The sequence below is a fragment of the Pseudomonas haemolytica genome, assembly GCF_009659625.1.
GTDB classification, from domain to species: domain Bacteria; phylum Pseudomonadota; class Gammaproteobacteria; order Pseudomonadales; family Pseudomonadaceae; genus Aquipseudomonas; species Aquipseudomonas haemolytica.
In genome coordinates this window covers 629,607-687,277 of the sequence record NZ_VOIW01000002.1, presented here as the reverse complement: position 1 = coordinate 687,277, position 57,671 = coordinate 629,607, and the positions used below count along the sequence as shown (strand labels likewise).

General features: G+C 58.6%; 38 protein-coding genes and 1 tRNA gene (2 of these 39 cut by a window edge). 25 read left to right on the top strand and 14 right to left on the bottom strand.

Features of this window, described 5'->3' with window-relative positions; translation table 11 throughout:
• From FRT59_RS09365 to FRT59_RS27210, 3 genes are all read left to right on the top strand, one after another.
• A protein-coding gene (locus FRT59_RS09365; protein ID WP_153871036.1) for an anthranilate synthase component I family protein crosses the window boundary here: on the top strand, positions 1 to 250 show its end. It extends 1,226 nt beyond the left edge of the window; the window shows 250 of its 1,476 coding nt (coding positions 1,227-1,476); the start codon falls outside the window, past its left edge; it ends in the stop codon at positions 248 to 250.
• Entirely contained in the window at positions 247 to 840 is a 594-nt protein-coding gene (locus FRT59_RS09360) for an anthranilate synthase component II (RefSeq protein WP_034116964.1), read from the top strand. The genes FRT59_RS09365 and FRT59_RS09360 overlap by 4 nt, the downstream gene beginning before the upstream one ends.
• Positions 841 to 1,002: 162 nt before the next feature.
• A complete protein-coding gene (locus tag FRT59_RS27210) occupies positions 1,003 to 1,485 on the top strand; it encodes an autoinducer binding domain-containing protein (RefSeq protein WP_318533318.1) in 483 nt (160 codons plus the stop codon).
• Here FRT59_RS27210 and FRT59_RS09350 read toward each other — a convergent pair.
• Entirely contained in the window at positions 1,413 to 1,565 is a 153-nt protein-coding gene (locus FRT59_RS09350; protein ID WP_015885095.1) for a DUF3309 family protein, read from the bottom strand. The two genes, FRT59_RS27210 and FRT59_RS09350, sit on opposite strands and share 73 nt — an antisense overlap.
• Positions 1,566 to 1,893: 328 nt before the next feature.
• On the opposite strand from FRT59_RS09350, the gene FRT59_RS09345 reads away from it, so the two are divergent.
• Positions 1,894 to 2,709 carry an SDR family oxidoreductase gene (locus tag FRT59_RS09345; protein ID WP_034116962.1) on the top strand — a complete coding sequence of 272 codons (816 nt, stop codon included), beginning with the start codon at positions 1,894 to 1,896 and terminating at the stop codon, positions 2,707 to 2,709.
• Between the two features lie 127 nt (positions 2,710 to 2,836).
• Complete coding sequence (gene csrA / locus FRT59_RS09340; protein WP_034116961.1) at positions 2,837 to 3,040, top strand: carbon storage regulator CsrA; 204 nt, start codon at positions 2,837 to 2,839, stop codon at positions 3,038 to 3,040.
• 9 nt (positions 3,041 to 3,049) lie between these two features.
• Here csrA and FRT59_RS09335 read toward each other — a convergent pair whose 3' ends face one another.
• The 5 genes from FRT59_RS09335 to mnmC form a co-directional block, all read right to left on the bottom strand.
• Positions 3,050 to 3,277, bottom strand: a complete 228-nt coding sequence (locus FRT59_RS09335) for a YheU family protein (protein WP_153871035.1) — start codon at positions 3,275 to 3,277, stop codon at positions 3,050 to 3,052.
• Between the two features lie 75 nt (positions 3,278 to 3,352).
• A complete protein-coding gene (locus tag FRT59_RS09330; RefSeq protein WP_034116960.1) occupies positions 3,353 to 4,537 on the bottom strand; it encodes an osmoprotectant NAGGN system M42 family peptidase in 1,185 nt (394 codons plus the stop codon).
• A 60-nt stretch (positions 4,538 to 4,597) separates the two neighbouring features.
• Entirely contained in the window at positions 4,598 to 6,343 is a 1,746-nt protein-coding gene (gene ngg / locus FRT59_RS09325) for an N-acetylglutaminylglutamine synthetase (RefSeq protein ID WP_153871034.1), read from the bottom strand.
• A gap of 3 nt (positions 6,344 to 6,346) precedes the next feature.
• Positions 6,347 to 8,119, bottom strand: coding sequence for an N-acetylglutaminylglutamine amidotransferase (locus tag FRT59_RS09320; protein ID WP_153871033.1), 1,773 nt, complete (start codon positions 8,117 to 8,119; stop codon positions 6,347 to 6,349).
• A 134-nt stretch (positions 8,120 to 8,253) separates the two neighbouring features.
• A complete protein-coding gene (mnmC, locus tag FRT59_RS09315) occupies positions 8,254 to 10,254 on the bottom strand; it encodes a bifunctional tRNA (5-methylaminomethyl-2-thiouridine)(34)-methyltransferase MnmC2/FAD-dependent 5-carboxymethylaminomethyl-2-thiouridine(34) oxidoreductase MnmC1 (protein ID WP_153871032.1) in 2,001 nt (666 codons plus the stop codon).
• A 155-nt stretch (positions 10,255 to 10,409) separates the two neighbouring features.
• Between mnmC and pap the strand changes: the two genes are divergently transcribed.
• Positions 10,410 to 11,924, top strand: coding sequence for a polyphosphate:AMP phosphotransferase (gene pap, locus FRT59_RS09310; RefSeq protein WP_034116956.1), 1,515 nt, complete (start codon positions 10,410 to 10,412; stop codon positions 11,922 to 11,924).
• Between the two features lie 192 nt (positions 11,925 to 12,116).
• Positions 12,117 to 13,073 carry a DMT family transporter gene (locus FRT59_RS09305; protein WP_034116955.1) on the top strand — a complete coding sequence of 319 codons (957 nt, stop codon included), beginning with the start codon at positions 12,117 to 12,119 and terminating at the stop codon, positions 13,071 to 13,073.
• On the opposite strand, the gene FRT59_RS09300 is transcribed toward FRT59_RS09305, so the two are convergent.
• Positions 13,070 to 14,452 (bottom strand): class II fumarate hydratase, encoded by a 1,383-nt coding sequence (locus FRT59_RS09300; RefSeq protein WP_034116954.1) that lies wholly within the window; start codon positions 14,450 to 14,452, stop codon positions 13,070 to 13,072. The genes FRT59_RS09305 and FRT59_RS09300 overlap by 4 nt on opposite strands.
• Before the next feature lie 197 nt (positions 14,453 to 14,649).
• On the opposite strand from FRT59_RS09300, the gene FRT59_RS09295 reads away from it, so the two are divergent.
• The 3 genes from FRT59_RS09295 (at position 14,650) to FRT59_RS09285 (ending at position 18,593) form a co-directional block, all read left to right on the top strand.
• Positions 14,650 to 15,168, top strand: coding sequence for a DUF2059 domain-containing protein (locus FRT59_RS09295; RefSeq protein WP_003236690.1), 519 nt, complete (start codon positions 14,650 to 14,652; stop codon positions 15,166 to 15,168).
• A 6-nt stretch (positions 15,169 to 15,174) separates the two neighbouring features.
• Positions 15,175 to 15,468, top strand: a complete 294-nt coding sequence (locus FRT59_RS09290) for a BolA family protein (protein WP_034116952.1) — start codon at positions 15,175 to 15,177, stop codon at positions 15,466 to 15,468.
• Between the two features lie 137 nt (positions 15,469 to 15,605).
• On the top strand, positions 15,606 to 18,593 hold the full coding sequence (locus FRT59_RS09285) for an RHS repeat-associated core domain-containing protein (protein WP_153871031.1): 2,988 nt from the start codon (positions 15,606 to 15,608) through the stop codon (positions 18,591 to 18,593).
• 130 nt (positions 18,594 to 18,723) lie between these two features.
• Here FRT59_RS09285 and FRT59_RS09280 read toward each other — a convergent pair whose 3' ends face one another.
• On the bottom strand, positions 18,724 to 23,319 hold the full coding sequence (locus tag FRT59_RS09280; RefSeq protein ID WP_153871030.1) for a SpvB/TcaC N-terminal domain-containing protein: 4,596 nt from the start codon (positions 23,317 to 23,319) through the stop codon (positions 18,724 to 18,726).
• A 350-nt stretch (positions 23,320 to 23,669) separates the two neighbouring features.
• On the opposite strand from FRT59_RS09280, the gene FRT59_RS09275 reads away from it, so the two are divergent.
• Entirely contained in the window at positions 23,670 to 26,423 is a 2,754-nt protein-coding gene (locus FRT59_RS09275) for an RHS repeat-associated core domain-containing protein (RefSeq protein ID WP_153871029.1), read from the top strand.
• A gap of 55 nt (positions 26,424 to 26,478) precedes the next feature.
• Here the strand turns inward: FRT59_RS09275 and FRT59_RS09270 are convergent, their stop codons facing one another.
• Genes FRT59_RS09270 through FRT59_RS09260 form a run of 3 tightly spaced genes read right to left on the bottom strand, consistent with a single transcriptional unit; the run spans position 26,479 to position 38,525 of the window.
• Positions 26,479 to 31,008 (bottom strand): SpvB/TcaC N-terminal domain-containing protein, encoded by a 4,530-nt coding sequence (locus tag FRT59_RS09270; RefSeq protein ID WP_153871028.1) that lies wholly within the window; start codon positions 31,006 to 31,008, stop codon positions 26,479 to 26,481.
• A complete protein-coding gene (locus FRT59_RS09265) occupies positions 31,005 to 35,864 on the bottom strand; it encodes a Tc toxin subunit A-related protein (RefSeq protein WP_153871027.1) in 4,860 nt (1,619 codons plus the stop codon). Before FRT59_RS09265 ends, FRT59_RS09270 begins: the two co-directional genes overlap by 4 nt.
• A 36-nt stretch (positions 35,865 to 35,900) precedes the next feature.
• Positions 35,901 to 38,525, bottom strand: coding sequence for a Tc toxin subunit A (locus FRT59_RS09260; RefSeq protein ID WP_233094171.1), 2,625 nt, complete (start codon positions 38,523 to 38,525; stop codon positions 35,901 to 35,903).
• A 53-nt stretch (positions 38,526 to 38,578) separates the two neighbouring features.
• On the opposite strand from FRT59_RS09260, the gene trhO reads away from it, so the two are divergent.
• From trhO to FRT59_RS09235, 5 genes are all read left to right on the top strand, one after another.
• Positions 38,579 to 39,520 carry an oxygen-dependent tRNA uridine(34) hydroxylase TrhO gene (gene trhO, locus FRT59_RS09255; RefSeq protein ID WP_153871026.1) on the top strand — a complete coding sequence of 314 codons (942 nt, stop codon included), beginning with the start codon at positions 38,579 to 38,581 and terminating at the stop codon, positions 39,518 to 39,520.
• 3 nt (positions 39,521 to 39,523) lie between these two features.
• Positions 39,524 to 40,159: a DsbA family protein gene (locus FRT59_RS09250; RefSeq protein WP_153871025.1), complete on the top strand. Its 636-nt coding sequence runs from the start codon at positions 39,524 to 39,526 to the stop codon at positions 40,157 to 40,159.
• A complete protein-coding gene (locus tag FRT59_RS09245) occupies positions 40,152 to 41,954 on the top strand; it encodes an ABC transporter ATP-binding protein (RefSeq protein ID WP_162524851.1) in 1,803 nt (600 codons plus the stop codon). The genes FRT59_RS09250 and FRT59_RS09245 overlap by 8 nt, the downstream gene beginning before the upstream one ends.
• Before the next feature lie 71 nt (positions 41,955 to 42,025).
• Positions 42,026 to 44,488: an EAL domain-containing protein gene (locus FRT59_RS09240; protein WP_034116942.1), complete on the top strand. Its 2,463-nt coding sequence runs from the start codon at positions 42,026 to 42,028 to the stop codon at positions 44,486 to 44,488.
• 78 nt (positions 44,489 to 44,566) lie between these two features.
• Positions 44,567 to 45,346 carry an iron-containing redox enzyme family protein gene (locus tag FRT59_RS09235; protein WP_153838239.1) on the top strand — a complete coding sequence of 260 codons (780 nt, stop codon included), beginning with the start codon at positions 44,567 to 44,569 and terminating at the stop codon, positions 45,344 to 45,346.
• Between the two features lie 21 nt (positions 45,347 to 45,367).
• Here FRT59_RS09235 and FRT59_RS09230 read toward each other — a convergent pair whose 3' ends face one another.
• Together FRT59_RS09230 and lldD are read right to left on the bottom strand one after the other, a co-directional pair.
• A complete protein-coding gene (locus FRT59_RS09230; protein ID WP_153871024.1) occupies positions 45,368 to 46,294 on the bottom strand; it encodes a GGDEF domain-containing protein in 927 nt (308 codons plus the stop codon).
• Positions 46,295 to 46,722: 428 nt separating this feature from the next.
• A complete protein-coding gene (gene lldD / locus FRT59_RS09225; RefSeq protein WP_034116939.1) occupies positions 46,723 to 47,853 on the bottom strand; it encodes an FMN-dependent L-lactate dehydrogenase LldD in 1,131 nt (376 codons plus the stop codon).
• 100 nt (positions 47,854 to 47,953) lie between these two features.
• On the opposite strand from lldD, the gene FRT59_RS09220 reads away from it, so the two are divergent.
• Both FRT59_RS09220 and FRT59_RS09215 read left to right on the top strand, forming a co-directional pair.
• Positions 47,954 to 48,850: a LysR family transcriptional regulator gene (locus FRT59_RS09220; protein WP_198809645.1), complete on the top strand. Its 897-nt coding sequence runs from the start codon at positions 47,954 to 47,956 to the stop codon at positions 48,848 to 48,850.
• A 60-nt stretch (positions 48,851 to 48,910) separates the two neighbouring features.
• Positions 48,911 to 48,986: transfer RNA gene (locus FRT59_RS09215), tRNA-Asn, on the top strand.
• A 1,455-nt stretch (positions 48,987 to 50,441) separates the two neighbouring features.
• On the opposite strand, the gene FRT59_RS09210 is transcribed toward FRT59_RS09215, so the two are convergent.
• Positions 50,442 to 50,954 (bottom strand): DUF6932 family protein, encoded by a 513-nt coding sequence (locus tag FRT59_RS09210; RefSeq protein WP_034116936.1) that lies wholly within the window; start codon positions 50,952 to 50,954, stop codon positions 50,442 to 50,444.
• A gap of 217 nt (positions 50,955 to 51,171) precedes the next feature.
• Between FRT59_RS09210 and FRT59_RS09205 the strand changes: the two genes are divergently transcribed.
• The 7 genes from FRT59_RS09205 to FRT59_RS09180 form a co-directional block, all read left to right on the top strand.
• On the top strand, positions 51,172 to 52,005 hold the full coding sequence (locus FRT59_RS09205) for a Fic family protein (protein ID WP_153871023.1): 834 nt from the start codon (positions 51,172 to 51,174) through the stop codon (positions 52,003 to 52,005).
• Positions 52,006 to 52,099: 94 nt separating this feature from the next.
• A complete protein-coding gene (locus FRT59_RS26980; protein WP_152612295.1) occupies positions 52,100 to 52,318 on the top strand; it encodes a bacteriocin in 219 nt (72 codons plus the stop codon).
• Between the two features lie 48 nt (positions 52,319 to 52,366).
• Complete coding sequence (locus tag FRT59_RS09200; protein WP_153871022.1) at positions 52,367 to 52,759, top strand: hypothetical protein; 393 nt, start codon at positions 52,367 to 52,369, stop codon at positions 52,757 to 52,759.
• Positions 52,746 to 53,975: a retropepsin-like aspartic protease gene (locus tag FRT59_RS09195; protein ID WP_153871021.1), complete on the top strand. Its 1,230-nt coding sequence runs from the start codon at positions 52,746 to 52,748 to the stop codon at positions 53,973 to 53,975. Before FRT59_RS09200 ends, FRT59_RS09195 begins: the two co-directional genes overlap by 14 nt.
• Positions 53,932 to 54,918, top strand: a complete 987-nt coding sequence (locus FRT59_RS09190) for a tetratricopeptide repeat protein (protein ID WP_153871020.1) — start codon at positions 53,932 to 53,934, stop codon at positions 54,916 to 54,918. The genes FRT59_RS09195 and FRT59_RS09190 overlap by 44 nt, the downstream gene beginning before the upstream one ends.
• Positions 54,919 to 54,991: 73 nt before the next feature.
• Entirely contained in the window at positions 54,992 to 56,248 is a 1,257-nt protein-coding gene (locus FRT59_RS09185) for an HlyD family secretion protein (RefSeq protein WP_034117892.1), read from the top strand.
• An 11-nt stretch (positions 56,249 to 56,259) separates the two neighbouring features.
• Positions 56,260 to 57,671, top strand: the 5' portion of a protein-coding gene (locus FRT59_RS09180) for a peptidase domain-containing ABC transporter (protein ID WP_153871019.1). The gene runs 763 nt beyond the window's last position; 1,412 of the gene's 2,175 nt are visible here — the first part of the coding sequence; the start codon lies at positions 56,260 to 56,262; the stop codon falls past the right edge of the window.

Below are 57,671 nucleotides of genomic sequence, written 5' to 3'. Positions count from 1 at the left end.
GCAGATTATCGAAAGCATGGAAAACAATCGTCGTGGGATATATGCCGGAGCAGTCGGCTTGATCGGATTCGACGGCAGCATCAACACAGCTTTATGCATTCGCTCGGCGGTTCATAAAGACGGTACTTATTACCTGCGTGCGTCGGCGGGCGTGGTGGCCGACTCGGTTCCGGATAAAGAGTGGACCGAAACCTTCTACAAAATGAGCTCTGTCTATCGTGCGGTTACTGGAAAGGAGATGCTGCAATGAAAGTTTTTCTGATTGATGCCTACGACAGTTTTGTATTCATTATCAGCCAGTATCTTGAACAGCTTGGACTGGAAACCCATGTGGAGCGCAATGATGTTCCAAATTTGATCGAACGAATCGAAGCGTATGCGCCAGACTTTTGTGTCTTGGGCCCAGGGCCTGGGCATCCACAGGATGCGGGGTACATTGAAGTAATCCAACATTTTAAAGGGGGACTGCCGATATTGGGCGTCTGTTTGGGGCATCAAGCCATCGGTCTGGCGTTTGGCGGGGCGGTCATTCGAGCCTCCCATGTCATGCATGGCAAGATCAGCATCATCGATAACGATGGGCGAGGTGTCTACACCCATACCGGGGGGCGTTCGATCAAGGCGACTCGCTACCACTCGCTGATTATTGATAACCAGGGGCTGCCCGGTGAACTGGCAGTGACGTCCACCTCGACGGATGATGGATACATCATGGGTGTACGGCACGCTGACTACCCCATAGAGGGTGTCCAGTTCCATCCCGAAAGTATTTTGACGGAGGACGGCATTGGAATATTCAAGAGTTTTATAGAACAACACTGTCGCCAAGCAGGATTGTAAGCGGCGCACAGCGGGTCGCTTGTTCAGTGGCCCGTTTTTAATTGAGCTGTATCAAAAAAGCTTCTATGAGTGGCAGGGACTCATCTTGGATGACTTATTTTGGATAAGCAAGAAGATGTAATCCTGAGGATCAATTTCAAAGAGGTATTGGATGACTTTTCCGTGCTGGCCAGCGACTTGCACCGGCGAGATTGGGAAAGCCATCTGCGCAAGGTGCTGCGTCGTATTGGCTATCAAAGCTATTTGCTGAGCTTGGGCCCTTCGACCACCAGTGACCTTTTTAACAGGATCATGACGACCTATTCTTCCGGCTGGGTCAGGCGGTACAAGGATGGGAATTTCATTCAGGTGGACCCGATAATCAGGCATTGCCACCATCACTTCGCGCCCCTTTTCTGGGGATTGGCGCGCAGACAGGCGCGAGGCCGTTCCAATCAGCTCTGGATTGGTGCGACTCTCATAACCTCAATCTCTCGAGCCGCCCGGTTCGGACCCGCATGCCGGGTGGTGTGGCAGGGGCACGGTCTTATGAAGACCGCCCCCTATTCCGATGCATTTCAAACGCTCGGCGTTTATATCCGGCCGAGCAACAACAGCACCAGCAGGACCACCAGCACGACACCCAGAATACCCGACGGGCCATAACCCCAGTTACGTGAGTGCGGGAATACAGGCAGGCCGCCAACCAGCAGGAGGATCAGGATAATGATCAGAATGAGGCTCATGGTTTTTTCCTTATAGATCTTGTGCCAAGACCGGTTATTAAATAACGCGCCCATTTAATTAAATACAGACGCCTTAACAACTCCGACCGTCTCACTCGATAGAAAATTCAGTGTTTTCTTAAAGCATTTTGTTCAGTGGGTTATTTCTTTTAACTCGTGCGCAAATCCATCTTAACAGTTGAAGTTTATTGAACTTAGTCTATAGGCAGGCATCCGACCGAGCCCAAGGTTTGCCTGGGGCATTCATCAATCTGATGGTGCGTGGGTGCAGGAAAAACCTTCGCTACACTGCCGGTCACTTCTTTGGTGAACCACAAGGCTACTTCCTATGCAAAACCGCATGATGATCACTGGTGCCGGGTCCGGCCTGGGTCGTGAAATCGCTCTGCGCTGGGCCCGGGAGGGTTGGCAGTTGGCTTTGTCCGATGTGAGCGAGGCCGGTCTGCAGGAAACCCTCAAGCGGGTACGCGAGGCGGGTGGTGACGGGTTCACCCAGCGCTGTGACGTGCGTGACTACAGTCAGCTCACGGCCTTTGCCCAGGCCTGTGAGGTGAAGCTGGGCGGCATCGATGTGATCGTCAACAATGCTGGCGTGGCCTCGGGGGGCTTCTTCGCCGAACTGTCCCTGGAGGATTGGGACTGGCAGATCGCAATCAACCTGATGGGCGTGGTCAAGGGCTGCAAGGCATTCCTGCCGCTGCTGGAAAAGAGCAAGGGCCGCATCATCAACATCGCCTCCATGGCCGCGCTGATGCAAGGCCCCGCCATGAGCAACTACAACGTGGCCAAGGCCGGCGTGGTGGCGTTGTCGGAAAGCCTGCTGGTGGAGCTCAAGCAGCAGGAAGTGGGCGTGCATGTGGTGTGCCCGTCGTTTTTCCAGACCAATCTGCTCGATTCCTTCCGTGGGCCAACCCCGGCCATGAAGGCGCAGGTAGGCAAATTGCTCGAGAGTTCGCCCATCTCGGCGGCCGATATCGCCGAGTACATTTACCAGCGCGTGGCTGAAGGCGAATTCATGATCCTGCCCCATGAACAGGGGCGCATGGCTTGGGCGTTGAAGCAGAAAAACCCGCAATTGCTGTATGACGAAATGACGCTGATGGCCGACAAGATGCGCGCCAAAGCACAAGCCGTTAAAGGCTGATTCGGGGTAGGTCTGTCAGGTAAATTACCAGTCTGTGTAGGTTGTGACTGATTTACCAGCAAGGCATTGCCGGTGCTTCTTCAAGCGCGCATGGTCAAGGTCCTGTCACTCGAAAAGGACAACCGCCATGCTGGTCTTGAGCCGCGCCATAGGCGAAGTCATCTCCATTGGCGATGACATCGCCGTGCATATCCTTGAAGTAAACGGTGCCCATGTGAAATTCGGCATCCAGGCACCGGTGGACGTCAATGTTCATCGCGCCGAGGTGTACCAGAAGATTCTCGAACGCCAGGGCTCGCCCACCCATCCAGTGCCGTTACCCAATCCTTAGGCGGGAAGGTCAGTCGAACAGATGCTTGGGCACATCGTGCTTGAGCATCAACTGGCATTGCTCGCTTTCAGGGTCGAACACGATCAGTGCCTGGCCCTTGGTCAGCGCCTGGCGCACGCGCAGCACGCGGGTTTCCAGGGGCGTGTTGTCGCCATTGTCGGTGCCGTCACGGGTGACGAAGTCTTCGATGAGGCGGGTCAGGGTGTCGACTTCAAGTGCATCGTAGGGAATCAGCATACAAGCCTCAGGGGTCAGGTCCCGGCGATGCTACTGTGCCGGGACCTTTGTTTCCAGTACCAGGTGCAGGCCGCGTCAGGACTTCTGGCCGACCAGGCTGTCCACCGACGGCACGCGGGTGTCACTCTCCATTTGCGTCTCATGCTCGATCTGATGACTGAACCTATCCAGGGAACCCTGGGCCGGTTGCGCATCGCTGGCGAACACCGGTGGGCTCAGAATGTAGGCGCCCAATAAGCGGCTCAGGGCGGCCAGGCTGTCGATATGGGTACGCTCGTAGCCATGGGTGGCATCGCAACCGAAAGCCAGCAGGGCCGTACGAATGTCATGGCCGGCGGTGACCGCTGAGTGCGCATCGCTGAAGTAATAGCGGAACAGGTCGCGGCGCACCGGCAGGTCGTTGTCCGATGCCAGGCGCAGCAAATGCCGCGACAGGTGATAGTCATACGGCCCGCCGGAATCCTGCATCGCCACGCTCACCGCATGTTCGCTGGAGTGCTGGCCCGGGGCAACCGGGGCGATATCGATGCCGACAAATTCACTGACATCCCAGGGCAGGGCGGCCGCAGCACCACTGCCGGTTTCCTCGGTGATGGTGAACAGCGGGTGGCAGTCAATCAGCAGCGGCTCGCCACTGTCGATGATCGCCTTGAGTGCCGCAAGTAGCGCAGCGACACCCGCCTTGTCATCCAGGTGACGGGCGCTGATATGCCCGCTCTCGGTGAACTCCGGCAGTGGGTCGAAGGCCACATAGTCGCCGATGCTGATCCCCAGGGAATCGCAGTCCGCACGGGTGGCACAGTAGGCGTCCAGGCGCAGTTCCACATGGTCCCAGCTCACCGGCATTTCATCCACGGCGGTATTGAACGCATGCCCGGAGGCCATCAACGGCAACACGCTGCCGCGAATCACGCCGTTATCGGTGAACAGGCTGACACGGCTGCCTTCGGCAAAGCGGCTCGACCAGCAGCCTACTGGGGCGAGGGTCAGGCGGCCGTTGTCCTTGATGGCGCGCACGGCGGCGCCAATGGTGTCCAGGTGCGCGGAAACGGCACGGTCAGGGCTGTTTTTCTGGCCCTTGAGGGTGGCGCGAATAGTGCCGCGCCGGGTCATTTCAAACGGGATGCCGAGTTCTTCAAGGCGCTCGGCGACATAGCGCACGATGGTGTCGGTAAACCCGGTGGGGCTGGGGATGGCGAGCATTTCCAGCAGCACTTTTTGCAGGTAGGCGAGATCCGGTTCGGGGATGGTTCGGGTCATGGAAACTCCTGATGAGTTGAGGGCATCGATGGTTTCGATGAGGGACAGGCGATACATCGCTCAAGTTGCCGGTTGACTATGGGGAAACAACAAATCCACAAACCTCTCCGCCGTCGGTTGCGGTTCATGGTTGGCCAGCCCGGCCCGTTCATTGGCTTCGATAAACACGTACTCCGGTTGGTCGGCCGCCGGCACCATCAGGTCCAGGCCGACCATGGGAATGTCCAGGGCGCGGGCAGCGCGTACGGCAGCGTCCACCAGCGTGGGATGCAGGATCGCGGTGACATCCTCCAGGCATCCACCGGTGTGCAGGTTGGCAGTGCGTCGCACCGCCAGTTGCACGCCACGGGGCAGGATGCTGCTGTAGTCGAAACCTGCGGCTTTCAGGGTGCGTTCGGTTTCCGCATCCAGCGGGATTTTGCTCTCGCCAGCGGTAGCGGCCTGGCGACGTCGGCTCTGAGCTTCGATCAAGGCTCGGATGGAATGCTGGCCGTCGCCGATGACCTCGGCGGGGCGCCGGATCGCCGCGGCGACCACTTCAAAACCAATCACCAGGATGCGCAGGTCCAGGCCCTCATGGAAGCTTTCCAGCAACACGCGGCTGTCGAACTGGCGCGCTGCTTCGATGGCTTGCTGCACTTCCTCGATCGTTTGCAGGTCCACTGCAACACCCTGGCCTTGCTCGCCATCCAGCGGCTTGACCACGATGCGCTGGTGGTCGTCGAGAAACTCCAGGTTGTCATCGGCACTGCCCGCCAATTGTTGCGAGGGCAGTTGCAGGCCAGCGGCCTTGAGCACCTTGTGGGTCAGGCTCTTGTCCTGGCACAGGGTCATGCTGATGGCGCTGGTCAAGTCGCTCAGGGATTCACGGCAACGCACGCGACGCCCGCCATGGCTGAGGGTGAACAGGCCCGCCCCAGCATCGTCCACCTGCACATCAATGCCACGCCGATGGGCTTCTTCGACGATGATGCGCGCATAGGGGTTGAACTCCGCCTGCGGCCCGGGGCCCAGGAACAACGGCTGGTTGATGCCGTTCTTGCGCTTGATGGCAAAGGTGGTCAACGCACGGAAACCCAGCTTGGCGTAAAGGCTCTTGGCCTGGCGGTTATCGTGTAGCACCGACAGGTCCAGATAGCTCAAGCCGCGGCTCATGAAGTGCTCCACCAAGTGGCGCACCAGCACTTCACCGACGCCGGGGCGCGTGCATTGTGGGTCGACCGCCAGGCACCACAGGCTGCAACCGTTTTCCGGATCCTGGAAGGCTTTCTGGTGATTGAGGCCCATCACACTGCCGATCACCGCGCCGGTGTCTTCGTCCTCGGCCAGCCAGTACACCGGGCCGCCTTGATGGCGCGGGGTCAGGCGCTCGGCGTCGACGGGCAACATACCGCGGCCCTGATACAGTTGGTTGACGGCCTGCCAGTCCGCCTCGGTCTGCACCCGGCGAATACGAAAGCCGCGAAACACGCGGGTAGCGGGGCGGTAGTCGGTGAACCACAGGCGCAGGGTGTCGGACGGATCCAGGAACAACTGTTGTGGATCAATCCCGAGAATCTGCTGAGGCGCGGCTACATATAGCGCTATGTCGCGCTCGCCGGGCTGCTCATTGAGCAGTTCCTGGGCAAGGCTGGCCGGGTCGGGAAAGGTGTGGCCGATCAGTAACCGGCCCCAGCCGCAATGCACCGCAATCGGTTCGGCGGCCAGTGGGCTGCCATCTTCGGCCAGGCGCGCTTGCAGGCGCTCGTAGGTCGGTGCCTGGCCCTTGAGCAAGCGTTGGCTGTAAGCCGCGGCATTCGGTTTCATGAATCAGATTCCTTGTTCGCTGAGCCACAGGTTCAGCGCTGCCAGTTGCCACAGCTTGGAGCCGCGCAGCGGGGTCAGTTGGCCCTGCGGGTCGGTTAGCAAGCGGTCGAGCATGGCCGGGTTGAACAGACCACGGTCCTGGCTAGGGTCCAGCAGCAGGTCACGCACCCAGTTCAAGGTGTCGCCCTGTAAATGCTTGAGGCCAGGCACCGGGAAGTAACCTTTCTTGCGGTCGATGACTTCGCTGGGGATCACCCGGCGTGCGGCTTCCTTGAGCACCTGTTTGCCGCCGTCGGGCAGCTTGAACTTGCCCGGCACACGGGCCGACAGTTCCACCAGGCGGTAGTCGAGAAACGGCGTACGCGCTTCCAGGCCCCAGGCCATGGTCATGTTGTCGACCCGCTTGACCGGGTCATCCACCAGCATCACCGTGCTGTCGAGGCGCAGGGCCTTGTCCACGGCGGCATCTGCCCCCGGCATGGCGAAGTGTTCGCGTACGAAGTCGCCGGCGGCGTCGTTGGCGGTCAGCCATTTCGGTGCGACGGTGGCGGCGTAGTCGTCGTAGCTGCGGTCAAAAAATGCCTCGCGATACGCGGCATACGGATCGCTGGCGCCATCCACCTGCGGGTACCAGTGGTAACCGGCGAACAATTCGTCGGCGCCCTGACCGCTTTGCACCACCTTGCAATGCTTGGCGACTTCCCGTGACAGCAGGTAGAAGGCAATGCAATCGTGGCTGACCATCGGCTCGCTCATGGCGCGGAACGCCGCTGGCAGTTGCTCGATGATCTCGCTCTCGGCGATACGCAGTTGGTGATGGCGAGTGCCGTAGTGCTTGGCGATCAGGTCCGAGTACTGGAACTCGTCGCCGCGCTCGCCGCCGGCATCTTCAAAGCCGATAGAGAAGGTCGACAGATCCTGCACACCGACTTCACGCAGCAGGCCGACGAGCATGCTCGAGTCAACACCGCCGGAAAGCAGCACGCCTACATCCACCGCGGCACGCTGGCGGATGGCTACGGCTTCGCGGGTGCTGTCGAGCACACGGTCGGTCCAGTCTTCCAGGCTGAGGTTTTGCTCATCTGCATGGGGGCCATAGGGCAGGGTCCACCAGGTTTTCTGCTCGGTCTTGCCGCTGGCATCGATACGCATCCAGGTAGCAGGCGGCAGCTTTTCGATACCCGCCAGCAAGGTGCGTGGCGCGGGTACAACGGCGTGGAAGTTCAAATAATGGTTAAGCGCCACCGGATCGAGGATCGGGTTGATATCGCCACCCTTGAGCAGCGCCGGCAACGCCGAGGCAAAGCGCAGGCGCTGGCCGGTGCGCGACAGGTACAACGGTTTTACCCCGAGACGATCACGGGCAATGAACAGGCGCTGGGCGTCACGCTCCCAGATGGCGAACGCGAACATGCCATTGAGCTTGGGCAGCAGCGCTTCACCCCAGGCGTGATACCCCTTGAGCAGCACTTCGGTGTCACCGCCGGAATAGAAGGCGTAGCCCAGGGCTTCCAGCTCTTCACGTAATTCGGGGAAGTTGTAGATCGCGCCATTGAACGCCAGGGACAGCCCCAGTTGGGCGTCAACCATCGGTTGGGCGGAGCCGTCCGACAGGTCCATGATTTTCAGGCGGCGATGGCCCAGGGCAATCGGCCCTTGGGCGTGGAAGCCCCATGCGTCGGGGCCTCGGGGGGCGAGGTGATGGGTGATACGTTCTACGGCTGCCAGGTCGGCAGGTTGATGATCAAAGCGTAACTCGCCAGCTAATCCACACATAAGTTCCTTACCGGTTTTTCCGTTGGGGAGGGGTCAATACTCACTACGCCAAACGGCGCGTACCCAGAAACTGACCCAGTGCTATGCGTGGAGTTTTAGACCGATAAGTTATAAGGCAGATAGCCTGCTTGCCTTCAACCTCGCTCTTTTCGGACTGCGGCCTGGCCTCGAACCAAGGCGCGCAGGGCAAACCGGTTGGGGTGGCAAGCCTCGGCTACGCTGGCCGGTACCGGCAGTGGCTCATCATTCAGCCAGGCCGCCAACAGCTCACCGCACAGGGGCGCAGTGACCAGGCCGCGGGAGCCATGGCCACTGTTGAGATACAACCCGGGCAGCCACGGGCACAGCGTATCCGGCACTTGCCGGGCGTCTTTGCCGAGTACGGCATAAGCCTGCTGGAACGCCCCATGCTCGGCCAGTGGCCCGACGATTGGCAGGTAATCGGGGCTGGTGCAACGAAACGCAGCACGGCCTTCCAACTGTTCGGCTGCCAGGCGGTCGGCGCCCAAGCGCTGCAGCAGGTCTGTGGAGATCTCGCGCAGCATCTCCAGGTTGCCAGTGTGTTCGACGAGCGTGGGCGTGAGGTCTTGGTTGTTGAAGTCAAAACTGGCGCCCAGGGTATGTTCGCCAAGCCGTGCGGGTGCGACGTAGCCTTCGGCGCAGACCACGGTAGCGAGGGCCTCACTGGCCGGGGTTTGCGCCAGCCGGGTGATCTGCCCGCGAATGCGCTTGAGTGGCATGTCTGCGCTGAAGGAGAAACGCTTGATCTCGGCCGCCCCGGCGAGCACCACTACGCTGGCGCTGGCCAACACACGATCGCCTGCGCGAGCGTGCCACTGGTCGTCGAGCCGGTCCAATTCAAGCGCCTCATGGTGGGTGAGCACTTCAATCAGAGGATGTGTCGCCTGCCATTGGCACAGTGACGGTGGATGCACCCAGCCGCCCTCCGGGAAAAACAGGCCGCCGTGGGCCAGTTGGATTCCAGCCTGTTGTTGCGCCTGTTCGCGGTCCAACAGGTGCAGCAGTCCCGGTGCAAAAGCCTCGGCCAGTTGGGCCTGACGCTGACCTTCCTTGGCGTCAAAGGCCAGTTGCAACACGCCACAGCCATCCCAATCGACGCCTCGGTGCAAGTGCTCCAACAGGCGCCGGGTGTAACCGAAACCACTGAGTATCAGTTTGGATAATGCGGTGCCGTGGGCCGAAAGCTTGAGGTACAAGACGCCCTGAGGGTTGCCCGAGGCTTCCTGCGCAAGGTCGGCATGGCGCTCCAGCAAGCTGACGCGCCAACCACGGGCGGCCAGGCTGGCAGCCGTTGCGCAACCGGCCAGGCCAGCGCCGATAACCATGGCGTGGCGTTCACCGTCGATAGCTGGAGGGCGGGCGAACCAGGGTTTGCTTTTGGCAGGCGGCGGCGTGTCAGCAGGCCAGCCGAGAAACTCGCCGCGCAGGATCTCCCACTTGTGCCCGATGCCCGGCGTGCGCTTCATCTTGAAGCCCGCCGCGTTGATCAACCGGCGCACCCAGCCGGTGCTGGTAAAGGTGCTGATAGTCGAACCCGGCGCCGCCAGGCGCGCCAGCTCGGCGAACAACTCTGCGGTCCACATATCGGGGTTTTTCGCCGGGGCAAAACCGTCGAGGAACCACGCATCGACCTGTGCATCCAGTTGCGGAAGTTGCTCCAGGGCGTCGCCGATCAGCAGCGTCAGGGTCACGCGGCCGTTGTCCAGTACCAGGCGCTGGAAGCCTTGATGGATAGCGATGTACTGCGCCAGCAGTTGGTCGGCCAATGGTTGCAGTTCAGGCCAGAGGGCGAGGGCACGTTGCAGGTCGGCGTGGCTCAGCGGGTATTTTTCCACGCTGACAAAGTGCAGCCGCGCACCAGCCACTGCGTGTTGCTCAAACAGTTGCCAGGCGCAGAGAAAATTCAGGCCCGTGCCGAAGCCGGTCTCGCCAATCACCAATCGCCCGCCCGCAGGCAAGGCGGCGAAGCGCTCCTGCAAGCGGTTCTGCTCAAGGAACACATAGCGGGTTTCTTCAAGGCCCGACTGGTCGGAGAAGTACACATCGTCGAACACCCGCGAGTGAGGGCGGCCTTGGTCATCCCAGTCGAGCTGGGCGTGGGTGATGGGGGTCATGGGCGGCTCATAGAAATACAGCAGGCAAAGACAAGGCGGCCATTCTAGCCGATCAACCGTATTTGAATTGACCCAAGGCAAGTGCGGTTGGAATTTCCTGCCCCCGGGCGTTGCCCAATCCGCTAGTCTTTAGCCATCTTGAAACGGAGCTGCCCATGTTCGAATCCGCCGAAATCGGTCACGCCATCGACAAAGACACCTACGACGCCGAAGTACCGGCCTTGCGCGAAGCCTTGCTGGAAGTGCAGTACGAGTTGCAGCAGCAGAAGCGCTTCCCGGTGATTATCCTGATCAACGGCATCGAGGGCGCCGGCAAGGGCGAGACCGTCAAGCTGCTCAATGAATGGATGGACCCGCGCCTGATCGAAGTGCGCACCTTCGACCAACAGACCGACGAAGAACTGGCGCGCCCGCCGGCCTGGCGCTACTGGCGGCAACTGCCCGCCAAAGGCCGCATGGGTATTTTTTTCGGCAATTGGTACAGCCAGATGCTGCAAGGCCGGGTACATGGGCAGATCAAGGATGCGCGGCTCGACCAGGCCATCGCCGGTGCCGAGCGCCTGGAAAAGATGCTCTGCGATGAAGGCGCGCTGATCTTCAAGTTCTGGTTCCACCTGTCCAAGAAACAGATGAAGGCACGCCTCAAGGCCCTGGCTGATGACCCTCTGCACAGCTGGCGCATCAGCCCGCTGGACTGGCAGCAGTCCAAGACCTACGACAAGTTCGTGCACTTCGGTGAGCGCGTGCTGCGCCGCACCAGCCGGGATTACGCGCCATGGCATGTGATCGAAGGGGTGGACAGCAACTACCGCAGCCTCACCGTCGGCAAGATCCTGCTGGAGGGCCTGCAAAACGCCTTGAAACAGCCCAAGGGCAAGGCCAGCGGCATGAACCCGGCACCTTTGCCGTCGGCTGTGGACCAGATGAGTCTGCTCAATAGCCTCGACATGACCTTGCGCCTGGACAAGGACGACTACGAAGAACAGCTGATTACCGAGCAGGCGCGGTTCTCCGGCCTGATGCGCGACAAACGCATGCGCAAGCACGCGCTGGTGACGGTGTTTGAAGGCAACGACGCGGCAGGCAAGGGCGGGGCGATCCGCCGTGTGGCGGCGGCCCTGGACCCGCGTCAGTACCATATCGTGCCGATTGCCGCGCCCAGTGAAGACGAACGTGCGCAGCCCTATCTGTGGCGGTTCTGGCAGAAGATCCCGGCGCGGGGCATGTTTACCGTGTTCGACCGTTCCTGGTACGGCCGCGTGCTGGTGGAGCGGATCGAAGGCTTCTGCACGCCAGCAGACTGGATGCGCGCCTATGGCGAGATCAATGACTTTGAAGAGCAGTTGCGTGATGCCGGCGTGATCGTGGTCAAGTTCTGGCTGGCCATCGACAAGGAGACGCAACTGGAGCGCTTCCAGGCTCGTGAAGAAATCCCCTTCAAACGCTTCAAGATCACCGAAGATGACTGGCGTAACCGCGACAAGTGGGACGACTACCGTGCGGCGGTGGGTGACATGGTTGATCGCACCAGCACCGAGGTGGCGCCCTGGACCCTGGTGGAAGCCAACGACAAGCGCTGGGCGCGGGTCAAGGTGCTGCGCACCATCAATCGGGCGTTGGAAGAGGCGTTCGATAGAACCGACAAACACGACAAAAAGAAAAAGAAATAGCGTGGATCGAGCCTGATTCAAATGTGAGAGGGGGCTTGCCCCGATGGCGGCCTTATAGCCGACCTGATCGTTGAGGTGTGCGCGTACCCCCTGTGGGAGCAGGCCCCCTCCCACATTTAGACTGCAGCGTATCCCAATTGAGTGACTTGCCCCTAGAATGCGGCTCCACTTCCTCTGGCATCTGGGGCACTCATGCACATCTCTTCCGGCCGCTGGGTCTATGGCTTTGGCTTGACTCTGTTGACCGCGTTTCTGTGGGGCATCCTGCCGGTCAAACTCAAGCAAGTGTTGCTGGTGATGGACCCGATTACCGTCACTTGGTTTCGCCTCACGGTCGCCGGCACCTGTCTCTTCCTTTACCTCGCTGCAACCAAGCGCCTGCCCAGTCGTAAAGTGCTCGGCCCCAAGGGCGGCTGGCTGGTGGGCATGGCGGTGTGTGGTCTGGTGGGCAACTACGTACTGTATCTGGTTGGCCTGAAGATGCTCAGCCCCGGCACCGCCCAACTGGTGGTACAGATGGGCCCTATTTTCCTGATGATCGCCAGCGTGTTTGTGTTTAAAGAGCGTTTCAGCCTGGGGCAGGTTATCGGGTTGGTGGTGCTGATCGCAGGCTTTGGGTTGTTCTTCAACCAACGCTTGGTGGAACTGCTGACATCCATGGGCACCTACACCGCCGGAGTCCTGACGATCCTGCTCGCCACCACCATCTGGGTGTTCTATGCGCTGGGGCAGAAGCAATTACTGACGGTGTGGAACTCGTTGCAAGTGATGATGGTGATCTATCTGTCGTGCGCGGTGTTGCTCACGCCGTGGGCGCATCCGCTGGAGGCATTGCAGTTGAGCCCGCTGCAAGGCTGGTTGCTGCTGGCATGCTGCATGAATACGCTGGTGGCCTATGGCGCATTTGCTGAAGCGCTGGCGCATTGGGAGGCCTCGCGGGTCAGTGCGACCCTGGCGTTGACACCGTTGGTGACCTTCGTGGCGGTGGCCTTGGCGGCGTGGTTGTGGCCGGACTATGTGCAGGCCGAAGAGATCAATGCCTTGGGGTATTTCGGTGCGTTCGTGGTAGTGCTGGGTTCGGCGACCGTCGCGCTGGCGCCGTCGCTGCTCGCCGGGCTCAAGGCCCGGCGGCTGCGCATGACCGTTTAGCTACCGAGCATGTTTTCCGGGCGTACCCACTGGTCGAACTCGGCATCGGTGAGGTAGCCCAGGTCCAGGGCGGCTTCGCGCAGTGTCAGCCCTTCGGCGTAAGCCTTCTTGGCGATCTCTGCCGATTTGTCGTAGCCGATATGCGGGTTGAGCGCGGTGACCAGCATCAGGCCGCGCTCCAGGTGCGCGGCCATTTGCTCGGCGTCGGGTTCAAGGCCGGCAATGCAATGCTCCTGGAAGTTGTTGCAGCCGTCGGCCAGCAGGCGGATGGATTCGAGCAGGTTGTGGATGATCACCGGCTTGTACACGTTCAACTGCAAGTGGCCTTGGCTGGCGGCCATGCCGATGGTCACGTCGTTGCCCAGCACCTGGCAGGCCAGCATCGACAGTGCTTCGCACTGGGTGGGGTTGACCTTGCCCGGCATGATCGAGCTGCCCGGTTCGTTGGCCGGCAACTTGACTTCGGCAAGGCCTGCACGTGGGCCTGAACCGAGCAGGCGCAGGTCGTTGGCAATTTTCATCAGCGCCACGGCCAGGGTTTTCAGCGCGCCGTGCAAGGTCACCAGCGGCTCGTGGCCGGAGAGGGCGGCGAATTTGTTCGGTGCGGTCACGAACGGCAAGCCCGACAACGCCGCCAGCTCGGAAGCAATCGCCTCGCCAAAGCCATGGGGCGCATTGAGCCCGGTGCCGACGGCGGTGCCACCCTGGGCCAGCTCGCACACGGCGGGCAGGGCGCTGCGGAGCGCACGCTCGGCGTAATCGAGCTGGGCGATAAACGCCGAAAGCTCCTGGCCAAAGGTGATCGGCGTGGCGTCCATCATGTGCGTGCGCCCGGTCTTGACCAGCTTCATATGCCGTGCGGCCAGCTCCGCCAGGCCACCGGACAAGGTGGCGATCGCGGGCAGCAGTTGCTTGTTCACCGCTTGCACGGCGGCGATGCTCATGGCAGTCGGGAAGCAGTCGTTGGAGCTCTGGGAACGGTTCACATGGTCGTTGGGGTGCACCGGGCTCTTGCCGCCACGGTTGTTGCCAGCCAGTTCGTTGGCGCGGCCGGCGATTACTTCGTTGGCGTTCATGTTGCTCTGGGTGCCACTGCCGGTCTGCCAGACCACCAGCGGGAACTGGTCATCATGTTGGCCGTCGAGGACCTCGTCGGCGGCCTGTTCGATCAGGCGGGCAATGTCGGCGGGCAAGTCGCCGTTGCGGTCATTGACCCGTGCGGCAGCCTTCTTGATCAGGGCCAGGGCATGCAATACCGCCAGCGGCATGCGCTGCTCGCCAATCGCGAAATTGACCAGCGAGCGTTGGGTTTGCGCGCCCCAATACGCGTCATCGGGGACCTGTACTTCTCCCAGGCTGTCGGTTTCGATACGGCTCATCGGGCACCCTCCTTATCCAGTCGTGATTGGTCAGTTTAGGCCTTGGCGACCGCTGTGGGTTCCCTAAACACGCATTTGTGCGATTGCGCCCCGCAAAACCAGGGCCTGTAAGGGGGTGGGGTTGAGCCGCGAGGTTTTTTAGGCGCAGAATGGTCGCCCTTGGGGGTAAGACCTCGCCTGCTAGAAAAGGAAACTCGATGACTCGTCTTCGTGCCATCTGTACCGCGGTTGCTCTGGTTTGCGCCAGCGGCCAGGTTTTTGCCGATACCGCCAGCCACAACGCCAGTGCCGAAGCCTTCCTTACCCTGGCCCACGCTGACAAGCTGGGGACCCCGGTGTACATGCAAGTGCAGCAAATGTTCGCCCAGCGTTTCGAACAGACCAAGGCGCCCGCCGCCAAGCAGTCCGTACTGGACAGCTACCAGGCCAAGGCCAACGCCGCCCTCGACCAGGCCATCGGCTGGCCGAAGCTGAAACCGGACATGGTCAAGCTCTACACCACCAATTTCAGCGAATCCGAGCTCAAGGACCTGGTTGCCTTCTACCAGTCGCCACTGGGCAAGAAAGTCCTGGAAAAAATGCCACAACTGACCCAGCAGTCGGCCCAGATGACCCAGGCCAAGCTGGAAAGCGCCGTGCCGGTGGTGAACAAGCTGTTGGAAGACATGACCAACGAGCTGACGCCAAAAGCCGCCGCACCGGCCAAGAAGAAGTAAGCAGGAATGACCATGCAACAGCGTATCGAAACGGCGCTCGCCGCCCTGGGCCCGCAACACTTGAGCGTGCTGGATGAAAGCCATATGCACAGCCGTGGGTTGCAGACCCACTTCAAGGCCGTGCTGGTCAGCCCGCAGTTCGAGGGGCTCAACCGCGTCAAGCGCCACCAGAAGGTCTACGCCACCCTGGGTGACCTGATGAGCGAATTTCATGCGCTGGCGCTGCATACCTACACGCCTGATGAATGGGCGAAAATCGACGCAGCCCCGGCCTCGCCGACCTGCGCCGGCGGGCATTGAGCGCAGCCTCGACCCGCGCCAGCGGGTCGAGGTGATGCCAGCCCCCGAATACATAAAACATCTTCTTGCACCACCTTGCCCCCTCCACCTTCCCTAGGCTTTCAAGACTACTTATTCACAAATGAGGTCTTGAGGTCATGTCTAATGCCATCCACCGAAATACGCCGTCCCTGGCCGCTGTCGACCCGCGTGGATTGATTGTTCGTAATATCGAGTATCACCGCTCAACGGCACAGGTTGAACCGCAAGCGCGTATTCATCGTCAGGTGTTTGGCAGTTCCGGCTTGATGATTGAGCAGTGGGATCCGCGCCTGCTGCAATTGTCGCGCTCAGAGGCTGGCACTCAGGCCAATCAACGCATGGTCTACAGCCTTGGCGGGCATGCATTGCGCATCGACAGCGTGGATGCCGGCTGGCGGCTCTCGTTGCCGGGGGAGGCCGGGCAGTTACTGGAAGAGTGGGATGGGCGGGGCGCCCATCAGGTGCATCACTACGATCAATACGTGCGGCCCGTCGCCGTTTTCGAGCAAGCGGCCAGTGATGAGCAACCGCAGTGTGTCGAGCGTATTGCCTATGCTTCACCCTCGGACCATGAGGCCGCACGCAATCGCTGTGGCCGGGTGATTCGCCATGATGACGGCGGCGGGTCGTTGTTCCACGAGTTTTATGGGCTGCACGCAGACGTTGTCCAGCAAACCCGACGCTTCCGGCAGGCGACCGCTGCGCTGGATTGGCCGCTGGCCGATGCACAACGCGATGCGCGCCTGGAACCTGAGCGTTTCCAGACATCAACGGGTTTCAACGCGCTGGGTGAGCGCTTGCATCACTCGGACGCCAAGGGCAATCGCCTTGAATATGCCTATGGCATTGACGGCCAGCCGGCGAGCATCGTTGTGTTGCCCACGGGCGGCGTGCGTACGCAGTTGATGGACCAGCGTCGCTACAATGCGGCGGGCCAAGTGATCAGTGAGCGCGCCGGGAATGGCGTTGTGCGTACCTTGCTCTACCGTGAAACCGATGGTCGCTTGCGGCAGATGAGTGCCCGTGTGCAAGGGGCGACGAGCACAGCGCTGCAAGATCTGACCTACGATTATGATTGCGTCGGCAACATTGTGCGGATCGATGATCTTGCCCAGCCGACACAATGGTCGAGCAACACCCGGATCAGTTCGGCCAGCGTCTATGAGTACGACACGTTATCGCAGTTGACCAAGGCCACCGGACGCGAAACCGCCGGCAACCAGGGTGGCCCCGCGTTACCGGCGAGGGTGGCGTTCGGCGCGACTGATGACAGCGTCTGGCGCAGCTACACCCAGCAGTTCAGCTATGACGCGGCCGGCAATTTGCTTGAGTTGCAGCATGTGCCCAGCAGCGGCACGGGTTTCACGCGCCGGATGAGCGTAGCCGCCACCAGTAATCATTTCGTGCTGCAGGCCGATGGCAGTGCGGTACCGGGGTTGGGGCAGCACTTTGACCGTAACGGCAATCTGCAAGCGCTGGAGGGCCATCATGGGATGGGCTGGGATGTGCGCAATCAACTGGTGCGCATTACCCAGGTGCTGCGCGAGGGCGGAAGCAACGATGAGGAACGCTACGCATACGATGCAACCGGTCGACGCATCCTCAAGCGCCGGGTAACCCAAGCCAGGGGCGTGTCGCATACGGCGCAGGTGCGCTACTTGCCAGGGCTGGAGATTCGCCATGACAGTGCAACGGGTGAGCAACTGAATGTACTCAACCTCGATGTCGGTACGCTCACTGTCCGGGTACTGTCCTGGGATCGTCATCCTTCGGGGGGCAGCCAGGATACGCAGATCCGTTACGGCTTGTCGGACCACTTGGGCAGCAGCACCCTGGAACTGGGTGAGCAGGCGCAACGGCTCAGCCAGGAAAGCTATTATCCCTACGGCGGTACTGCGTGGTGGGCGGCGAAAAGCGCCAGCGAGGCGAGCTATAAATTCATCCGCTATTCGGGCAAGGAGCGCGATGCCAGTGGGCTGTCCTACTACGGCTTCAGGTATTACGCGCCGTGGTTGTGTCGCTGGATCAGCTCGGACCCGACTGGCGATGCCGATGGCTTGAATTTGTACGCCATGGTCGGCGGTAACCCCGTCACGAAGGTCGATGAGCATGGGCTGACAGCCACACCGGCTTTGGAGCAGCCTAGCCAGACACAACTGCGCAGGCCTTCCATCAGGCGCAGGCTCGCGCATATGGAGCGTGTTTTTCGACCCAGGATACAGGCGGGTGCGTCGGCCGCGATTCGCGATGGTTTATCCACCTATATTGCCAATGCTATTTCGACGGGCGTCGATCTGGCGATTAACAACATCCAGCCGACGGCGCAACGCAACCAGATCTTGCGCCTTACCGTCGCGGTGCTGGATGCAGTGTCCACGGCACATATGAGCACCGGTGTCGCGGGTAACTGGACGCGATTTGCGCCGCAGATCGGTGCTCTTTTTGCAGGAGCGGCGGGTATGGGGTATGCCGTTTATGGCGACTCGATAGGTGATCAAGCCGAGCACAGCTGGGACCCGGTGGCGGTCCGGCGGTTGGGCGGGCATGTACGCGCGCTCTCCAGGGAACTCGTGCAGCAGGTCATTCGTGGGCACGGCACCGGTGTCTCCTGGGGCAGCACGCCTCTGCGCGGTAGGGTCACGCACACCACCGCAGCGACGGCGGCCTATGGCCTTGCAACCGTGGCCAACGCGATATACGGCGAAGAAGTGCCTGCGCTGATGCTGCCCAATGTCACACCGGCAATAGAAGCCTACGATGCAGCGATGGGAACGATGATTCGTGGCGGTCACCCGACGGCCGTCCACGATCCCCATGGCCAAACCCTGCAACGGCCGGACCCTGCCGCATTGGCCCACGGTGGGCTGAGCAGAATGTTCAACCAGGTGTGGACACACTGGGCCGCGTCCGGTGTCGAGGTCTTGACCGCCAGGCTGACGGGCTTGCCCTTGGCTGCCCAAAGCCGGATGACTCGCAACGTGGTGATGGCGGCCCGCGGCGTGATTTCCGCGCTGACCGAATGGCGGGGCTTTTTCGTCCAGTTGGCCAGGAGCGGGTATTCGACCTTGGAGTCGAGATGGCGCCGCGGTCCGCAGCCTGGGTAGGAGGACCAATGGGCCGCCGTCCTGCCGGTTGCCACGGCTTCACGCCTGCGTTGATCGTTCCCGCGCTCTGCGTGGGAGCGATCCAAACCTGGGGAACGCGCACTCTCTGGCGATCCGATCTGCCGGGCCCTTATCGTTCGTCAGTCAGTGCATTGGAGGGGGCAGCTTGCAGCTCTTCGTAGGTATCGTTTTCATCCTCATTGACGGTATACCAGGCCCAATAAGTGGTACGCCGCATGAATCCTGCTGCGGTCAGTGTCTTTGTCGGGCGCCCGAGAGGGTCGTAGAACTGGCGGTCACTGTGGCCCAGCTCACGCATGGATTGATCATTGACGTAGGCGTGCTTGTCAGCGAAGTAGGGGCGGTAGACGCGAATGACCAGGCCCTTGTTGTTGTATTCGACACGCTCGCTGACGCGCCAACGGGGGGCTGCATGCACTTGGCGCAGCTGTTTTTTCAAGGAACCGGGTGCCGTATCGGGTATCTCGTCGACCAGCAAGTTGCCCTTGTCGTCGACCGCATTGGCCAGGCCAGGCTCAGTCTTCTGCTTGGTCTGCAAGGTACGACTAAAGCCATCCCAGCAGGTCAGGGTCATGCGGATCTGTTGTTCGGCATCGTCCGGGTAGCGGTCGGCTTGCAACATGAGCCCATGGACTGGGGTCCGGCTGGCTTTGTCGATCAACGCCTTGAGTTGTCTGTTGCTGTCGCTGAGCCCCTGACGCGCGCGTGCGCCCAGGCGTGCCCTCGCGCTTGCGCGGATATGCCCGCTGGGAAGCAGATAGGCTTGGGCGACCCACTCCGGCTTGACGAGGGCCAAGTCGACCGCGCCCATCCAACTGAATGGGGCGTAGCAGTGTAGGTTGGCCATGTTTTGCAACACGCTTTGCGCGTGTTCTATGGCAAACCCGGGCGTTACATCCTTGAGCGGGCGGTAGCTCTCCAAGGCGGCGAAACCCACTCTGAGACTTTGTTCGTGACCGTGAAAGGTGTTGACGAGCAGTAGCCCAAAACCGTCATACAGCGCTTCTTGAATAGTGCCATTGGGGTCGACGATTTTTGTCGGCAGCAGCAAGCGATAGTCGTATTCGGCTTTGGTCACACAACCGTCGGGCATTTTTACACGCACGGTTTGCAACGTGTAGGGGTCATAGTTGAGTGTTGTTTCGCCATGGGCCTCGGTGGCCCGCAGCGCCCTTATCCGATAAAACTGGGTGGCTTTGCCATAGCGGGGAAAGTGCCGGCGAATCGACCACAGGCGGTTTTCCTCGGGCGGCGCCTCGCCGTCGAATAGAAAAAACAGCTCCATGGTGTGATAGCCACTGTCGCTGAGCTTTTTTACTAGATCAACTGCAGGTTGGTTGGGCATCGCCGGTATGTCCTTGTAGACATTCAGAGCGTTGTCATCCAGCTCTGCGGTTTCCAAGTAATCGGTCAAGGCCTGGGCAGTGGCAACGCCGGGCTCCAGGGTTTTACCGAGGCTACCGGCTTGCCGATAGCGTTGCACCGACAAGCTGCTCAGTTCACGCTTGGCACCTGCTGCCAATGGCCCGTCGCGGTTGTCGATGAACCCCTCATAGGCGATACGCCCCAGGTCTAACCCGCCGGCCGCTGGGGCTTTGCCCAGCACCAGGGTATTTTGTCGTTGGCGGTAGGGCAGGGCCAGGCGCCAGTGTTGTGCGTCGTCCAGATGAATGTACTGTGCCAGCGTTTCGCTCAGGTAATAGGACTGTTGCGCGCTGTCATGGGTATCGCGCCACCAGCGCCGGTGATGTTCATCGATCAGCACGGCAGGCGGTGAGCTGGAGGCGCTTGTACGGCGGGCACAATGCAGGGTGACACCATGCACCAGGCAGCCATAGGCATCCCAGCGCAGGTTGATCTGGTGCTGGCACACCGGATCATCTTCCACCCCTTCATATTGATAGCTGATCGACTCCAGGGCTAATGGCAATAGCCGAGCATAGGGCGTATGGGCACTGTTCGGCGCCAGTTCACGGATCAGATAACGCTGTTGCGTGACAGCATAGGGCACGGTGCCTTGCGCCGGGTGCGCCGCTGCCACCTCCACGCGTAGCACACTGCCGCTGAGTGCGCGTGCCACTTCGCGTGCCAGCGGTGGCGCAGGATCGCTGATCAAGTCGTCGTGATGATCCAGCGGCTGTGCCCCGGATATCGCCTTGTATCGGCTGACCAGCGTGCGGCCCATCACCTTGGCCTGTGGGTCGTGAGTGCTATGGCCGAGGGTGGGCATGTCGATGGAGTGCCCGGTATGAAACCAGGTTCTGGTGCGCACGGGGGCGCTGAAACCCTGGCTGTGTTGCGTGTCTTTGCTGCTCTCGGTGTCAGTTTGCTGCACCAGCCCGAAACCACGAAATTCGCGGTCTGTGCGGTCGTAATAAGCCTGGCGATAGCGCCAGTGTTGTGTCAGCCGGTTGCCGGTGATTTCGTCTCGTTGGGTGTGTTGGCTGACCAGCAGCAGCGCAAAGGGTAACTGGCTGATAGCCGGCTGGCCGTTGGCATGGCGCTCACGTTTTTCATCCAGCCATTCCTGGGCACTGCTGCGATATTTGATCGAGGCCTGAGCCCCCATGTTGTTGTCGGTTCGCAGGAGCAGCCAGGGCTTTTGGGTGAAAAAGTCGTAGCGCCAGTGCATGCGGGTCTGGTGGGCGGCGGTCAGGATCAGGCTAGGGCAGCCCAGGCCGTTCACGTCGACGACGTTGACCTGACAGTGGTCGTCGTAGCGCACGCCCTCTGGCCATGGAATTTTGATCGCATCCACCTCGAAGCCGTTGCCGCCTTTATTGAGGAAAATACTCAGGTGGTCGGCGCTCAAATACAGCAAGTCCGTAGCGCCACCTCCATTCAGGTCGACGAGCAGTACATGGGTTGCCTTGAATATTTCATAACGCAACGGCAGCGTGGCCAACACAAACCCCCGGGCAAAACGTCCTCGACCCAGGTTTGGCCAACATTTCACTTCGTTATGACGTATACGCACCAGATGCTGCTGGCCCGTGGCGAGCACATCGCTGAACGCCACCAGTTCGTTGGGCGAGGCAGAAACGATCGGCAAGGTGTCGTCGAGCGTATGAGGCACCTCAATGGCGGGTTCGAAGCCTTTTTTTCGGCGATTGGCATACAGGCGCACACTACGGGGGCCGATCATGGCAACGTCAGGATGTCCCGTCCCCATCAAGTCGGCGAGTATTCCCTGGGGATGGAAAAATTCCGACGGGAACGCATCGAACGGCGTGAAGGTTGACCAGTTGCGCTGTTCGTCCAGGCTGAAAAAACCGCTCATCCCCGGTTGGGCAACCAGCCAGTCCAGACGGCCATCGCCGTCCACATCGGCCAGCGCCTGGTGGATGGGCCGAGTGCTGTCGGCGACCGGCACCCGCGCCAACTCCTGGGCCGCGCCGTAAATCACCTCGTCGCCGGTTTTCGTGTGCTGCGCCCTGACGGGTTCACGGTAGTACCAACTCTTGTCGGCGCGATACAACACACCGGGTAGGCCTTCTCCATACAGATCGACCAGTTGATAACGCTCACTGTCATGCAGCCCGGGCAGCGAACTGAAGGGCTGATAGCTGCTCTGGTCCACCTTGAGCTGGCTCGATTGGTAAAAGCACTCCAGCGGCGGGCGGCTCACGCTATTGCCCAAGCTGTCAAAAGCCTGCTCATGCACCCCCATCAACAGGCTGACATGGCTGGGGGCGCGGTATTCCAGCAGCAGACGTTTGACCAGCACCGGGTCGGCGCCCATTTGTGCTTCCTTGGGGAAGTGGTGGAACATCAGAATCTGGTTGCAACGGCGCAGGGTGCGCAGCTCGAAGCCGAATGAAAAATCCGAGCAGGGGTCGGGGCGTGCCGGCCATTCCCGTGTGGCCTGGTACGTCGGTCGCTGATCCAGTTCAAGGTCACGTTCGCCATAATCAAAGAGCAACTGAAAGTGCCAGCCTATGTCCGGCTTATCGTCGGTCTGCCAGAGGTAGAGCTGTTCCTGCTCCTTGGCGGTGAAGTTGCCGTAGCAGACGCGTTCCAGGTAATGCTGGGCGCGACAGTCCCTCGGGTAGTGTGAGGGATCGGTTTCTTTTTTGTAGTGATAGTAAATGTGCTCGCCGTGGGCATTCAGGCTTTCCTGCAACAACCATTGCGCTACATGGTGCGGGTGGTCCGGATCGGCAATCCGGGCCAATGCGGTCTTCCCGTAAAAGTGCTGACTGCCATCGGCACTTTGTATCAACCAGAAGCCTGCCGTATCGGTTGCCGAGTGCCAGTGCTCGATACGGTCGAAGTGGCTCTCGATCCTGGGAAAGTACCGGGTGACCGTGTAGGCGATGGTCAGTGGCAAACCATTGAAAGAGGTCGTGGACCGGCTGACGATCGCACCTGCGGCGTCGCGTTCTGGTAGCCATATTTGCGCATCGGGGCCCACCAGTACGTCGTGCTCCGTGTAGGCCGGCACGCCATGGGAGGTACGTCGGCTGACGGCGCGCAGGGGCACTCCCCAGCCCAGGCCGAAGGGGCCGTTACCGGCGCCGCTGTGGTAGGTCAGCGACATGGCGGGCGTGTAGCCGCGCGCGGGAGAGATCGGTAAGGGAATCTCAAAGCTTGCCGTACCACTGGAGCCGATATCGCCCCAGCCCTTGCCGGTGCCTTGGATGGCAGCACCGCCTTTGGGCAGCGCCGGGGTGTTGACCTGCAGTTTGAGAGTGTCGTCGCTCATGCCTGACCCCGGCTCGCTGGGGCGGGGGCGCGAGGGTGTGGGTGATCAATCAGTTGGGCGAGCAAGGAGCTGCTGTCGGCTTGCATATTCATACGTTCCTTCACTCCCGCCGATGGGTTCGGCGGGAAATGAAAAAACGCTATCACGCAGGTTAACGGGGCCGGGCCTAGGTATTTACACCGCCGTAGCCCAGCATCTGTGGCGGTAAGCGTTTGTTCCCGTTGGGCTGCGCAGCAGACTCAATCGTATTCTGCCCCTGTAATTAGATACATAAAACCGCTCGCAATACCCCCACTCCACAGAGCGCCTCCCTAGACTTTTTTGACCTTAGCTAATCAGGTCATGAGTTTATGTCTAATTCTCTGCATCGAAATACACCTACCTTGAAGGCCATGGACCCTCGTGGACTGGCCGTACGTACCCTTCAATATCACCGCGAGAACGTGACGCAGACCCCGCAGGCACGGGTCACCCGACAGGTGTTTGGAACCAGTGGTTTGTTGCTCGGTCAGTGGGGCCCACGACAATTGGCGCGCGGTGCTGTGGGTGTGGCGTCGCAATCGAACATTTACAGTCTGTCGGGCGAGCCAGTGCACACCGAGAGCGCCGATGCCGGCTGGCGCTTGGTATTACGCGGTGAAGCGGGGCAGCTATTGCATCGCTGGGATTCGCGTCAAGCCCATCAGGAGTGGCGCTACGATCGCGTGTTACGCCCCGTGGCGGTATTTGAACAGGCTGCGGATGAGCCACGGCCGCGTTGTGTCGAGCGCCTGACCTATGCGGCAGCCGAGCCCGCGGAGGCGGCCGGCAACCGTTGTGGCCAACTGATTCATCATGCGGACCCGGCCGGCGTTCTGTGGATGGATGAGTACGGAATCGGTGGGAGCCTCATCAAGCAGACCCGACGGTTTCGCATGGATACGTCGACAGTTGACTGGCCATCGAGCGATGACAAACAAGCCGAACAGTTGGTGGGCGAAGCCCATACCACGACCTGGCGCTACGATGCCTTGGGGGCGCTGCTCGAGCAGGTCGACGCAAAGGATAATCGCCGGCACTGGCGCTACGGGCAACAGGGCTGGCTGAAGGAAGTAGCGCTGACCCTGAAGGGGGGAACGCGTCAGGTGTTGATGGACCAGCGCGTGTACAACGCCAACGGGCAAGCGGAGTCCGAGCGTGCGGGCAATGATGTCACCAAAGTAGCGAAATATGCTGCTGAGGATTATCGCTTGCTGCAACTGACGGTGTATCGCAAGGGCGAGGCCACCACGCCTTTACAGGATCTTGTGTACGAGTACGACCCAGTAGGCAATATCCTCAGTCTCAGCGACCAGGCCCAGCCGACCCAATGGCACAGCAATGCGCGCATTGATGCGGTCAGTCGTTACCAGTACGACACGCTGTACCAGTTGACCCAGGCCAGCGGTCGGGAAAATGTCGGCAACAGAGGGCAGGCGGCGCCAGGGCGGGTGACGTTCGGTGCAACCGACCCCGGGCTCTGGCGCAATTACACCCAGCATTATACCTACGATGAAAATGGCAACTTGACACGTCTTCGCCATGTGCCGGGTAGCGGAACAGGTTACACCCAGGACATGCGTGTGGCTGCGGGTAGCAATCGTGCCTTGTCAGTCACTGACGGCGCGCCGGGGCACTGGGCGACGATGTTTGATGCCAACGGTAATCAGCAAATGCTGGGCGGCGGCCAGCAGCTCGGCTGGAACGTGCGCAACCAACTGACTCACGCGACCCAGGTGCAGCGAGAGCAGGGTGACCCCGATGTGGAAAGTTATCTCTACGACAGTCAGGGCCAGCGGGCAGCCAAGCTCAGAAGCCAGCAGGTCGCAAGCACCCCCCATACACATCTAACGTATTACTTGCCGGGTTTGCACCTGCACATACAACCCGGCAAGCGCTTGAACGTGCTGGACATTGATACGGGCGGCGGCCGTGTCACGGTGTTGCAGTGGGACGCCGGTCGCCCCAGTGATATGAGTGCCGAGCAGTTGCAATTCAGCATCCTCGATCACCTCAATAGCCATTCACTGGAGTTGGACGAGCAAGCGCAGTTGCTGAGCCAGGAGCATTATTATCCTTATGGCGCAACGGCGTGGTGGGCAACCAACGGTACGCAGCGGGCCAACTATAAGGTGCGCCGCTACGCGGGTAAGGAGCGCGACGCAACCGGGTTGTATTACTACGGCTCGCGCTATTACGCGCCGTGGCTGCAACGCTGGATCAGCCCGGACCCGTTGGGTGATGTGGATGGTCTGAACCTGTATGCGATGGTCCTGGGCAACCCCCTGCGGTTCAGGGATGCCGATGGCACGCAAACGTCGTTTGGCGAGCAGTTCCAGCCGGGGCGAGGCGACATAATCTTCGGTTTGGCTCATACGGTGGGCAGTTACCGCAGCTTCTGGTCGATACTGAGTGGGCGTGGTGACACGATGGCGGCCTATTTTCCAGGTGCGGATCTACAGCGCTGGACTGCCGGGCTGGGGTCCAACGTTCGCCAGTTCTTCACTTTCCGCGAACTTGCGCCTGTCGAGTTCAGGGACTTGGTGACGCCGGTGCCGGGTGAAGATTCGATAGCAACACGTCTCAAGGCAGAACTTCGTGAGCAAATATCGGCCAACGTTCAGCCCTTCTATGAAGGTATTGTTGCGAGGTACTCAGGTTGTACGGCGACCACTTGCAACCAGCAGTTCGCGAGGAGATTTGTACGTAATCTTGCGGCAGGAAAATATTCAGCCGAGGCAACTGCTATCCAATTCATCGGCGAGGGTTTACTCGGTATCCAGCAAAAGCTGGTCAATCGAAGCAGCAAATCCGCTTTGGAAACCCTGACCGATCCGCAGAGTAACGCGGTGGTCCATTTCGCCCTTGACGATCTGGCGATCGGGCAGGTGGTCAAAAAGTCACGACCATCGGCTACGGCCTCGGAGCTGCGCTGGCTCTATCGGCATCGAGCGCAACTGGGCGGCAGGGTAATTTTCTATCGGGGTCAACGCAGGGTCGATGCGCCGTGGGAGGCTAACCCAGCCAAGTGGAGCGCCTACAGCCCCAGAAGCGCTACGCCTGCACGTGCAGGGCGGCGCCGCTGATTGACGCATCACCGTGGCTGTGACTCAACTGAGTCGGCCACGGTGGCTTCACGTTTCACGCGTGGGAAGACAGTTCGTGCGCAGGCGGCTCCCAGGTATCGTTTTCATCCTCGCTGACGGTGTACCAGGCCCAGTAGGTGGTTTGTCGCACGCTATCCCTGGCCGTGAGGGTGCGGGTGGGGCGACCGAGGGGGTCATGGAACTGTCTGTCACTGTGCAGGAACTGGCGCAAGGCCTTACCGTCGATATACCTGTGGCGGTCGGCATAATAGGCGCGATACACCCGAATGATCTGGCCCTTGGGGCTGTACTCGGTGTGCTCGCTGACACACCAGCGCGGGTCAGCCTCAACCGTCTGGAGGGCGCCGTTCCTGGCGCTCAGGTCACCGTTGTCGGCCACGGCACAGGCTGGTCCCGGCTCGGCTTTTTGTTTGCTTTGCAAGGTGCGCCCAAAGCCGTCATGGCAGGCGAGGGTCATGTGGATGAGTTGCTCTTGGTCGTGGGTATAGCGGTCGGCGGTCAATATCAGGCTGCGGGCGGGTTCGCGCCGGGTCTTGTGGATCAAGTCAACCAAGGCTTTTTCACTTGTACTCAAGGTTTTTGCCTTGTTTTTCAGGCGCAGCCTGGCAGTGGCGCGTATATGCCCGTCGGGCAACAGATAGCGTTGGCTGACCCACTGCGCTTGCCTGTCCGCCGCAGCGATCGAGCCCATCCAACTGAGCGGGTCGTAGCAACAGGCACTGGCCGCCTCGCCGAGAACCCCTGCGGGTGACTCAATGGCTGAATCGACGCCCGCGCCCATCGGCCTGCGATAGGCCGACAATTGCCCAAAGCCGACGGGCTTTCCCGCTTCTTGCCCTTGGACGCTGGTCGCGAGCACGCGACCGAACGCATCGTACAGCGCTTGCTCGCGTGTGCCGTTAGCGTCGGTAATGCTGGTCGGCTGGAGCAAACGGTAGTCATGCGTGATGTGGGTGATGCAGCCGTCGGCGTGTTTGACTTGGATGACCTGACACCTGTAAGGGTCATGGGTCAGCGTGGTTTCGCTCTCGGCTTGCGTCAGCCGCCAGGCCTGTAAGCGATAGAAACGCTTGGCGTTGAGGTAGCGAGGAAACTGGCGACGGATTGACCAAAGGTCGGGAGGCGCTTGGCGCTCCTGGTCATTGGCATGAAAAAACACGGCCATGGGGCGATAACCGATTTGGCGCAGGCGGCTTGGCAGGTCTTCGGCGGATTGGCCCGGCATGTCGGGAATTTTTTCCAACGCTTTCAACGCGGCGGGGGCCAGTTCGGCGGTTTCTTGATAATCGGCCAGCGCCTGGAAGGTTGCGGTTCCAGGCGCCAAGGTCTGCCCCTTGCCGCCTGGCTCGCGGTAGTACTGGATCGACAAGCCGTTCAGCTCGCGTGGCGCTTGCGGCCCCAGTGGCCCTGAAAGCCGGTTGACCAACGTTTCGTAGTTGATCGCCATCGCGTTCAACCCCGCAGGTGGCTGGCCCTTGGGCAGGGTCCAGGCGTTGTCGCGCCGACGATAGGGCAGACCCAATCGCCACTGGTCGTTGTGTGACTGATGAATCCATTGCGCCAAGGTTTCGCTCAGGTAAAACACCTGCTGCGCCGGGTCGTGGGTGTCACGCCACCATTGCTGCTGATGCTCATCATCGAGCAGTCCCGGTGGTGCATCCTTGGCGGTCGTGCGCCGTGCGCCATGAATTGTGACGCTGTGAACCAGGCTGCCATAGGTGTCCCAGCGCAAGTTGACCTGATGTTCGCAGACTGGATCATCGGGTACCTGCTCGTACTGATAACTCACGGACTCCAGCGTCAGGGGCAGCATTGGCGCCCAGGGTTTTGAGCCAGGTGCCAGCCGGCGGACCCTATAGCGATACTGTTGCACCGAGTAGGGTGTCTGGTTGGCTGAATCGAGGGCGAATACTTCCACCCGTAATGGCAGGCCCCGGAGCGCGTAGGCTGCCTCCCGTACTTGCTGTGACGTGGGTGATGCGATCAGGTGGTCTTGATGGTCGGTCGGTTGTGGCTGCTCAGGGGCATCATGTTGCCCCAGCAGCGTGGGGCCGAGCTTGATAGCGTCAGCGTCATGGCGGCTGTAATCGTCCTGGGGCATGTCCAGCGCTTGACCGGTGTGAAACCAACGTTTGGTGCGCACCCCTGCTTCGGGCACCTCGCCGGTTCGGGTTTCGTTGTCGGTTTGCAGTAACAGGGCGAAGCCCTGGAAGGCCCGCTCATCGGCATCGTAATACGCCCGACGATAGTTGAAACGTTGGGTCAGGGTGTTATTGCTGATCTCATCACGCAGTACTTGACGATTGACCAGAGGGAACGCGAAGGGCAGCCGGCTGACGGCGGGCTTGCCGTCGGCTTGAGGCTGCTGTTTCTCATCCAGCCATTCCTGCGCGCTGCTGCGGTAGCTCACGTTGACTTGCGCGCCGAGGTTGTTATTGGCAATGCTGAGCAAGCAGGGCTTGTTGTCAAAAAAAGCATAGCGCCAATGGCGAGGGCGCGGATGCATGACGCTGATGATCAGGCTGGCGTAACCATCGCCTTGCAGGTCCGTCACGCTCACTTGGGATAAGGCGTCGTACTCCACGCCTGACGGCCAGGGTAATACCAAGGGGGTTGTGGCGAAGCTATTACCGCCCTGATTGATGAAAATGCTTACCCCCTCGGTCGTCAGGTACAGCAAGTCGCTGGCACCACAGCCATCCAGATCCGCCAGCAACACGTTGGCAGCGTTGAACGTCGTCTCCCTGAACGCCAAGGTGGCCAATACCCGACCCTTGCCGAATCGCCCGTGGCCCAGGTTGGGCCAGCATTTGATTTCGTTGTAACGGATACGCACCAAGTGCTGCTGGCCGCTGCCGAGGATGTCGCTGAAGCCGACCCAGTCGGCAGGAGAGCGGGAGAAGGACGGCAAGTTGTCGCCGTCTACCCTGTGCACCCGCTCGATACCCGGGCCGAAACCGTTCTGGCGATTGGCGTACAAGCGCACACTACGCGGGCCCACAAGTGCGAGGTCACCCAAACCACTGCCCATCAGGTCGGCAAATATTGCGTCAGAGTGCAGGAATTCCACCGGCAATGCGTCGAACGGCACAAACCCCATCTCTTTGCCTTGGGGATCAAGGTTGAAGAAACCACCCATGCCTGGCCGGGCCAGGACCCATTCCGGGCGACCATCGCCATCGATATCGAGTAAAGCCTGATACACGGGACGTGAACCGTCAGCCACGGGAATGGCGGGCAGTGCTTGGGTGGGTGTGTAGGTCACCTCATCGCCCGTGGAAGCGTCGGCCCGCTGAGGCGCTCGGTAATACCAGGCTTGCTCACCACGATACAAGATCCCCGGCAGGCCTTCGCCGTATAAATCCACCAGTTGGTAGCGCTGGCCGTCATTGAGGCCGGGCAAGTCATCAAAGCGCTGGTAGCGACGGATGTCCAGTTTCAGGCGTGAGGGTTGATACAGGTATTCTTGCGGTGGCAGGCGGGTGAGTATTCCTTGAGCGTCAACGGCCTGCTGGTGTGCCGCGAACAGGGTGCTGAGCCCATTGCGAGCGGTTTGATGCTCGAGCCACAGGCGCTTGACCAGCACTGGGGTGGAGCCCATGTCGGGCTCATCTGCAAAGGCGTGGAACATCAGGATCTGCCGACATAGGCGCAGCGTTCGTAGCTCAAAGCCGTAGATATAACTGGAAAATGGATCGTCGCGCAGGGCCCATGACTTGAGCGCGTCGTAGGAGGGTAACGCGTCGCTGGTCGTGGTGCGCTGGCCATAGTCGAACACCAGGTAAAAGTGCCACGCCACACTGGAGAGGTCGTCGGTCTTCAGCAGATAGGGGGTCTCTTTTTCGCGGGCTTTGACGTTGCCGTAACACACGTTGTGCAGATAACGCTGGGCCCGGCTGTCATGTGGCTCGGTTTGGGGCTCGGTCTCGGCCAGGTACTGGTAGCCGATATGTTCGCCATGGGCGTTCAGGCTTTCTTCAAGCAGCCATTGAGCCACATGGCTTGGGTTATCCGGATCGGCGATGCGCGCCGAGTGGGTTTTGCCGTAGACATGTCGGTCGCCATCAGGCGCCTGGATCAGCCAGAACCCGGCGGCGTCGCCGTCTGAGCGCCAATGCTCGATGCGCTCGAACCGGCGCTCGACCCGGGGGAAGTAGCGCGTGACGGTGTAGGTGAGGCCCAGCGGCAACTGGTCAAAACTGTCGCGCTGTGTCTGTACGAGTATGCCGTCGGCGGTGCGCTCGGGCATCCAGGGTTGTGCATCCGGACCTTGGAATGTATCGGCTGCGGCGTAATCGGGAACGCCTCGCTGGGTGCGCCGTGTGACGGCGCCAGGGTTGACGTCCCAGCCGAAACCGAACGCACTGTTACCCGCCGTGCTGCGATAGACCAATGACAGTGTGGGGGCATAACCCCGACCGGTAGAAATCGGCAACGCAATCTCGAAGGTCGCCGTGCCGTCGACGCCCACGTTGCCCAAGCCTTTGGCGAGCCCTTCGATGGCGTTGCCTGCAGTGGGCAGCGCTGGCACCTTGAGGGGCGATTCATTCGCTTGAGTGCTCATGCTTCACTCCTGCCGGGCCTTGCGGTATAGCGCACATGAATGATGATGTCGGTGATGGATTCAAGCAGGTTTTTCTGGTGCAGCGGATTGGTAAAATTCAAGCTCCAGCAAGACACGGCGCCGGTGTATTCAAACGGCAGGTAACGCGGATCGTTGTCGAAGTTGAGGGTAAACAGGCCGTCATCATCCAGGCCGCGTGACAAGGCGATTTGCTGGTGTGCCCGGAGGTCGGTCTTAGTGGTGCCATCGGGCATCTGAATTTCATTGCGGGTTTGAGTCAGTGTCGCTTTGATGTCTTCATAAGGCCCCAGCGTGGCGGGGAGTGAGACGCTGACGTGCTTGATTCGCCGCAAGGTGTGTCCAGGATAGTCTTCATTCAGTAACTCGTGGCTCAGGGCAAAACCAATCGTGCCGCTGCTGACCAAGGCAGTCTTATGCTCGGCCCAGGTCTTGGTGGTCTGAGAGGATTGAGCTTCGGTTGTGACCGAGCACTCGATCAGGCGATGGCGCAGTGACACGGTTTTGCTGATTTCCAGCTCGCGGGGCGTGTGCTGCAGGTACGCAGTGTTCATTTTCACCAGGTTCAGTTTCAGGCCTTCAGCACTCAACAGTCCTTGGGAGGTGTGATGCCAGGCCTCACCTTGGAAGAACTGTCGGCTGTCGGCGGTCTCATACTGCCAGCAGGCTTCGGCGGCCAGGCATAGGGAGTGGACGCTGTCATACAGGGCGTAATAGAACGTGCTCAGTTGCGCAGTGAGCCATTGATAAAGCTGTGCCCCTGTAAAGCGCATGCCGAGCAGTTGGTAGGCTGACTTGGCCTGGGCCAATGCGGTGTGAGCACTGCGCAGTTGCAGGCGAGTGGCTTTTTCCTGCTCGGCATGCGCCAGCAGCAGGGCGTCGATCTGGGCCAGCTCCAGGTGGGCCTGTTGTTCGGCGTGGGTCCACTCCTGGGCGCGACGATTGAACTGCTCGGTGCGCTCCAGATCACTGCCGTTGGCGCGCGCGATGTTGGCCTCGCCCTGGGCGAAGGCCTGGTAGGCATGAAACGCACCCTCAAAACGCATACCCCCGAACGATGTACCGAAGATATTGGGTACGAGCATGGCGGCACCGGCGCCCATACCGGCAAGCGCGACTTTTCTCTCCCAGGCGGCACTCTCCAGATAGTGTTGGCCGGCCGAAATTTCCCCGGGGCTGATGCCTTCACTGAGCTGGCGCGTCAAGAAATCCAGCCGCCCCTGAACGATTGCGCGGCTGCGACGTAGCGCGTCTTTGTTTTTTTCATCGATGGCCAGGGCCTGGGTCTGCTGGGTCAACACCAGTTCGGCCAATTGCCAGGCGTTTTGCTGTTGCACCTCAAGGTAGTGCGCCTGTTCCTTGCGCTCGATCAGCGTGAGCAGCGTGTTGCCGAACTGCGCCAGACTGTCGACTGCACTCAGGGCATGCCCCTGCATGACCTGGAACCGGTAGTGACCCACTTCAGGACGGACCGGTGGCAGGGCACTGGCGCCACCCGCGGTACTTTGTGCGTTCCGTGCCAGCAGGGCGGCGGGGGACAAGGGGGGCGCAAAGAGGGTTTGGCGCAATGGCTTGCCGGCGATGTCCAGATGATGGCGCAGCCCATGCAGGCGACTTTCCAATGTGTCCCAACGGGCTACCCGTTGCGTGTTTAGCGGGCGGTACAAGTAGGGGCTGTCCGTGAGCCAGGTGCGTTGCCCTGTGTTTTTACACTGCTGGGACAGTCGCTTAGTGTAATCGGCTTGATGTTCCAACTGGCGTATTGCCGAGGAGGATGTTTTCGCCAGTGTTTCCAGTGTGCGTGAGGTCCAGGTATCGGCGCGTGTGGCCGTCGGGCGCGGGCCGAGCAGGTTCTGTGCCTGCATGTACCAAAGTTTGGCTTCGGCCAGGCTGTCGGGGCTCGATTGGCGATAGGCCGCGTCTCCTCGGTTGAGCAGAATATCCACATTGAGGTAGTGCAACGCCTTGCGCAGGTAGGTTGGAAAGCTGAGAGCCAGATAATGCGGGCTCTCGGGGTGTTGGCAGGCGTAGCTCAGCTCGGCGGATTCACTGGGCAGCGAACTCAGCGCCCCGGCATTGGGTTGGCGAGGGTCGAACAGGTAGTGCAACCAGGTTTCGGCGTGAGCGTATTGCTGTTGCTGGTTGAAGTAATAAGCGAGGGTCCAGGGCAAATAGATAAACAATTCACGCAAACTTTTGCCGTGCGCACCCTGGAAGTCCAAGGGTACGGGGGAGGCGTCAGCAACCAGTGCCGGTTCCGTCCAGTCCGTAGGGGATCGTAAAAATGAAGGCTCGAAGTTGAGCGTCTGGGTCAATTTACGCGCAACGCTGGTATTAAGTCGGATGGCCGGGATCTTGGGGCCGAAGCTGCTGGAAAAATCAATGGATTCGACGGTTTCTCCGGTTTTTTGCTGTTGACGCGTGATGCGCGGGGAATATGCAGGTGTGTCGACGGCAGGGGATGTACCGAGGGCGCATTTGACCGCCTTGAGTGCATAGCCGAGAACGTTCACCTTGTTCTCTTGACTCTCAAGCGTGATGACACCATGGATCAAGGTGATGGTTGATGCGGGTTGCTTAGTGGGTAACGTTATCCGCGCACTCGCCAGATGGCCGGCTGCTAATTCTGGAGACGTTCCGGCCAGACTTTCGTGTTCGATGTCCGTGAAGTTAAGGATTCGCGCGGTGTTGTTATTGATGACTTGCGGGGTGGGCACGTCTGCCAGTTTTGACTGCATGATGACGTGCTTGTAGAAACGCAAAGTGGGCGCGGAAGTATGGGTGGACTCTAGTCTCAGGTCATTCACAAAGTGCAGTTTTTTGTTTGCAGCCTCATCACTGGGCAGCGTGTAGCCGCTGTAGCGGTCGAGTATCGTCAGGAAGGGATCTTGATGATGGGTATATAAGTGGAGGAATGCATTTTTGTTGAGAAACTTCCCTTCCAGGGAGTATTCAGTGACGGGCTTAACTTGACCTTGTTGTCCCAGTCTCAAGTCCGGCATCGAAATCGTCTGCCCCACAAGGCTCAGCAGGATGGAATTTTTGTCATAGATTGCGTTGGAAAAGCTTTTTCCGGTCCTGGGGTTTTTAAAGAACATCGAGTGGTATGTGGCGTTTCCGACGGGGTGTATCGCGCAGTCGATCCTGATGATCGAACCGTTGATGAGTTCAACTTCGGATAAGGTTGGGTCATGCAGCGCAGACCTGGTGACCAAGGTAATGCTGAACTCGGAGTGCTGGGATGCAAGGGTGATGCTGTAAGTTTGCAGAAAATTATCAGTGGTTTTCGAGGTGAAGACGAACTCGTTGGTGATGGGATCAAAAATGGTAGTGGCGGTATCGGCGGCCTTTATGTGCTTGCTTCTGGATTCAAAGTCCCACGCCCTCTGGAGTTCTATGTCGAGTTGTTGAGCCGCCACGGTTACGGTTCTTTTGTCTTGCGCCTGTGTTACCCGTGTCTTGAACTGTAAGTTGTCCTTGTTTATATCGAAAAACAGGCGGAAGTATTGGTGGGCGAACGGGGGGAGTAACACGCTGGAAAATACGTTGCCCTGGTCGACGCCACCCAACAACGCAACCTGCAGTGGCGTGTTTTGGGTGGACTCATAGGCTTCCAGCAACCTGATGGCTTCCTGAGCAACGTCTGAACCCGGCACGATCTTGTATTGGCCAGGGCTGCCCGCAGAAGCGACGATTTTTATACCCAATGACTGATCGACACTGATGGCCTGGAAGAATTCGCCCATTTGGTCGCTGCCATGATTCAGCGTATTGGCCCTTATACCCAGGAATAGTGTGTGAGGGGCGCGGTTATCGACCACGGCAACGGTCTGCGTAATGCTGATAAGTTGCGCTGGCGTGAGTGCGTTGATACCCCGCGTAACGCAGTGTTCTTCCAGGCCCGTGTGCGGAAGGCTCCAGGTGCCATCCAGTTTTTTATAGGAAAAGCACAGGCGAAACTTCACGAACCGGCCGTTCAGCCACTCACCCTGGCGTTGTTTTTCGTCGTCGTCGTCGTCTCCGTTGGAGCCATTGCCGTTTCTCTGTGCCTTGAAGGATTGGGAAGGCGCAGGCTTGATGCTTTCGGCCCAAACAATAAACAGCCGATGATTGAACATCACGGGGCGAATACCGTGGGCGGGCGTATCGGCGCTAAACGTCAGGTTGATGGGCTTCCAGTCTGTCCAGGCCAGGGGCGCAGGTGCCTCGGCCTTGACGCTGGAGCGTTTGGACAGGTCAAGGGAGCGCCAGTAGTAGAGCTCATCGGTGGCGGATTTGCCGACGAAGTAATAGGTACTGGTACTCCACTGTTCGATATTGCCATCGATGTAGCCATTGAGCGTCTGAATGCTGGCGACTTCTTCGAACCGTGACAGGTAGCCTTGCACGGCGTTCTGCGCGGTAGCGGGTTGAATCCGATGCTGGTTGAGCTCGTTTTCCAGTTGCTCAAAGCTCTCGCTCTTGTCCTCGCGCAGCGTGGGGTCGAGGAAGTTTTGCGGGTGATAGCGCAGTTGCTGGCTGGCGCTCCACAGCGGGTAAGTGTGCAGGGAGGTCTGCCAGGCCAGGGTCTCGTGAGGCGACATGCCCTGTGTCTCATAACCGGGTTCCAGGCCCGAGTGAATTCGGTTGATGTAGTGCTGCAGGCTGGTGATCGCACTGGCGACCGGGCTGGTTGGCACTGCTTGGCTGACTTGTACGTCCAGTAGCCAGTAGTCGTACAGGTCGTTGGGTGTACGCAACGAGTCTTTAAGGGCGGGGCTGATGCAGTGAGACAGATAGTAGCTCAGCATGGCATCACGCCAGGCTTCATTGAGGCGCTGGTCGAGGGGCTCAGACATGGTCATTCCTTGAGTCTGCTGGTTGAAAGTAAGCCGTTATTGATGTGCGGCGATGATGGCTTCGCCCACGAGCTTCCATTGATTGAAGTCGTTGGCGTTATCCAATTCGCTGGTGTTGAGCAGTGTTTGGCTAGAGAGCCGGGTAATGGTGCAGGCTTGTCGACAGCGCATGATCCAATCCAGTTGGTCCATGGACGTGACCCTGCCTGTGGGCAAGGTCTCAGTGAGTACCCGCAGTTCTTTTTCGCCCCACCCCAACCATTGGCTTAGCTGGGTATCGAGGGTTTGAGGCCCGTTGCTGTTGGCGCTCTGGAAATACGCCAAGAGGCTGTCCTGTGCCAGGCCATACGCATCGCAGCAGTCTCTGAAACGCTGTAATAGATAGAGTGTGCCCAGGCTCAGCTCGACCAGCCCTGTGGGTGAATTATTGCTGTCCAGCCAACGGGGGTTGAGCAGCAATTGACGCAGTGACGCGCTGTTAACCGGCAACGGCAACAGCGTGGTGATATCCGGCGCCAGCAGGATCAGGTGGTTGGGCGCAGGCTCAGTCTTCGTTTTGTTGAAATGTAGGGTGTAGTAGAGCGTAAGCTCATTGCTGTAGAGGGCCGGCGTTGGTTTTGCCAAGAACTCTTGGATGCACGCCTCAGGTCCCTTTGGCAGTAAGTCGACCCAGCGCTTGAGCGCCGGGTTATCAGTGGCGGGCTCCAGCAGCAATCGCTGGCGCAGCTGCGTTATGCTGGTGTTACTGTCCCTGAGCCAGGTGACGGCCCAGTCCAATTGCATGAGTACATCGAGAAAGCCCATCTCGGCGCTCAATGTGGGGGTGACCAGCTGGCTCCAGGTGGACGGGCCGAGCAGGTCGGCCAGTTGTTTGCAGTGCAAGACAGAAAGGCCGAAAACCTGGGCGATGCGTGCCAGCCGATAGATCACGGAGTACGTGGCAATATTCCTGACGACAGGTTTGGGTAACACATCTGTCAGCAGGTGCAGCGAATCTGGTGTATCACTCAACGCCAATGCGGCGCAAAGCTGCTGGCGGGTATGCGAATCGAAGGCCTGGTCGTCCAGCGGTAGCGGTCGCCCGGACACCAGGGTGCGATTGAACACCTGATCGAATAAGGGTTGCTCGTTGGCGCTGGCCTGCACGGGCAGGCGATCCAGCCACGCCGAAAACTCCAGCGGCTTGAGCCTGTAGCGCCCACGCAGGTACCGGTAGACACCTAGTACGCGCAGGGTGGTGTGGCTTATCTGAAGAGCGGCGTTGGCTGTGCCCTCAAGCACCATGGCGCTGACGATCAGCGTATCCAGTTCGGCGAACGGTAGATCGACCCACTTTTGCAGGCGGATCATCCGATGCAGACGGTCGAACCGATCGGGGCTGGTATTGAGTAGTGTCGCAATTTTCCCGTCGCCGGATTGGCCGACCTCCAGCTTGGGCAGACGGTCTGTGCCATTGACATAGCGGGCACCGTAGATCAGCAACGTTTGTTTAGGCGCTGAGCGGGAGGCATGGGGGGCGAAACTGTTTTGCGCCAGGAGGGCTTGCAACTGGGTACTGTCCAGCGCCGTACATTTCAGAAAGTCGTCAAGGTTTTCCGGTGCACGGGGTCTGCCAAAGTAGGTTTCAAACAGCGTGCTTCCCGTGACGGGTGGTTGGGTCAACAGTTTTTGCTGTGGGGGATTCAGTTCGCTTAGCAGGCATTGCGCGTCACCATTGCGCGTTTTGACCGTGCCGTACAGTGCGTTGCCGGCATCGTCAAACGGCAGCCGCTTGCTGAGTCGATAACTCAATTCACCCAAGGTGTGCCGGGTTCCCGACAGCCCCAGGCGGCATTGAAGGTGATGATGGTGGTAAGGCAGCGTCAAGGGGTAGTGTTGCTTGCTGAGCAGCGGGTGCAATTTCTCCTGCGGGTGATGGTGTTTGATCTGTTTGCGCAACATGTCATCGATCAGCGTCAGCAGCGGGCGCTGGGCAAAGGTCGTGTCGTGGTCAATCAGTAAATTTCTCAGGTCCGGGCGCCGTTGGTTCAGGGGGATTTTGGCTTGCGTTCCCCTCCCGTTGTTTTCAAGCTGAGTTGCAAAAAGAAACAGTGCGCGCAGGTAGGCGACAGGCGAATCGATAGCGGCAATGGCATCGGGGTGGCAGGTATTCCCCCAATCCTCGTTGGGCAGGCTGGGCACGTTCGATTCCAGGTCGCGTTTGCTACGAGTGAGGGCTGGCGCGTTCACTTGTTGTTGGTCGTACAGCCACTGCAACTGCATGGTGTAGGACAGCGCATTTTCGTAAGCTTGGGCGCCATCGTCATCATTGGAGTGGGCCAGTTGACGGATGAACTCGGCCTTGGGCAGCGCGACAATGTCGAAGATGCTGGTGAAGCCGAGTTGATGCAGGGCGGTGGTGAAGTTGACCTTCCCAACACCTGGAGGGACGGGCCGCTCCACCAGTCTGGCCAATAACGAGCGGTTTGAAGTTTCCATGTCATCGAGCTTCCTGTGAGCCCAAAGGTGGATCCAATGGGCAACGCAAGACGCTATCACGCAGGCTGTGCGGGCCGAGGTCAGCCAAAGCCGTGAGCGAGTCAAGGAAATATCGGTGACTGAGTGTCGATGCAGTAGCGTCGCGGTTTTGTTAGAATGCGCGCCGCGCGGCTTGGCCTGCATTTTTCTACATCCGGTTCACCCCTTACGAGGGTAGCCACCTGGAGATAACACCCATGACTCAACCGATTGTCGTGGCGGCACTGTATAAGTTCGTCACCCTCGAAGATTACGTCGCCCTGCGCGAGCCACTGCTGCAGGCGATGGTCGACAACGGCATCAAAGGCACCTTGCTGATCGCCGAAGAAGGCATCAACGGCACCGTTTCCGGCACCCGCGTAGGCATTGATGGCCTGATGGCCTGGCTGAAGAAGGACCCGCGCATGGTCGATATCGACCACAAAGAGTCCTACTGCGAAGACCAGCCGTTCTACCGCACCAAGGTCAAGCTCAAGAAAGAGATCGTGACCCTGGGCGTCGAAGGCGTCGACCCGAACAAAAAGGTCGGCACCTACGTCGACCCGCAGGACTGGAACGCGCTGATCAGCGACCCTGAAGTGCTGTTGATCGACACCCGTAACGACTACGAAGTGTCCATCGGTACGTTTGAAGGCGCAATCGATCCGAAAACCACCAGTTTTCGCGAATTTCCCGACTATATCAAAGCCAACTTCGACCCGGCCAAGCACAAGAAGGTCGCCATGTTCTGCACCGGCGGCATTCGGTGCGAGAAGGCCTCGAGCTATATGCTCAGCGAAGGCTTCGATGAGGTCTACCACCTCAAGGGCGGCATCCTGAAGTACCTCGAAGAGGTGCCCCAGGAAGAAACCAAATGGCAGGGCGACTGCTTTGTGTTCGACAATCGCGTGACTGTGCGCCACGACTTGAGCGAAGGCGACTACGATCAATGTCATGCCTGCCGCACACCGGTGAGCATCGAAGACCGTGCATCCGAGCACTATGTGGCCGGCATCAGTTGCTCCCATTGCTGGGATAAGCTGCCGGAGAAGACCCGCCGCAGTGCGATTGATCGCCAGAAGCAGATTGAACTGGCCAAGGCCCGCAACATGCCGCACCCGATTGGCTTCAACTACAAGCAAACTCCTTCCGAGGCCTGAACCATGTCCGCGCGCCTGCTCTATGTAATGGATCCGATGTGTTCCTGGTGCTGGGGCTTTGCCCCGGTGGCGCAGGCGCTGGTTGAGCAGGCCCAGGCGGCGGGAGTGGACCTGCACCTGGTGGTGGGCGGCTTGCGCACCGGCAGCGGTGCGGCGTTGGAGCCGACGACCCGGCGCTACATCCTCGAACACTGGCAGGCCGTCACCGACGCCACCGGCCAGGTGTTCAAGCGTGAAGGTGCGCTGCCTGACGGTTTTGTCTACGACACCGAGCCGGCCTGCCGCGCCATCGTTACCGCACGCGGCCTGGCGCCGGATTGTGCGTGGACGTTGTTGGGGCTGATCCAGCGTGCGTTTTATGTCGAAGGTCGCGATGTGACCCTGGCCAGCGTGTTGGTGGAGCTGGCAGAGAAGGCGGGCATACCGCGTATCGAGTTTGCCGGTGCCTTCGACCGCGCCGAACAGCATGCCGCGACGGCGGCGGATTTTACCTGGGTACAGGATCTGGGCATCGCCGGTTTCCCGACCCTGTTGGCTGAGCGCGACGGCCAGTTGGCGCTGCTGACCAACGGCTACCAGCCGCTGTCCGAATTGTCGCCATTGCTTGCCCGCTGGCTGGAGCGAGCCGCCTGTGTATGAGCAACCTCAACGCACCGACCGCCTGACCTGGGCGGAAATCCGCCGCCTGGCCCTGCGTCACAAGAAATCCCTGTGGATCGCCAATGGCGTCGCCGTGCTGGCGACCCTGTGCAGCGTGCCCATCCCGCTGTTATTGCCCTTGCTGGTGGACGAAGTGCTGCTGGGCCATGGTGATGCCGCGCTCAAGGTGATGAACCACGCATTGCCCTTGGGTTGGCAGAAAGCCGCCGGTTACATCGGCCTGATGCTAGTGGTGACCCTGGCCCTGCGTTGCGGTGCGCTGGTGTTCAACGTGGTGCAGGCGCGCCTGTTTGCGCGCTTGGCCAAGGACATCGTCTATCGCATCCGCGTGCGCCTGATCGAACGCCTCAAGCGTATCTCCCTGGGCGAGTACGAAAGCCTGGGCAGCGGGACTGTCACCACGCACCTGGTCACCGACCTGGACACCCTGGACAAGTTCGTCGGAGAAACCCTCAGCCGTTTCCTGGTGGCCATGCTGACCCTGGTCGGCACCTCTGCGATCCTGGTGTGGATGCATTGGCAACTGGCGCTGCTGATTCTGTTGTTCAACCCGCTGGTGATCTACGCCACGGTGCAGTTGGGCAAACGCGTCAAGCACCTGAAGAAGCTGGAAAACGACAGCACTTCACGCTTTACCCAGGCGCTGACCGAGACCCTGGATGCCATCCAGGAAGTGCGCGCCGGCAATCGCCAGGGGTTTTTCCTCGGGCGCCTCGGCCAGCGTGCCCAGGAAGTGCGTGACTATGCCATCCATTCTCAATGGAAAACCGACGCTTCCAGCCGCGCCAGTGGCCTGCTGTTCCAGTTTGGTATCGATATCTTCCGTGCTGCGGCCATGCTCACCGTGCTGTTTTCAGACCTGTCCATCGGCCAGATGCTCGCGGTGTTCAGCTACTTGTGGTTCATGATCGGCCCCGTGGAACAACTGTTGAACCTGCAATACGCCTACTACGCGGCAGGCGGGGCGCTGACGCGGATCAACGAGCTGTTGGCGCGTGCCGATGAACCGCAATACCCAGGCGGCGCAGACCCGTTTACCGGGCGTGAGACCGTCGGCATCGAAGTGCACGGCCTCGACTTCGGCTACGGCGAAGACCTGGTGCTTGACCAATTGAACCTGGCCATCGCACCGGGTGAGAAGGTGGCGATTGTCGGCGCCAGCGGCGGCGGCAAAAGTACCCTGGTGCAACTGCTGCTGGGGCTCTACACGCCGCAGGCCGGCAGCATTCGTTTTGGCGGTGCCACCCAGCAAGAGATCGGCCTGGAGACCATTCGCGAGAATGTCGCTGTGGTGCTGCAACACCCGGCGCTGTTCAACGACACTGTGCGCGCCAACCTGACCATGGGCCGCTCCCGGAGTGATCAAGCCTGCTGGCAGGCGCTGGAAATCGCCCAGTTGGATGCTACTGTCAAGGCACTGCCTTTGGGCCTGGACAGCATAGTCGGGCGTTCTGGCGTGCGCTTTTCCGGTGGGCAACGGCAACGCCTGGCCATCGCCCGCATGGTGCTCGCCGAGCCTAAGGTGGTAATTCTGGATGAGGCCACCTCGGCGCTGGATGCGGCCACCGAGTACAACCTGCACCAGGCACTGGCGCGGTTTCTCACCGGGCGTACTACACTGATCATCGCCCACCGGCTGTCTGCAGTGAAACAGGCAGACCGGGTGCTGGTGTTCGATGGCGGGCGTATCGCCGAAGATGGCGACCATCAGCAATTGATTGCCGATGGCGGGCTGTACGCCAAACTCTATGGGCACCTGCAACAAGTGCGTTGATTTAGATTAGGCTGTGCTATCGGGAGCGGATTTTCGCGTGCGTATCTAGCAGTGCATGTGCAAGGGACTTCATGAAGCAAAAGCGGACTCTCGGAACGCCACGGCTGCTGGGTATCGTCTGGCCCTTTATCGCTGTGGTCTTGTTCCAGGCATTGTTGGGCTGCGGCAGTCTCTATGTGCTTTCTGCGGTGCGTGGTTATGTGGCTGGCGAAAGCTTGTGGTCCAAGGGCCAGAAAGACGCCATCTACTATCTGACCCTCTATGCCGATAGCCGCGACGACGCTACCTACCTCAAATACCAGCAGGCCATTGCCGTGCCCCAGGGCGGGCATGAACTGCGTATCGCCCTGGACAGCGCAACGCCTGACCTGCCTGCTGCCCGCCTGGGTATCATCAAGGGCGGCAACCATCCGGACGACGTTTCCAGCCTTATCTGGCTATACCTCAACTTCCGCCATTTCAGTTATCTGGAAAAAGCCATTGAACAGTGGACAGTGGGCGATGGTTACCTGGAACAGCTGGATGAACTGGCCCGCGAGATGCACCGCGCCATCGGCGCTGATCAGGTCACGGGTAATGATGTGCGGAGCTGGAAGGCACGCATCATTGCCATCAACGAGGGGGTGACACCGGCCGCCAAGGCGTTCAGCGATGCCTTGGGCGAAGGTTCGCGGATGATCCTGCGCCTGTTGTTGATCACCAACCTGGCCACTGCCTTGGGGCTGATCGTCTTGGCGTTGCTGCGTACCCATAAGTTGCTGGCCCAGCGCCATGCCTTCGCCGATGCCTTGCAAGCGGAGAAGGAGCGGGCGCAGATCACTCTGGAGTCGATTGGTGACGGGGTGATTACCACCGACGTTGACGGCGCCATTGCGTATATGAACCCCGCAGCCGAAGCGCTGACCCACTGGAAGTCGGAGCAGGCCCAGGGCTTGCCGTTAGCGGCGCTGTTCAAGCTGCTGGATGAAAACGCCGAGCCCGATGGCTTCACCCTGATCGAGCACATCATCAAGGGCCAACTCAGTGGCGGCAGCGAGCACTCCAAGCAGATCCAGCGCCTGGACGGCAGCACCGTCTCGGTCACCCTGGTGGGCGCGCCGATCCGCAGCGCTGGCAAGGTCAGTGGGGCGGTGCTGGTGCTGCACGACATGACTCAGGAGCGCCAGTACATCGCCAACCTTTCCTGGCAGGCGACCCACGACGCCTTGACCGGGCTGGCCAACCGCCGTGAATTCGAGTTCCGCCTCGAGCAAGTGCTGCAACAGGTCGTACGCCAGCAAAGTGGGCGACACGCCTTGATGTTCCTCGACCTCGACCAGTTCAAGCTGGTCAATGACACCTGCGGCCATGCGGCGGGCGACGAACTGCTGCGCCACATCTGCGCGTTGCTGCAATCGGATTTGCGCGAGGGCGATACGTTGGCCCGCTTGGGCGGCGATGAATTTGGCATCTTGCTGGAGAACTGCCCGGCGCCGGTAGCGGAAAAGATCGCCGAGAGCTTGCGCCATACCGTGCAGAGCCTGCACTTCGTGTGGAAAGGCCGGCCCTTCATGACCACCGTCAGTATCGGCCTGGTGCATATATCGCAACCCCCGACCACCCTGGAAACCTCCTTGCGCGCCGCTGACATGGCCTGCTACATGGCCAAGGAAAAGGGCCGTAACCGCGTGCAGGTCTACCATGCCGATGACTCGGAGTTGTCCCTGCGCTTTGGCGAGATGGCCTGGGTGCAGCGGCTGCACATGGCCTTGGAAGAAGATCGCTTTTGCCTCTACGCCCAGGAAATTTCGCCTTTGGGGCAAACCGAGGCCGGCAACGGGCACATTGAAATTCTCCTGCGCCTGCATGATGAAGCGGGGCGAATCATTTTGCCCGACAGTTTTATCCCCGCGGCCGAACGTTACGGCTTGATGACGTCCCTGGATCGCTGGGTGGTGGAAAATGTCTTCAAGGTTATCGCCCGCTGCATGAGTGAGCGCCCGGGTCGACCCATGGCGATGTGTGCGATTAATCTGTCAGGCATAACTATTGGCGATGATGATTTTCTAGGTTTTTTGCGTGAGAAATTTGACACTTACAACATACCGCCAGACATGATTTGTTTTGAAATAACTGAAACCAGCGCTATAGCGAATTTGGGTAGTGCGATTCGATTTATTAATGAACTCAAAGCCTTAGGTTGCCATTTTTCACTCGATGATTTTTGCGCCGGAATGTCCTCATTCGCATATTTGAAACATTTACCTGTAGACTTCCTGAAGATCGATGGAAGTTTCGTAAAGGATATGCTGGACGACCCGATTAACCGTGCCATGGTCGAAGTGATCAACCACATCGGCCACGTCATGGGTAAGCGCACAATTGCCGAGTTCGTTGAGACACCGCAGATCGAACAGGCTTTGCTTGAGATCGGTGTGGATTACGCTCAGGGCTACCTGATTGAACGCCCGCAATTGTTTACCTTTGATAGCTTGCAGTGTCGACCTGTGCGGCCACAGCCTCTGTTATTCAAGGCGCCCGGCACATTCCGCTGAAACATCTGCTGGTCTGTACAATCACACTTAAAAAGGAGCCCCACAGTGATCGACACATTCAACAGAACCGGCCCGCTTATGGAAGCCTCGAGTTACCCAGCCTGGGCGCAGCACTTGATCCAGGCCTGTAGCGAGAGCAAGCGTCGAGTTGTCGAGCACGAACTGTATCAGCGCATGCGCGACAACGCCCTCAGCGCCAAGACCATGCGTCACTACCTGATTGGTGGTTGGCCGGTGGTGGAACAGTTTGCCTTGTACATGGCGCAGAACCTGACCAAGACCAAGTTTGCCCGCCATCCTGGGGAGGACATGGCGCGACGTTGGCTGATGCGTAATATTCGCGTGGAACTCAATCATGCTGACTATTGGGTGCACTGGGCGCGTGCCCACGGCGTCAGCCTTGAAGAGCTGCAAGCGCAGGATGTGCCGCCGGAGTTGCATGCACTGAGTCATTGGTGCTGGCACACCAGTTCGGCAGATCCGTTGATCGTCGCGATTGCCGCCACCAACTACGCGATCGAAGGGGCGACGGGGGAGTGGTCCGCCGTGGTCTGTTCTACCGGTGTGTATGCCGCCGCCTTCCCCGAGGAAGATCGCAAGCGTGCGATGAAGTGGCTGAAGATGCACGCCCAGTATGACGACGCCCACCCTTGGGAAGCCCTGGAAATTATCTGCACCCTCGCCGGGAACAACCCGAGCAAGGCCTTGCAGGAGGAGCTGCGCCAGGCGGTGTGCAAGAGCTATGACTACATGTATCTGTTCCTGGAAAGCTGCATGCGCCTGGAGAACGTGGAAAAAGACAAAGAAAAGGCGCCAGCCGTTCGCGAGCGCCCAGTGCGCGTCGCCAGCGAGGCGTGATGCGAGGGTGATGGCGGGGGCTTACCCCGCCATCGCCAGCCTGTTGCGGCCTTCGCGCTTGGCCACATACAACGCATTGTCGGCCCGGCGCAGCAGGCTTTCAGCCGACTCGGCAGCCAATAACGTCGAGCAACCGAGGCTCACCGTCAATTCGATCCGCTTGCCCTCCACCCAATAGTCCTGGGCTTGTGCCGCCTGGCGCAGGCGCTCACCGACCATCCCCGCTGCATCGCGGCCGGTGTTGGACAGCAGGATCAGAAACTCTTCCCCGCCAAACCGGAACACCATATCCACGTTACGCAACTGGCGTTTGATCGCCCCAGCCACGGCGCGCAGTACGCTGTCGCCAGCGGCATGCCCATGGGTGTCGTTGATTTTCTTGAAGTGGTCGATGTCCAGCATCAGTAAAGACAAGGGGTGCATGTGCCGCCGGGCCATGTCGATTTCCCGTTGCAGAGTCTGGTCCATGGCGACGCGGTTGCCGGTTTCGGTCAATGGGTCCCGCAGGGCGCTGCGCGTGGCCGCGCGGTAGAGCAGGGCGTTGCGCATCGGGTAAAGCAAGCTCACCAGCAGGCTTTCGAGCTGGCTGAGTTCCTCATCGGTCAAGTGCTGGTTACGGCGCAATATCAGTTCACCCAGGTGCTCGCCTTCGTGGCTCAAGGTATAGCTTACTGAGTGGTGGCCCCGGTGACCGAACTCCAGGCGCAGATCGCTGGCGGCGTGACGGTATTGCAACGCGTCCAGTGGCACCAGGCGCTGTATTTCGCGAAAGAACAGGCCGAGGATGCGTTCCGGCTCCAGGCTGGTTTGCAACTGCTGGTTCAATTGCTGGCGAAGTTCGGTAAGCGTAGCGGGGCGGTAAGGGCGAAGGGGCGGCTGACCAAATCCCAGGCGTTGCAATTTGGCACTGTCGAAGTCAATTGCGTTGGTCTGGGTAGGGGTTTTCATAAGCGGGTGGCCTCTAAGCGCTAGACTGTCTTACAGGCGGGATGAGAGTGGCGAGTGCCAAGCGTCTTACTGTTCCTTCAGTATCGTAAAACAATGGAAACAGTTTAAACCGCTTTGCCTCGGGTTATAACCCCGGAACACTGCCGCACGTCTTGTCATCGCGTAACCTGCTTGAAAACAAATAGAGCGAGTTTCATGCCAAACTCGCTGGATTTGTAAAAACCCTTATAAATCAATCATGTTTTCTTGAAGTAAGAAGAGTCTGTTAAACAATGGCGCCATATATTTGGCTTTTTACGGGCTGAGTTACCGTCAGCCCGATCATCTTTACTGATTAACGCCGGTTTTAAACCGCAAATGAAACGTGTGCGCCCGTCACGACACACCCAGGCGTACCTCCTTGCACTCGATAGGGTCAAATAACCGCGTTATATCAAGGTGCTACGGTCGATCTGCGCGATTGAAGTGACGCCGGTGAGCGTCATGGCCACGCGCATTTCCTTGGCAAATATGTCCAGCAGGTTTTCTACCCCGTGCTGGCCCTCGGCAGCCAGCGCATAGGCAGTGGCACGTCCCAGCAGGCACGCCTTGGCGCCCAGGGCGAGCATGCGCACCACGTCCAGCCCGGAGCGAATGCCTGAGTCCACCAGCACGGTCAGGTCGTCGCCCACTGCTTCGGCAATCGGCGGCAACGCCTTGGCCGTGGACAGCACGCCGTCGAGCTGGCGACCGCCATGGTTGGAGACCACGATGCCGTCGGCGCCGAAACTCACCGCATCCTTGGCATCCTGTGGGTCGAGAATGCCCTTGATGATCATCGGGCCCTTCCAGAACTCACGGATCCACTCCAGGTCTTTCCAGCTGATTGATGGGTCGAAGTTGTTGGCGAGCCAGCCGATGTAGTCTTCCAGGTGGGTGGGTTTGCCCAGGTACTTGGAGATATTGCCCAAGTCGTGAGGGCGACCCATCAAGCCTACATCGAACGCCCATTGTGGCTTGGTGACCGCCTGCAACATCCGCCGCTGTGCCGCGTACGGGCCGGACATGCCCGAGTGAGCATCGCGGTAGCGCGCGCCGGGTGTGGGCATATCGACCGTGAACACTAGCGTGGTCACCCCTGCCGCCTGCGCCCGCTCCAGGGCGTTGCGCATAAAGCCGCGATCCTTGAGCACATACAGCTGGAACCAGATCGACTGCGAGCTTTGGGAAGCGACTTCTTCAATCGAGCATACCGACACCGTCGACAGGCAGAAGGGGATGTTTTTGTTAGCGGCCGCCTTGGCTGCTTGCACTTCACCGCGCCGGGCATACATGCCGGTCAGGCCGACCGGGCTGAGGATGACCGGCATGGCCAGTTCCGTGCCGAACAGGTTGGTTGTCAGGCTCAGGTTGTCGACATTGCGCAGTATGCGCTGGCGTAGGCTGATCTCGGCCAGGTCCGAACTGTTGGCGCGCAGGGTGTGCTCGGCGTAGGCGCCGCCGTCGATGTAGTCGAACAGAAAGCGCGGCAACTTGCGCTTGGCCGCGGCGCGGTAGTCGGAAGCGGACGAGATGATCATCTACGGTGTCTCCACAAGGCAAAGTGCTTCACCTTAAGCAAAGTTGTGACATGATAAAAGCAACTTTTATCACTGATATCCAGTCGCAAAAGGAATACGTGTGAACCTGCGAACACTGCGCGCATTTGTCGAGGTGGTGCGCCAGGGAGGGTTCTCCCAGGCGGCCGACGTAGTGGCCCTGACCCAATCCACCGTCAGCAAGGCGGTCAAGACGCTGGAAGACGAGTTGGGCACGCCGCTGCTCAATCGCCTCGGCCACAAGAACGAACTCACCGCAGCCGGCGAAATTGCCTACCGTCGGGCCTTGGTGATGCTCGCCGAGCGCAACGACCTGATGGCGGAAATAAACGACCTGCGCGGTCTCAAGCGCGGCGTGCTGCGCATCGGCTTGCCGCCGGTGGGGTGCGGTGTGTTGTTTGCAGCCATGTTCGCCACCTACCGCAGCCGCTATCCAGACATCGACATTGAACTGACTGAGTACGGCAGTAAAAAACTGCGTGAGTGCCTGGAAGCAGGGGAGGTCGACCTGGCGGCCTTGCTGTTGCCGGTGGACGAAGGTTTCGACTACCAACCGGTACGCAACGAACCGTTGATCGCGGTGCTGCCCATCAGCCACCCACTGGCGCGACGCAAACGCATCGACTTCACCGACCTGGCGGACTCGCCATTCATCCTGTTCGAAGCCGGCTTCGCCCTCAACGCCAAGATCCTCAGCGCTTGCGAGCGCAAGGGCGTGAGCCCCAAAGTCACCGCCCGCAGCGGGCAAATCGACTTTATTGTCGACCTGGTCGCCGCAGGGCTGGGCGTTGCCTTCCTGCCACGGATGCTGGCGCACAAACACCAACACGCCGGCATCGCCTTGGTCCCCCTGGACGAACCCCACACCGACTGGCACATCGCCCTGGCCTGGCGCGCCAGCGCCCACCTGCCGCCAGCGGCGCGAGCCTGGTTGGATCTGGCCAAGGACCCTGCGTTTTCCACAGGCATTGGAGGTTAATTGCGGCAGATGTCAGGGAAAGCTTGACTTCTTCTTTTTAATCAGTAACATACGGCGCATTCCGCGATAGCTCAGTTGGTAGAGCAAATGACTGTTAATCATTGGGTCCCTGGTTCGAGTCCAGGTCGTGGAGCCAGATAGAGAAAAGCCTGCAGAGATGCAGGCTTTTTTTTTGCTTTGCGCCCACCATGGGGCGCAATCTTGTGGGTAAAGGTCCCACCGTAAGCTGATCACAGCGAACGAAGTGAAGCGCAACGGTCAAGTCATTGCTACAGGGAACTGACGCGCCGGTTAACCCACCATACGAAGGTAGCTCCCAATCATTAGCTATCTGCCAACCATGAACGAAAGTCCGGTAACTGTTGGGCCAAATGTGCGTTTCTACATCCAAGACTGGCGAGATTGATCGACTCACCCATTATTAAATCAGGTGATTAAAGATGAGTGCGTTAAGGGAATTGACCGCTGAAGAGCTGCTACTTGTTGCAGGTGGGGGGGATATATCACAGGATCCGATTTCCCATGATCCTGGGCCAGGTCTGGATGATGGTATGAGTCATGACCCAGGGGACGTATCTCCTCTAGATACTATTTCAATGTCATTTATAGGGGGTGTGTATGTCGATACATGTAGCCAATTTTTATTCATTTAGAGATTGCTAGGAGGTCTTATATAAGTGGGGAGACCTTTTGATCTTGCCAAAGCATCCCAATTGGCAAGGCGTGCCGTTTTTTCGTGTAAAGAATATAGGCATAACTCAGCGCCTACTTGATTTTTCATGGACGGTGGAGGCTGTATACCCTGTATTAAAACGGCAACGACTCCATCTGGCTCAGGGAAAAACGCCGACGACCCCAGGGCTGAAGGGTTTATCAAGCTGGTCAAACCTTTACATTCCTTCATGGCCGCTTCAATAATCTGGGTTTTTCCTACAGAGGCTGCGTTTACGAAGTTACAAGAAACCCCAAACACCAAAAAAACGAATAACAGAGATTTCAATTTCAAGCTCCTCGTGCAGTAGTTAAAGCAAGCCTACTGTTGAATTTATGCGATATCGTGACTGAACCGAAGGTACTTATTTAGCCGCCCGTGTGAATCGTAGATGGCAAATGCTCAGGCATCAATAGCAGCCCAGCGAATCGTGCTATGCGTTTGGAAGCCTGGGCAAATTTTAGGCAAAAAACCTCTATCTGGACACCTTGTATCGAGGATGACTTTCACAGACTGTCTATAATCTCATTTCAGCGTCCAGAATCACAGGCGACCCAGATTGGCAGCCAGCCTCAAGCGCGACCTGTTTTCGACCTCAACCAACTGCGCTTGGATCGCCTCGACAAGGGTCTGTGCATTGCGGATCTGGTAGGTACGCCCAAAACCTTTCTGCTGTTAACGCTCTCATTATCAGTTCTCTTGTGTGGAGTCTATAATTGCCGAGTGAAGTTGGTTATTTGTTTCAGGGCCATTAAGTGGTGTGTCACATCGAGTCGATTAATCCGCAGTGTCGTGCGGGCAGCTCATAGTTAAATATAAGAATGTTTCTGAGTTGCGCAGTAGTCGTGAAGATCTCTTTGAGATAGCTCGGGTGCGCCTTCAGCGTTTGCAGTCAATTAATATCAAACCGGTAGGGACACCCTCGGCGTTTTTTCTTTGCGTGTACAGTACGGCAAAAAATAACGCGGCTTTCCACATGATGAGTGGATTGGAGTCCATAGGGATCAGTCGGGCATCCAGGTCTTGCTTTTTCATCTGATATTGCCATTGCTGAAAGTCCAGTGTGCTCGTTTCGGCGCTCAATGAGTAGAAGAGCACACAATCCAGATCGCCTGGGATGACCGTTGAGTCCAGAAAACTTCCACCTATCAGTATGATTTCAACGCCAATATCAGCCATCGCCAACTCTGCTATAGCGGTTTTAAGTCGTGCGCAGAGCAAGCTCCTTTTTGGATCTTTAGGTTCTTCAAAAAAGCGTGAAAGAGACGTTAGATAAGGTGCTGAATTGATTGGGTTGCAAGTTGCCTTGTTGCCAATGAAGGCTGGGAACTCCATGGTCTTGGCGTTGGAGTAATGCTGTGAAAAAAGCGAGTCTAAGTCGGTGTTGGCCATTGTGAATTATCCAATTGTCTGAGGTGAAAGCTGGTTTTATTTTAATTTGGCAGGGGGCGGGAGTAGACAATGTATTACGTGTCTGCTGAGGGGTGCAACATGTCAAGTAGGGGCAGGCCAATAAAATTACGAAGCAGTAAAAGTTTCACGCGAATTTTGGAAAAGTGTCATATTTCGTTGGTAGAGTGTTCTTTCTTAAAGGAATAGGTATTTTCAAGTGTTGTTGTCGCAAGCGTTATTTGTGCGCGAGGCACAGGGCCGGAATGAAATGGATTTTGTCGTGGCAAAAGTAAAAACACATTTTAGAAAATCTCTAACTTATCCAGTTGGATTGGTGCTGACTGAGGGAACGGTTAAATCAGTGCTTAACGCTCAGGCAAGACTTGAGACGTATAAAAATAAGCCGTGGCCTGTTTCGTCCGGATCGGTATCGGCAGTGTTGGCGTGCGATGGCAAATCGCGGTGCTTCCAACATCCACTGTTCGAGCATTATGCAACGAATAATGCGTTGGAACCCTTGAATAATAGGACGCCTACTGAACAACAGTATGTAGAGGTTTTTTCATCAGCACTTGAACAGTCTCTGGTCACCTTGAAGTACTCGACGATTTGTGAGCTGTTGGAAGCCGCTGCCTGCGCGCTCACAGGCACCGCTGTAACGATCAGGACGACGCGAGTAGGTGTCAGGCCTGATAAGCGTGGCTGTACAGTAGAGTTTGTTCAGGCGGCTGATATACCATCGGCACTTATGGCCCTTTGGAAGTATGTGGCCGATTTACCGAGCAGTCGCCAAGACTTATTTGGTGCATCCGTTGCTGCCGTAGGGCTAATGAATTGTCATCCGTTCGTAGATGGTAATGGGCGATTGGCACGTGTGTTGTTCAATGCCCTGATGGGGCGTACTTCGCAAAACTACATTCCCTTATATGACTTTTATAACTGTTCGCCCGGCGCTCATGTATTGCGCATCCGGCAGGCTGAGCTATTTGGTGAGTGGGATGATTGGGTGCGCTTCCATTGCGACATCATTGGCTTTATGGCCGGTCACTAGGTTTATTTCCTCAGAGGGAATTGAGGCGCCCATCAGGGCAAATAACCAACGGGCGGGCCATGGACGGCTCTTTCCGTCGCCAAGGAGTGATCAAATGCGTGTACTGACGGAAAAAGAGTTGGCGCTTGTTTCGGGCGGCCAGACGACGGTTGAGCCTGTCACTGATTGGGAACCAGGAGAGTTTGAGTGGTTGGGATCAAATGGCGGTTACACAGGACCGACCTGGACTTCGGGTAATACCAGCGTCACCGTAGGCGGCTCTGCTTCGGGAGGCGAGCTATCGGGGGGAGTCGGTTTAACTATTACGTACTAAGTGAAAAAAGTGTGCCTTGATTGGCACACTTTCTATGAGTGACCGAATATGAAAAATACATTACTCGCCTTGGCGCCGTTGCTGTTTTACACCGTCGCTAATGCTGCTGACCCGGCCAGTGTGCTAGGCCACGCATTCGGTTCTTTGAGCTGTGTAGAGCAGCAGGATCCTGATGGTCGCAGTACCTGTGAAGCCAGGGCACTGTCAAATGGAAAGGGTTGCTATGGCTTGTCCAGCCAAACAATGCGGGATAAGTGTTTGGATGAGGCCTTGTACCCCGTGAGCAGCGGAGAAATTGCAACAAAAGTAAAAAAGACCACTATCGCCAATCCGCTGCCGTCGCCGGAAAAAGCGTTCACCGTGCCACCGAAGTCGCTGCTGTCGGAAGACGAAATTAAAAGGCTCGAGCGATCATTGGGACTGAAAAATGGGCCGCAATAGCCTCACTCTATACGTGGTCGCATTCTTGCTGTCGAACCCAGTGAGTGCTGTCGAGTTGCAGGACATACAAGCTAAACTGTATGCCCCGAGTTCTATTCCATTACGCGGTTTGGAAGCATCAAGAATAGACGCTAATACGCTGCTTTCCGCCGTTCTGGCCAGGGCCCAGTCCAAGAAGCCCGCGACGCCAGTCAGCCTTAGTGATTGCGCAGTCCTCAATGTGGAAAACACGGCGACCGCCTGCAAACTCATACTGCTCGGTAATCACCTGAATGATGGGCACTTCGCGGCTTATGCGCAGGTACTGGCGTCCATGACTGCAGAACAGCTTCGTCGAGCCGAACAGTTTATCGCTCAGCTGGATGTCGATACGCTCAAACGTGTGGGCGATCGGCAAATCGGCTTATTGAAGCGCACTCAAATAGTCTTAAGCAGTGAAGAAAATGATTATCTGAAAAGCGCTACCGACCCTTTGCTTGAAGTTGAAATCAATGGGCATGCGGCAAAGGTCTTGTTTGATACGGGCGCGAGCGTGACAGTTATCGGCGAGTCTGATGCCCTCCGCTATGACGTTGAATTGATTAAGTTGCCGGTGGAAATCAATAGCTATTACAGCCGGCAATCGGTGAATGCCCAGTACGGCTTGATCAGGGAGATGAATCTTTCGGGCATTGAACTCAGAAACGTTCTGGTTATCGTGGGCGGGTCGCTCAGTTTGTTTGGTCTGGACCTGATGTCTAGTTTCGACAATGTCATTGTTGGAAGTGAGCATATTGCACTGAACGTAACCCCCGCGGAAATAGAGGCGCTTGAACAGCAGTGCGTGGGCAGCGTCTTTCTAGGCAGCTCTTATTCACGACAAACTCAGTTTTTATATATGCTCGCTAATGTGGATGGCCAACAAACCGCTGCTTCCCTTGATACCGGCAATCTTTACTACTTAAGTGGTGGCGAAACCAGGGTCGGTTCAGCGAGGAGTGATCAGCGAAGCAAAATAATGACCGATGCGAATGGTACATTTCCCCGAGCAATTACCCATACCACCACCCATCTGAACATAGGGGGGAGGGCGAAAGATGTTTCCTATACGACACTGGCCGAACAAAAGTACCTGACGCCCTATGTCTTGGGATGGCCAGCGTTTCAAGACTACGAATTAATATGGAACACACATGAATCAAGAGCCTGCTACAAACAAAAAATTCCAGTTCAATAAGCGGCTGATGGCAGCCTGCTGTGCCCTGTTTCTCTCGGCCGCGCACGCGGCAAACATAGACGACGCGCGGGCGGCCTACAACCGAGATGACTATTCAAGTGCTTATTCCCTGGCTTCTACGCTAGCCAAGCAAGCTAACGATCCTGATGCCAGAAATATGCTAGCGGGATTGCTATTCACGGGGAAGGGGCACACCCGGGATGTCAACGCCGCACTAAACCTATGGACTGACTTGGCCCAACAAAACCATGCCGCTGCACAGGCGACCTTGGGTGCCTTGTATCTGGACGGGCAGGCGATTGGCGCAGCTGACTATGTTAAGGCCAAGCATTATCTGGAACTTTCAGCAGCACATGAAAACCCGACTTCTATCTACAATTTAGGCTTTATGTACGAGTCCGGTCTTGGGGTAAGCAAGTCCATACCCCAAGCCGTTGAGTACTATAAAAAATCGGCACAGCTAAATTATTCAAAAGCGTTGTTTCGTTTGGGCTCCTTGAGTGCTAACCACCTGATCGCGGACGCTAGCCCTGAATCGGCTTGTCAATACTATGAAAAGGCAGCGAAGGCCGGTCTTGGTGAAGGCGCTTTTCTAACCGGTAAGTGTTTCGCCACGGGTGTTGGCATGCCCAAAAATCTGCCCATGGCCACCCAGTGGTACACAGAGGCAGCGATGCTTGACGTGCCTCAGGCGCAAGCAAATCTTGGCTATATCTTCGAGAAAGGGCTTGGTCAGGCAGTCAATTTACCCGAGGCCTACAAGTGGTATTGGCTAGCCAGTGCACGGGTTCCCGAAGCCGCCAAGCGCCTGGGAATTATCGAGAAAAAAATGCCCGCTCTCAGTGATGCTGCCGACGAGCAGACAAAAGCTGCATGGCGAAAGCAAATACAAACGTTCATCAAAGATGACAATAACCGACGCGGACTAATGATCAATAAGTGAAAACAACCGTGAACGGATGCTGCGCAAAGCATCGGGCGTGCAGGGGTGTCAGGAGTGATTTGTGGGCGACAGGATATTTCGCAGGGCCGCGTCTGAAGCGCAGCGCGTCAAATGGCTGGGGGAGATTGTGCTGATCCGGCCGACGTCCTTCACTTTTCTCACCACGTTCGCCTTGGGAATGCTGGTCTTGGTAGGCAGCTTTTTTATCTGGGGCTCTTACACCAAGCGCAGCACGGTGAGTGGCCAACTGGTTCCAGCCAATGGCCAGATAAAGGTCCGTACGCCGCAAACCGGAGTGGTGCTGCAAAAGTTTGTCGTCGAAGGACAGTCCGTTGTCATGGGCGAGCCTCTGCTGACTATTTCCAGTGAACGTTATGATGCCGGCGCCGACCCGGTGCAGGCACGCGTGAGTTATCAGCTCAAGCAACGCAGGGAGTCACTGGAGCAAGAACTCGATAAAACCCGGCAACTGCAACAGGCTGAGCGCGACAGTTTGACCAGTAAGGTGAGCACACTGCGTAATGAGCAAGCCAACCTGGCTGCGCAATTGGTCAGCCAGCGCGAGCGCGTGGCGCTGGCGGGGGATGCGTCGAATCGCTATCAGGGATTGATGCAAAAGGGCTACATCTCTATGGACCAGTTCCAGCAGCGGCAAGCCGAGCTTTTGGGGCAGCGTCAAGCCCTGCAGGGCCTGGATCGCGAGCGCAGTTCAATCATCCAACAACTCACCGAGCGCAACAACGAGTTGGCGGGGCTTGAAACACGCCAAGCCAATGCACTGGCGCCGATACATCGGCAACTGTCGGGTATCGAACAAGAGCTGGCAGAGAGTGAAGCCAAGCGTACGGTATTGATCACTGCTCCAGGAAACGGTGTGGCAACGGCAGTTCTGACGGAAGTCGGCCAGACAGTGGACCCGTCGCGTACGTTGTTGAGCATCATGCCCCATGACGCCCAACTGCAGGCTGAGCTCTACGCCCCGAGCAAAGCCGTGGGGTTTATCAAACCGGGGGACGCTGTGCTGATCCGCTATCAGGCCTATCCCTATCAGAAGTTTGGCCAATATCACGCTCAAGTGGTGTCCATATCGCGCACTGCCGTGCCCTCTGCGGATCTTGCCATTATGACGGGTGAGGTGCCGGGGCTGTCGCGTAACGGCGAACAGCTCTACCGTCTGCGTGTACAGCTCGACGAGCAGACCGTTATGGCCTATGGCAAGCCTCAGTTGCTGCAAAGCGGAATGCTGTTGGATGCCGACATCCTGCAGGAAAGCCGCCGCCTTTATGAATGGGTGCTGGAGCCTCTCTACAGCCTCACCGGCAAATTCTAGGAACCCCTCCCATGACTTTTCTTGACGCCATAGCCTTGCGTCCCGGGCGTCGTCTGCCCGTGGTATTGCAGACCGAAGCGACTGAATGCGGCCTGGCTTGCCTGGCGATGATTGCTGGATACCACGGGCATCGGGTCGATATGCTGGATTTGCGCCGCCGTTGCAGCGTCTCCCTCAAAGGTATTGCCCTCAAACAACTGATCAATAGTGCTCAGCAACTGCAACTGGGTGCTCGTGCTGTCACGTTGGATGTGGGCGGCCTCGGCCAGCTCAAGCTACCTTGTATCCTGCACTGGAACTTCAACCACTTTGTCGTACTCAAGGCGGTCGATCGGCAAGGCGTGGTTGTACATGATCCTGCGCGGGGGCTGCGCCGGATCAATCATGAAGGTTTATCTCAAAGCTTCACCGGCGTCGCACTGGAACTGTGGCCGAACAGCGGTTTCGAGCTGCAAGAAGACAAACCAAGAATCAAACTCCTGAACATGATGGGGCGCATTAGCGGGCTGTACCGCTCGTTGGTGCAAGTACTGCTGCTGGCACTGACGCTCGAGGTCTTTTCCCTGATCACCCCGTTCTTGCTTCAGTGGACGATCGACAACGTCATTATCAGCGCCGACCACGATCTGCTCAGTACATTGGTACTGGGCTTTACCTTGTTATTGTTGATGCAACAAGCGGTCAGCGGCGTGCGTGCCTGGGTCATGATGCATTTGAGTACGCTGCTTTCCGTGCAGTGGCGTGCGAATGTCTTCAGCCACTTGTTACGGTTGCCCAGCCAATACTTCGAGAAGCGCTACTTGGGAGATGTGGTGTCGCGTTTCGGCGCGGTAGACACTATTCAGCAAACGCTGACGGCGGCGTTCCTATCGGCGATTCTCGACGGTCTTATGTCCGTCGCGACCCTTGCAATGATGCTGCTCTACAGTCCAGCCCTGGCCGCTATCGCGATCGCCACTATGCTGCTGTATGCCGTTGGTCGCTGCCTTTGGTATCGACCGCTGCGCAATGCGACCGAAGAGCAAATCATCCATGCCGCACGCCAGCAAAGCCATTTTCTGGAAACAGTGCGTGGCATTCGCCCCTTGAAACTGTTTCAGCGCCAGGAAGAGCGTCGTTCAGCCTGGCTTGGCTTGTTGGTGGAGCAGATCAACGCTGGATTGCGCACGCAAAAGCTGCGGTTGCTCTATCAACAATTAAATGGGTTGCTGTTTGGTATTGAGAACCTGTTGGTGATCTGGTTTGGCGCAAGCATGGTGATAGATGGCCAGTTCAGCGTCGGGCTGTTGATCGCGTTTATCGCCTATAAAACGCAGTTTGATACCCGAGTAGGTAACTTGGTAGACAAGTTTTTCGAGCTGCGTATGTTGCAACTGCAGGGCGAACGGCTGGCAGATATTGTTCTGCACCCACCGGAAACAAC

Coding starts and splice junctions, on each gene's coding strand:
- FRT59_RS09360 (WP_034116964.1), top strand. CDS start 247: ATGAAAGTTTTTCTGATTGATGCCTACGACAGTTTTGTATTCATTATC.
- FRT59_RS09350 (WP_015885095.1), bottom strand. CDS start 1,565: ATGAGCCTCATTCTGATCATTATCCTGATCCTCCTGCTGGTTGGCGGC.
- FRT59_RS09345 (WP_034116962.1), top strand. CDS start 1,894: ATGCAAAACCGCATGATGATCACTGGTGCCGGGTCCGGCCTGGGTCGT.
- csrA (WP_034116961.1), top strand. CDS start 2,837: ATGCTGGTCTTGAGCCGCGCCATAGGCGAAGTCATCTCCATTGGCGAT.
- FRT59_RS09335 (WP_153871035.1), bottom strand. CDS start 3,277: ATGCTGATTCCCTACGATGCACTTGAAGTCGACACCCTGACCCGCCTC.
- FRT59_RS09330 (WP_034116960.1), bottom strand. CDS start 4,537: ATGACCCGAACCATCCCCGAACCGGATCTCGCCTACCTGCAAAAAGTG.
- ngg (WP_153871034.1), bottom strand. CDS start 6,343: ATGAAACCGAATGCCGCGGCTTACAGCCAACGCTTGCTCAAGGGCCAG.
- FRT59_RS09320 (WP_153871033.1), bottom strand. CDS start 8,119: ATGTGTGGATTAGCTGGCGAGTTACGCTTTGATCATCAACCTGCCGAC.
- mnmC (WP_153871032.1), bottom strand. CDS start 10,254: ATGACCCCCATCACCCACGCCCAGCTCGACTGGGATGACCAAGGCCGC.
- pap (WP_034116956.1), top strand. CDS start 10,410: ATGTTCGAATCCGCCGAAATCGGTCACGCCATCGACAAAGACACCTAC.
- FRT59_RS09305 (WP_034116955.1), top strand. CDS start 12,117: ATGCACATCTCTTCCGGCCGCTGGGTCTATGGCTTTGGCTTGACTCTG.
- FRT59_RS09300 (WP_034116954.1), bottom strand. CDS start 14,452: ATGAGCCGTATCGAAACCGACAGCCTGGGAGAAGTACAGGTCCCCGAT.
- FRT59_RS09295 (WP_003236690.1), top strand. CDS start 14,650: ATGACTCGTCTTCGTGCCATCTGTACCGCGGTTGCTCTGGTTTGCGCC.
- FRT59_RS09290 (WP_034116952.1), top strand. CDS start 15,175: ATGACCATGCAACAGCGTATCGAAACGGCGCTCGCCGCCCTGGGCCCG.
- FRT59_RS09285 (WP_153871031.1), top strand. CDS start 15,606: ATGTCTAATGCCATCCACCGAAATACGCCGTCCCTGGCCGCTGTCGAC.
- FRT59_RS09280 (WP_153871030.1), bottom strand. CDS start 23,319: ATGAGCGACGACACTCTCAAACTGCAGGTCAACACCCCGGCGCTGCCC.
- FRT59_RS09275 (WP_153871029.1), top strand. CDS start 23,670: ATGTCTAATTCTCTGCATCGAAATACACCTACCTTGAAGGCCATGGAC.
- FRT59_RS09270 (WP_153871028.1), bottom strand. CDS start 31,008: ATGAGCACTCAAGCGAATGAATCGCCCCTCAAGGTGCCAGCGCTGCCC.
- FRT59_RS09265 (WP_153871027.1), bottom strand. CDS start 35,864: ATGTCTGAGCCCCTCGACCAGCGCCTCAATGAAGCCTGGCGTGATGCC.
- FRT59_RS09260 (WP_233094171.1), bottom strand. CDS start 38,525: ATGCAGGCCAAGCCGCGCGGCGCGCATTCTAACAAAACCGCGACGCTA.
- trhO (WP_153871026.1), top strand. CDS start 38,579: ATGACTCAACCGATTGTCGTGGCGGCACTGTATAAGTTCGTCACCCTC.
- FRT59_RS09250 (WP_153871025.1), top strand. CDS start 39,524: ATGTCCGCGCGCCTGCTCTATGTAATGGATCCGATGTGTTCCTGGTGC.
- FRT59_RS09240 (WP_034116942.1), top strand. CDS start 42,026: ATGAAGCAAAAGCGGACTCTCGGAACGCCACGGCTGCTGGGTATCGTC.
- FRT59_RS09235 (WP_153838239.1), top strand. CDS start 44,567: ATGGAAGCCTCGAGTTACCCAGCCTGGGCGCAGCACTTGATCCAGGCC.
- FRT59_RS09230 (WP_153871024.1), bottom strand. CDS start 46,294: ATGAAAACCCCTACCCAGACCAACGCAATTGACTTCGACAGTGCCAAA.
- lldD (WP_034116939.1), bottom strand. CDS start 47,853: ATGATCATCTCGTCCGCTTCCGACTACCGCGCCGCGGCCAAGCGCAAG.
- FRT59_RS09210 (WP_034116936.1), bottom strand. CDS start 50,954: ATGGCCAACACCGACTTAGACTCGCTTTTTTCACAGCATTACTCCAAC.
- FRT59_RS26980 (WP_152612295.1), top strand. CDS start 52,100: ATGCGTGTACTGACGGAAAAAGAGTTGGCGCTTGTTTCGGGCGGCCAG.
- FRT59_RS09200 (WP_153871022.1), top strand. CDS start 52,367: ATGAAAAATACATTACTCGCCTTGGCGCCGTTGCTGTTTTACACCGTC.
- FRT59_RS09195 (WP_153871021.1), top strand. CDS start 52,746: ATGGGCCGCAATAGCCTCACTCTATACGTGGTCGCATTCTTGCTGTCG.
- FRT59_RS09190 (WP_153871020.1), top strand. CDS start 53,932: ATGAATCAAGAGCCTGCTACAAACAAAAAATTCCAGTTCAATAAGCGG.